The organism is uncultured Roseibium sp. (assembly GCF_947496995.1).
Taxonomy (GTDB): Bacteria; Pseudomonadota; Alphaproteobacteria; order Rhizobiales; family Stappiaceae; genus Roseibium.
Genome location: NZ_CANMFD010000003.1, coordinates 399824 through 457494, shown reverse-complemented (window position 1 = coordinate 457494; position 57671 = coordinate 399824). Strand labels below are relative to the sequence as shown.

Annotated in this window: 51 protein-coding genes (2 of these 51 running past the window's edge); 37 read left to right on the top strand and 14 right to left on the bottom strand. The window is 60.9% G+C overall.

The features are described 5' to 3' along the window. The 3 genes from Q1B40_RS14925 to hemA all read right to left on the bottom strand — a co-directional run. Positions 1-1219, bottom strand: the 5' portion of a protein-coding gene (locus tag Q1B40_RS14925; RefSeq protein WP_299816114.1) for a cation:proton antiporter. 35 nt of this gene lie to the left of the window's left edge; the window shows 1219 of its 1254 coding nt (coding positions 1-1219); its start codon is at positions 1217-1219; the stop codon falls past the left edge of the window. A gap of 121 nt (positions 1220-1340) precedes the next feature. Further along, the gene (locus tag Q1B40_RS14920; RefSeq protein ID WP_299816112.1) at positions 1341-2075 is read right to left on the bottom strand and encodes a DUF1194 domain-containing protein; all 735 of its coding nucleotides are present in this window, start codon (positions 2073-2075) and stop codon (positions 1341-1343) included. Between the two features lie 250 nt (positions 2076-2325). Beyond that, positions 2326-3543 carry a 5-aminolevulinate synthase gene (hemA, locus tag Q1B40_RS14915; protein ID WP_299816110.1) on the bottom strand — a complete coding sequence of 406 codons (1218 nt, stop codon included), beginning with the start codon at positions 3541-3543 and terminating at the stop codon, positions 2326-2328. A gap of 342 nt (positions 3544-3885) precedes the next feature. Here hemA and Q1B40_RS14910 point away from each other — a divergent pair, with 342 nt between their 5' ends. From Q1B40_RS14910 to Q1B40_RS14880, 7 genes are all read left to right on the top strand, one after another. Then, complete coding sequence (locus Q1B40_RS14910) at positions 3886-4512, top strand: TetR/AcrR family transcriptional regulator (protein WP_299816108.1); 627 nt, start codon at positions 3886-3888, stop codon at positions 4510-4512. 10 nt (positions 4513-4522) lie between these two features. Then, a complete protein-coding gene (locus Q1B40_RS14905; protein ID WP_299816106.1) occupies positions 4523-5296 on the top strand; it encodes an enoyl-CoA hydratase/isomerase family protein in 774 nt (257 codons plus the stop codon). A 47-nt stretch (positions 5297-5343) separates the two neighbouring features. Next, entirely contained in the window at positions 5344-6900 is a 1557-nt protein-coding gene (locus Q1B40_RS14900; protein ID WP_299816104.1) for an AMP-binding protein, read from the top strand. A gap of 3 nt (positions 6901-6903) precedes the next feature. Further along, positions 6904-7293, top strand: a complete 390-nt coding sequence (locus tag Q1B40_RS14895) for a MaoC/PaaZ C-terminal domain-containing protein (RefSeq protein WP_299816102.1) — start codon at positions 6904-6906, stop codon at positions 7291-7293. Next, positions 7290-7661 (top strand): phosphate acetyltransferase, encoded by a 372-nt coding sequence (locus Q1B40_RS14890; RefSeq protein ID WP_299816100.1) that lies wholly within the window; start codon positions 7290-7292, stop codon positions 7659-7661. Before Q1B40_RS14895 ends, Q1B40_RS14890 begins: the two co-directional genes overlap by 4 nt. Before the next feature lie 97 nt (positions 7662-7758). Further along, a complete protein-coding gene (locus tag Q1B40_RS14885; protein WP_299816098.1) occupies positions 7759-8094 on the top strand; it encodes a helix-turn-helix transcriptional regulator in 336 nt (111 codons plus the stop codon). Continuing rightward, entirely contained in the window at positions 8087-8524 is a 438-nt protein-coding gene (locus tag Q1B40_RS14880; RefSeq protein ID WP_299816096.1) for an SRPBCC domain-containing protein, read from the top strand. The genes Q1B40_RS14885 and Q1B40_RS14880 overlap by 8 nt, the downstream gene beginning before the upstream one ends. A gap of 40 nt (positions 8525-8564) precedes the next feature. Here Q1B40_RS14880 and Q1B40_RS14875 read toward each other — a convergent pair whose 3' ends face one another. Beyond that, positions 8565-8954 carry a DUF427 domain-containing protein gene (locus Q1B40_RS14875; RefSeq protein WP_299816094.1) on the bottom strand — a complete coding sequence of 130 codons (390 nt, stop codon included), beginning with the start codon at positions 8952-8954 and terminating at the stop codon, positions 8565-8567. Between the two features lie 205 nt (positions 8955-9159). Between Q1B40_RS14875 and Q1B40_RS14870 the strand changes: the two genes are divergently transcribed. From Q1B40_RS14870 to Q1B40_RS14830, 9 genes are all read left to right on the top strand, one after another. After that, positions 9160-10416: a glycerate kinase gene (locus Q1B40_RS14870; RefSeq protein ID WP_299816092.1), complete on the top strand. Its 1257-nt coding sequence runs from the start codon at positions 9160-9162 to the stop codon at positions 10414-10416. Positions 10417-10431: 15 nt separating this feature from the next. Then, a complete protein-coding gene (locus Q1B40_RS14865; RefSeq protein WP_299816090.1) occupies positions 10432-11613 on the top strand; it encodes a GAK system CofD-like protein in 1182 nt (393 codons plus the stop codon). A gap of 487 nt (positions 11614-12100) precedes the next feature. Beyond that, entirely contained in the window at positions 12101-13207 is a 1107-nt protein-coding gene (locus Q1B40_RS14860; RefSeq protein WP_299816088.1) for a LacI family DNA-binding transcriptional regulator, read from the top strand. A 1-nt stretch (position 13208) separates the two neighbouring features. Further along, a complete protein-coding gene (locus tag Q1B40_RS14855; protein WP_299816085.1) occupies positions 13209-14558 on the top strand; it encodes an extracellular solute-binding protein in 1350 nt (449 codons plus the stop codon). A gap of 287 nt (positions 14559-14845) precedes the next feature. Next, positions 14846-16150 carry a carbohydrate ABC transporter permease gene (locus tag Q1B40_RS14850; protein WP_299816083.1) on the top strand — a complete coding sequence of 435 codons (1305 nt, stop codon included), beginning with the start codon at positions 14846-14848 and terminating at the stop codon, positions 16148-16150. Continuing rightward, a complete protein-coding gene (locus tag Q1B40_RS14845) occupies positions 16147-17379 on the top strand; it encodes a carbohydrate ABC transporter permease (protein WP_299816081.1) in 1233 nt (410 codons plus the stop codon). The genes Q1B40_RS14850 and Q1B40_RS14845 overlap by 4 nt, the downstream gene beginning before the upstream one ends. A gap of 36 nt (positions 17380-17415) precedes the next feature. Then, positions 17416-18705 carry a trehalase family glycosidase gene (locus tag Q1B40_RS14840; RefSeq protein WP_299816079.1) on the top strand — a complete coding sequence of 430 codons (1290 nt, stop codon included), beginning with the start codon at positions 17416-17418 and terminating at the stop codon, positions 18703-18705. Between the two features lie 13 nt (positions 18706-18718). After that, the gene (locus Q1B40_RS14835) at positions 18719-19780 is read left to right on the top strand and encodes an ABC transporter ATP-binding protein (protein WP_299816077.1); all 1062 of its coding nucleotides are present in this window, start codon (positions 18719-18721) and stop codon (positions 19778-19780) included. Positions 19781-20439: 659 nt separating this feature from the next. Continuing rightward, positions 20440-22221, top strand: coding sequence for a methyl-accepting chemotaxis protein (locus Q1B40_RS14830; protein ID WP_299816075.1), 1782 nt, complete (start codon positions 20440-20442; stop codon positions 22219-22221). Between the two features lie 99 nt (positions 22222-22320). Here Q1B40_RS14830 and Q1B40_RS14825 read toward each other — a convergent pair whose 3' ends face one another. From Q1B40_RS14825 to Q1B40_RS14810, 4 genes are all read right to left on the bottom strand, one after another. Next, the gene (locus Q1B40_RS14825) at positions 22321-23157 is read right to left on the bottom strand and encodes a peptidoglycan-binding domain-containing protein (RefSeq protein WP_299816073.1); all 837 of its coding nucleotides are present in this window, start codon (positions 23155-23157) and stop codon (positions 22321-22323) included. Positions 23158-23322: 165 nt separating this feature from the next. Next, a complete protein-coding gene (locus tag Q1B40_RS14820) occupies positions 23323-24198 on the bottom strand; it encodes a transglutaminase family protein (RefSeq protein WP_299816071.1) in 876 nt (291 codons plus the stop codon). Positions 24199-24228: 30 nt separating this feature from the next. Next, the gene (locus Q1B40_RS14815) at positions 24229-26634 is read right to left on the bottom strand and encodes a circularly permuted type 2 ATP-grasp protein (RefSeq protein ID WP_299816069.1); all 2406 of its coding nucleotides are present in this window, start codon (positions 26632-26634) and stop codon (positions 24229-24231) included. A 37-nt stretch (positions 26635-26671) separates the two neighbouring features. After that, a complete protein-coding gene (locus Q1B40_RS14810; protein ID WP_299816067.1) occupies positions 26672-30004 on the bottom strand; it encodes a DUF2126 domain-containing protein in 3333 nt (1110 codons plus the stop codon). Positions 30005-30361: 357 nt separating this feature from the next. Between Q1B40_RS14810 and Q1B40_RS14805 the strand changes: the two genes are divergently transcribed. Then, positions 30362-31459, top strand: coding sequence for an ABC transporter substrate-binding protein (locus Q1B40_RS14805; RefSeq protein ID WP_299816065.1), 1098 nt, complete (start codon positions 30362-30364; stop codon positions 31457-31459). Positions 31460-31611: 152 nt separating this feature from the next. Further along, positions 31612-32466, top strand: a complete 855-nt coding sequence (gene kynA / locus Q1B40_RS14800) for a tryptophan 2,3-dioxygenase (protein WP_299816063.1) — start codon at positions 31612-31614, stop codon at positions 32464-32466. Positions 32467-32523: 57 nt separating this feature from the next. Here kynA and Q1B40_RS14795 read toward each other — a convergent pair whose 3' ends face one another. Next, a complete protein-coding gene (locus tag Q1B40_RS14795) occupies positions 32524-33585 on the bottom strand; it encodes an NAD-dependent epimerase/dehydratase family protein (protein WP_299816061.1) in 1062 nt (353 codons plus the stop codon). 536 nt (positions 33586-34121) lie between these two features. Here Q1B40_RS14795 and Q1B40_RS14790 point away from each other — a divergent pair. The 19 genes from Q1B40_RS14790 to hypE all read left to right on the top strand — a co-directional run bounded on the left by Q1B40_RS14790 (position 34122) and on the right by hypE (position 53704). Further along, complete coding sequence (locus tag Q1B40_RS14790) at positions 34122-35861, top strand: ABC transporter substrate-binding protein (RefSeq protein ID WP_299816059.1); 1740 nt, start codon at positions 34122-34124, stop codon at positions 35859-35861. 122 nt (positions 35862-35983) lie between these two features. After that, a complete protein-coding gene (locus Q1B40_RS14785) occupies positions 35984-37048 on the top strand; it encodes an ABC transporter ATP-binding protein (RefSeq protein ID WP_299816057.1) in 1065 nt (354 codons plus the stop codon). Positions 37049-37060: 12 nt separating this feature from the next. Further along, on the top strand, positions 37061-38152 hold the full coding sequence (locus Q1B40_RS14780; protein WP_299816055.1) for an ABC transporter ATP-binding protein: 1092 nt from the start codon (positions 37061-37063) through the stop codon (positions 38150-38152). Beyond that, positions 38149-39015, top strand: a complete 867-nt coding sequence (locus tag Q1B40_RS14775) for a carbohydrate ABC transporter permease (protein WP_068405982.1) — start codon at positions 38149-38151, stop codon at positions 39013-39015. The genes Q1B40_RS14780 and Q1B40_RS14775 overlap by 4 nt, the downstream gene beginning before the upstream one ends. An 11-nt stretch (positions 39016-39026) precedes the next feature. Next, complete coding sequence (locus Q1B40_RS14770) at positions 39027-39824, top strand: carbohydrate ABC transporter permease (RefSeq protein WP_068405979.1); 798 nt, start codon at positions 39027-39029, stop codon at positions 39822-39824. Continuing rightward, entirely contained in the window at positions 39824-40102 is a 279-nt protein-coding gene (locus tag Q1B40_RS14765; protein WP_367279129.1) for a DUF2160 domain-containing protein, read from the top strand. The genes Q1B40_RS14770 and Q1B40_RS14765 overlap by 1 nt, the downstream gene beginning before the upstream one ends. Positions 40103-40204: 102 nt before the next feature. Then, positions 40205-40600, top strand: coding sequence for a BlaI/MecI/CopY family transcriptional regulator (locus Q1B40_RS14760; protein ID WP_299816052.1), 396 nt, complete (start codon positions 40205-40207; stop codon positions 40598-40600). Next, complete coding sequence (locus Q1B40_RS14755) at positions 40587-41744, top strand: M56 family metallopeptidase (RefSeq protein ID WP_299816050.1); 1158 nt, start codon at positions 40587-40589, stop codon at positions 41742-41744. The genes Q1B40_RS14760 and Q1B40_RS14755 overlap by 14 nt, the downstream gene beginning before the upstream one ends. Positions 41745-42265: 521 nt before the next feature. Further along, the gene (gene hypF / locus Q1B40_RS14750) at positions 42266-44581 is read left to right on the top strand and encodes a carbamoyltransferase HypF (protein WP_299816048.1); all 2316 of its coding nucleotides are present in this window, start codon (positions 42266-42268) and stop codon (positions 44579-44581) included. Positions 44582-44797: 216 nt separating this feature from the next. Then, positions 44798-46678 carry an NAD(P)H-dependent oxidoreductase subunit E gene (locus Q1B40_RS14745; RefSeq protein ID WP_299816046.1) on the top strand — a complete coding sequence of 627 codons (1881 nt, stop codon included), beginning with the start codon at positions 44798-44800 and terminating at the stop codon, positions 46676-46678. Continuing rightward, positions 46675-47403, top strand: a complete 729-nt coding sequence (locus tag Q1B40_RS14740) for a 2Fe-2S iron-sulfur cluster-binding protein (RefSeq protein WP_299816044.1) — start codon at positions 46675-46677, stop codon at positions 47401-47403. Before Q1B40_RS14745 ends, Q1B40_RS14740 begins: the two co-directional genes overlap by 4 nt. After that, the gene (locus Q1B40_RS14735) at positions 47400-47969 is read left to right on the top strand and encodes an NADP oxidoreductase (RefSeq protein ID WP_299816042.1); all 570 of its coding nucleotides are present in this window, start codon (positions 47400-47402) and stop codon (positions 47967-47969) included. Before Q1B40_RS14740 ends, Q1B40_RS14735 begins: the two co-directional genes overlap by 4 nt. Positions 47970-47983: 14 nt before the next feature. Then, complete coding sequence (locus Q1B40_RS14730) at positions 47984-49426, top strand: Ni/Fe hydrogenase subunit alpha (protein ID WP_299816040.1); 1443 nt, start codon at positions 47984-47986, stop codon at positions 49424-49426. 212 nt (positions 49427-49638) lie between these two features. Then, positions 49639-50097, top strand: a complete 459-nt coding sequence (locus Q1B40_RS14725) for a hydrogenase maturation protease (protein WP_299816038.1) — start codon at positions 49639-49641, stop codon at positions 50095-50097. Then, positions 50090-50431 (top strand): hydrogenase maturation nickel metallochaperone HypA, encoded by a 342-nt coding sequence (hypA, locus tag Q1B40_RS14720; RefSeq protein ID WP_299816036.1) that lies wholly within the window; start codon positions 50090-50092, stop codon positions 50429-50431. The genes Q1B40_RS14725 and hypA overlap by 8 nt, the downstream gene beginning before the upstream one ends. Then, on the top strand, positions 50431-51252 hold the full coding sequence (gene hypB, locus Q1B40_RS14715; RefSeq protein WP_299816034.1) for a hydrogenase nickel incorporation protein HypB: 822 nt from the start codon (positions 50431-50433) through the stop codon (positions 51250-51252). The genes hypA and hypB overlap by 1 nt, the downstream gene beginning before the upstream one ends. Positions 51253-51264: 12 nt before the next feature. Continuing rightward, positions 51265-51522 (top strand): HypC/HybG/HupF family hydrogenase formation chaperone, encoded by a 258-nt coding sequence (locus tag Q1B40_RS14710; RefSeq protein WP_299816033.1) that lies wholly within the window; start codon positions 51265-51267, stop codon positions 51520-51522. Next, positions 51519-52670, top strand: coding sequence for a hydrogenase formation protein HypD (hypD, locus tag Q1B40_RS14705; RefSeq protein WP_299816031.1), 1152 nt, complete (start codon positions 51519-51521; stop codon positions 52668-52670). The genes Q1B40_RS14710 and hypD overlap by 4 nt, the downstream gene beginning before the upstream one ends. Then, entirely contained in the window at positions 52667-53704 is a 1038-nt protein-coding gene (hypE, locus tag Q1B40_RS14700; RefSeq protein ID WP_299816029.1) for a hydrogenase expression/formation protein HypE, read from the top strand. Before hypD ends, hypE begins: the two co-directional genes overlap by 4 nt. Positions 53705-53942: 238 nt before the next feature. Here hypE and Q1B40_RS14695 read toward each other — a convergent pair whose 3' ends face one another. The 5 genes in view from Q1B40_RS14695 to Q1B40_RS14675 are tightly spaced (at most 18 nt apart) and all read right to left on the bottom strand, a layout consistent with a single transcriptional unit that may run on beyond the window. After that, the gene (locus Q1B40_RS14695) at positions 53943-54218 is read right to left on the bottom strand and encodes an amphi-Trp domain-containing protein (protein ID WP_299816027.1); all 276 of its coding nucleotides are present in this window, start codon (positions 54216-54218) and stop codon (positions 53943-53945) included. Next, the gene (locus tag Q1B40_RS14690) at positions 54215-55552 is read right to left on the bottom strand and encodes a metallophosphoesterase (protein ID WP_299816025.1); all 1338 of its coding nucleotides are present in this window, start codon (positions 55550-55552) and stop codon (positions 54215-54217) included. The genes Q1B40_RS14695 and Q1B40_RS14690 overlap by 4 nt, the downstream gene beginning before the upstream one ends. Before the next feature lie 18 nt (positions 55553-55570). Beyond that, positions 55571-56275, bottom strand: coding sequence for a histidine phosphatase family protein (locus Q1B40_RS14685; protein WP_299816023.1), 705 nt, complete (start codon positions 56273-56275; stop codon positions 55571-55573). After that, positions 56272-57375, bottom strand: a complete 1104-nt coding sequence (locus Q1B40_RS14680) for an HprK-related kinase B (protein WP_299816022.1) — start codon at positions 57373-57375, stop codon at positions 56272-56274. The genes Q1B40_RS14685 and Q1B40_RS14680 overlap by 4 nt, the downstream gene beginning before the upstream one ends. Then, positions 57372-57671, bottom strand: the 3' end of a protein-coding gene (locus tag Q1B40_RS14675; RefSeq protein WP_299816021.1) for a GAK system ATP-grasp enzyme. The gene runs 591 nt beyond the window's last position; 300 of the gene's 891 nt are visible here — the last part of the coding sequence; its start codon lies beyond the right edge, outside the window — the gene reads right to left on this strand; it ends in the stop codon at positions 57372-57374. Before Q1B40_RS14675 ends, Q1B40_RS14680 begins: the two co-directional genes overlap by 4 nt.

Genomic DNA, 57671 nt, shown 5'->3' with positions numbered 1-57671 from the left:
GCGGGACGGAAGCCATCTCCGCAGCGCCGTCCCGTCCCGACATGCGGGCGCTGTAAAGTCTGGAAAGGGGCACGGCGGTGACCCCGTGAAGGACCGCGCTGATCCAGACCGCGTTGACGGCCAGGTTCAACAACCGTTCACCGATTTCCTGGTCGATCTGATCGACCACGAGCAGCGCGAAAAGGGCAGTGGCCAGGCCACGTGGGCCGAACCAGCCGAAAAACAGCCTGGTGAGCGGCGCGGCGTCCGTTCCCGTCAGCGACAGCCAGACAGAGAGCGGGCGCACGACGAACAGGCTGATCAGAATGATCGCCAGACTGGCGGCATCGAGATGGAGAACAGCCTGCGGGACAAGCGTCAGCCCGATCAGGAAGAACGCTCCCCAGGAAAGCATCTGCCCTTCACTTTCGGTGAACTCGTAAATGAAGGCGCATTGCCCCTTGATGACATTTCCGAGGAAAAGCCCAGCGACAAAGGAGGCGATGAAGCCGTTGCCGTCGACCATGCCTGCGGCGAGATAGGCGCTTCCTGCCATGGCGAGTGCGCCGATGCCTTCGATGGTGTCGGTCGTCATGTTGCGCCGTTTGGCGGCCAGAAAGAGCACGCCACCGACAGCGCCGATGACACCGCCGACGAGGGGGCCGAAGACAAGCTGCTTCGCACCGAAGACCAGCCAGTCACCCGAGCCCGGCTGCATCACTTCGCCGGCGAGGCTGGCGAAGAGCAAGATGACGGGAAGGGCGAGACCGTCGTTGAGCCCGCTTTCCAGTGTCAGGGCCCGGCGGACCCGCTCCGGTACGGCCTTGTTGGTGACCACGGCCAGGCCAAGGGCCGCGTCGGTCGGGGCCAGAAGCGCTGCGGCGAGAGCTGCCACGATGATGGGCTCGCCCGGCAGAAACGGCGCTGCGGCCAGAGTTCCGATCGCGATGGTGAGCGGCAGGCCGAGAGCGAGCATCCTCACGGGCCACTGGTGGCGTTTGCGCAAGATCTGCAGGTTGATCTGCGCCGCGTCGAGAAACAGCAGGACGATCAGCGCGATTTCGGCAACGATATTGAGAAGATGCTCGGCTTCGCCAAGCGGCATCAGGCCGGTCTGCGCCATCAGGTAGCCGAAGCCGATATAGAGAATGGGTGCGGTCAGTATGCCGTTGGACAGGGTTCTGGCGATCAGCGTGTAGCAGACCGTGAACAGCGCCAGCATCAAAAGACCGGTGGCCATCAAACTTTCTCCCGAAGCCCTTGGAATTATAAGGGCAGGTCCGCACCGTCAGCTCAAATCATATTCAGATGACGGTGACGTGTGGCAACCGTGAATGCCTTTGAAGCGGCCTGCTACCAGGTCACTCCAGGCGGGCCAGCTGATTGAGTATCCGCTCGGAATCTTCGGGGCGTTCCGCGATTTCCAGGATCAGTTTCTTGCGGACGGCGTCGGCAAAGGTTTCCGGGCTGTCGGCCGTCACCACGAAGGATGCCGGACCGCCGATGATCTCACGATAGAAACGTTCTTCCAGATCATAGGCAATCGGACGTCCGGAACAATGACGGCAAAGGACCGCGAGCCCGTTGATGACGATGCCGGAAGAAACGACTGTGTCCCGGGCTTCCGCGATGGTCGGGCCGTTCCAGTTGTTGGCACTGTCGGCGGAAAGATCGATGACACGGCGCAGACCCTTGTGGACGTTGGTGTCGATCAGTTCCTTGCCCTTCAGGAGGGCGGCGCCGATGGCATTGCGCCCATAGGCGCGGCGCGGGGGCTCCATCAGGCGCGCGGCGAACTCCTCGGCGGAGGCCATGCTGTCAATGACCATCCATTCCACGACGACATCCTGGGAGAACATGTCCGCCCACTCGACATAGGTGACGGCGATCTTGCCATGGATGTTGCTGGTAATGGCATTGAGAACTGCCGGGTTCGTCACGGCCTCGGCGTAACCGGAACGTTGAAAGCGGATTTCGGCATCGTCGATCGAACCGGTCGCGTCCGCGAGCAGAACGAGTTCCAGGTCCACTTCTTCGGAATGTACGGGGCCTGCGAAAAACAGCAGGCAGGCAAAAACCGCAAAAATATTCCGCATCTTGATCGGCTCCCGGCACGTTGGCGCAGAGGGCAGCTTGAGCCGAAAGCTTGAAAAGGAAAAGGCCGGGAGGTGTTTTTGTGTTCCATCTTTGCAGATAAAACCGGCAAAGGCTGCGTTCAGACCCGGAAACCAGGGGTGTTTTGTGCTGTAAACACAGCGGGTTCACACGGGTTTTCCGGCGCGCAGCTTTCGCTGCGCACGCCCGGGATAATGGTAGCTGGACTTAAACGTTCCGGTTCGTAAGCGCTCAGGCCACGGCGCGGGCGAGGGCGCATTGCGACCAAAGGTCGTTGATCGCCTCGGCAAGGTGTTCGATGTCCTCGGCCGTGTGCAGCGGTGTCGGCGTGAAGCGCAGGCGCTCGGTGCCGACCGGGACGGTCGGGTAATTGATCGGCTGCACGTAGATGCCGTAGGTGTCCAGCAGGATGTCGGAAATCCATTTGCACTTCTTGGCATCGCCCACCATCACCGGAACGATGTGGCTCGGATTGTCCATGTGCGGAATGCCGCGCTTGTCCAGAGCGGCACGCACCTGTGCGACCCGGTCCTTGTGCGCCTTGCGCTCGAACGGGCTGTCCTTCAGGTGCCGGATGGACGCGGCGGCCCCGGCGGCAAGCGCCGGCGGCAGGGCCGTGGTGAAGATGAAGCCGGAGGCGAAGGAGCGAATGAAATCAATCACGGTCCGCGAGCCGGTGATGTAACCGCCCATCACGCCGAAGGCTTTGCCGAGCGTGCCTTCGATAATCGTCAGCCGGTCCATCAGGCCTTCGCGTTCGGCGACACCGCCGCCGCGCGGGCCATACATGCCGACCGCATGAACCTCGTCGAGGTAGGTCATCGCACCGAACTTATCGGCCACGTCGCAGATGTCGCTGATCGGTCCGACGTCTCCATCCATGGAATAGACGCTCTCGAAAGCAACCAGCTTCGGTGCATCCGGATCGTCCGCCGCCATCAGGCGTTCCAGGTCGGCGACGTCATTGTGTTTGAAAACGCGTTTTTCGCAGCGGGCGTGACGGATGCCCTCGATCATCGATGCGTGGTTGAGGGCATCGGAATAAACGATCATGCCCGGCACCTGGGAGGCCAGGGTGCCGAGAGCGGCCCAGTTGGACACATAGCCTGAGGTGAAAATCAGCGCGGCTTCCTTGGCATGAAGGTCGGCGAGTTCCTGCTCCAGCAGCACGTGATAGTGATTGGTTCCGGAAATGTTGCGCGTTCCGCCGGCGCCCGCGCCGCATTTGGCAATGACGTCCTGCATGGCGCTGACGACCTTCGGGTTCTGGCCCATGCCGAGATAATCGTTGGAGCACCAGACGGTGACGTCCTGAATAGAGCCGTCTTCCCGATACCGCGTGGCGCGCGGGAATTGACCGGACTTGCGTTCCAGATCGGCGAATACCCTGTAATTGCCATTGTCGTGCAGTTGGCTCAGGCGCTCTTCCAGATACGCATTCACGTCCATGCTTCCGGTCCTCTTTATCGCCGCGCCTTCCGCGCTGCGCCTCTCTCCTGCCGCGCCGTCTGGCGTCGTCGCGGCCTCTCCGCTGTTCATATATAACAGCCAACTTATAGTTATTCAAAACTGCATTACCAGAGTCGTGTCGTTGATCAAGGTCAATTGGGGCGGGTGCGTCCAAACGCCATAGTTCAGGCGGCAGACGCGAATTGCCCGATTTGCATCCGGTTTTCGCCCGAAATCCGCCAATGAACTTCGATATTGAGCGAGTTTGGCAGAAGTTTCTTGCTTTCACCCATTATACATGAATACTGGTTCATGTTTCATGGAAATTGGGAGGATCCGGACGTGACCAAATCGGCCGGAGGAGCAAAGGCGTCGCAAAAGGCGCCCGGCAACCAACCGAAAACGGCCCGCGGGGAAGCTACGCGAAAGGCAATCCTTTCAGCGGCGGAACGGGTCATTGGCGCAAAAGGATACAACGACGCGTCCATCGGACATATTACCAGCGAGGCAGGTGTCGCCCAAGGCACGTTCTACATTTATTTCACCACCAAGGAACAGGTCTTTTCCGAACTGGTGCTGGAAATGGGTCGCCTCGTCCGCCACACGATCGCGGAGGCGACGCAAGGCATCGAAGACCGGCTGGAGGCCGAAAAGGCGGGCCTGACGGCGTTCCTGGAATTCGTCTGCGCGCATCCCGATCTTTACCGCATCGTTCAGGAAGCCCTTTTCGTCGATCCGCAAGCCTACCAGGAATATTATCAGACCTTCGCAGCCGGTTATCGCGCAGGCCTTGAGGCCGCGCAGGAAGCGGGTCAGATCTCCAAGGGGGACGCGGAGACACGCGCCTGGGCCCTCATGGGCATCGGACGCACATTGGGCGAGCAGCTTGTCGTCTTCAAGTCGGACAAGCCGATATCGGAGATCGTGGCCAGCGGCTATGACCTGATCGCCAACGGCATCAAGCCATGAGCCCGGCGCGATGAGTTACATTGAAACCGAAAGCAGGGATGGTGCGCTCTGGCTCTGGCTGAACCGGCCGGGACGCCACAACGCGCTCGTCCCCGCCATGGTGTCGGAGTTTCGCGCCGCCGTCGCCCGCGCGGCCGAGCAGGACCCGTCCGCGCTTGTGCTGGCGGCAAGAGGGCGCAGCTTTTCGACGGGTGGCGACGTTGCCGGGTTCCTGGAGAACTCCGGTTCCCTCCAGGCGCTGCAGGAATATTCCGAACGGCTGGTTGGCGGATTGCATGCGGCGATCCTTGATCTGCTTGCCTTTCCGGCCCCTGTCCTGGCAGCGATAAACGGCCCGGTAACGGGCGGTTCGACCGGCTTGATGCTCGCGGCCGATCTTGTGGCGATGGCAGAAGATGCTTTCGTGCAGCCCTATTATTCAGAAGTCGGTTTCAGTCCGGATGGCGGCTGGACGGCGCTTTTGCCCGATCGCATCGGCACCGCGAAGGCGCTTCAGATCCAGTACCGCAACGAGCGGATCGGGGCGACCGAGGCTCTGGTTCTCGGACTTGCCACCTGCATCTGTCCGCGTGAGCAACTGGAAAGCCAGATCGGGAGCTGGACCAGCGAGATTGCAAAGGGCTATGCCCAGACCCACCGGGCGACGAGAGAAAAGATCTGGGACGAGCAGCGGCGGGCGGAGGTCAAAAGCCGACTCGACCAGGAAAAGGCCCGGTTTCTGGAGCTTGTCACCCGGCCGGAAACGCTTGAAGGCATGAGGGACTTCAAAAAAGAGCGCGCCTGAGAAGCACTAAAAAACGGACGAGAACTTTGAAGTGCCTGGGAGGACACATGGAGTTTTTAACGGATATGGCCGCCAAGCGGGCGGAACTGACGCCGGATGCGGTCGCGTTTTACGACCGTGATACCGGCCGCAGCTTCACGTTCGGCGAAATCAACAGTCGCGCCAACCGTCTCGGCAACCTTCTCCTCGGCCTCGGACCGGAAAAGGGCGGACTTGAAAAAGGCGACCGCATCGCGGTCCTGTGCCACAACCATCCGGATTTCTTCGTGCTTCTTTTCGCGGCCCAGAAGACGGGATTGCTGCTGGTGCCGCTCAACTGGCGTCAGCCGGTGGCGGAGTTGAAGCCGGTTCTGGAAGCCTCGGGAGCAAAGCTGATATTTCACGACGGCGCATTTGCGGAAACGGCGGCCGAACTGGCGGCGGCAACCGGTGCCGGACTGTTGCCGCTTGGGGCAACGGGACCTTCAGGCAGTGCGCTGGACGATCTTCTGGAAGCGGCGAGCCCGGCCGCCTTCGGCTGCGGCAGGATCCAGGCCGACGCGCCCTGGTATCTGATGCTGACATCAGGCACCACCGGTCTGCCTAAGGCGGTTATCCAGACCGCCGGGATGGCCTATGCCAACATGATCAATTATTCGCAGGCGGCCGGTCTCGCGGCAGGTGAAAAGAGCGTCAACTTCCTGCCGCTGTTTCATACCGCGGGGATAAACCTGCCGACACTGCCGGTTTTTCTGAACGGCGGGTCATCGACCATCCTGCGCAAGTTTGACGCCGATACGGTTCTGGACCTGATCGATGCCGGGGAGGTGACGAGTTTCTTCGCGGTTCCGGCGATCTACCAGGCACTGGCGCTTTCGGACAGGATCGGCAAGACGGATTTTTCCAAGGTGCGGTTTCTGGGGTGCGGCGGCGCACCGGTGCCCGGGCACATTCTGACCGACTTCCGCAAACGCGGCGTGACCATCTGCAACGGCATGGGAATGACCGAGACCGGGCCGACCGTGTTCCTGATGGACACGTCCCATGCGGCTGTAAAAGTCGGTTCTGTTGGAAAACCGCAGATCCTGACCGATGTCAGACTTGTTGACGGTAACGGAGGCGTCGTGGACGGTCCCGGAGAAGGGGAAGTCCAGTTTCGCGGACCCAACATCACGCCGGGCTACATGGACAACCCGCAGGCAACCGCCGAGGCCTTCACGGCGGACGGCTGGCTGAAGTCGGGGGATATCGGCAGGCGGGACGAAGATGGCTATTACTATATAATCGATCGGCTCAAGGACATGTATATCTCCGGCGGCGAAAACGTTTATCCTGCCGAGGTTGAAAAAGTTCTGGTCGACCATCCGGCGATTCTGGAAGCCGTGGTCATCGGTGTGCCGGACGACAAATGGGGCGAGACCGGCGCGGCCTTTCTGATCCTCAGGCCCGGGGACGACCTCGACACACATGATCTGCCGGGATGGTGCCGAAGCCGGATTGCGCCCTACAAGATCCCGAAACGCTTTTCCATCGTCAAAGACCTGCCCCGTACTGCCGCCGGGAAAGTCCGGAAAAACCTTCTCAAGGACATGGCTTTCGCCGAAAAGACACCAGAGGACGCCTGAGCGATGACACTTGCCGACGATGCGCGCGGGAGCGGCAGCTTTACCTGGATCCCCCGCCAGACGGATTTCGATGCTTTCGCCAGGCTCTCCGGCGACGACAATCCGATCCACGTCGACCCGGAATTTTCCGCGCGCACGCGCTTCGGTCGCACGGTTTCGCATGGCATGCTGCTGTATGCCCGCGTCTTTTCTCTCCTTCAGACGCTTTATCCCGGCCGGGCACATGCGGTGCAGACCCTGATGTTTCCGAACCCGGCCTACGCGGACGAAGAGCTGAGGTTTTCGTTTTCCGAAAATCCGCAGCAGCCGGGCCAGATACTCATCGAGGTGGCGCGTAGCGCGGATGGAGCTGTGACGCTTTCGGGCACTTGCGATCTGGGAGAAAGCCGATGACGCTGGAACTCGGTCAGCGGTCGGACCTGACCCGGACCTACACCGAGCAGGACATGCGTGATTTCGCGCTGCTGGCGGGAGATGAAGCGGCTGTGCCAAGGTCCGTTCCGGGACCGCTCATCGGCGGCCTGTTTTCTTACCTCCTCGGCGTGAAGCTTCCCGGGCGCGGGACGAATTATCTCAAGCAGAGCCTGGAGTTTCTTGCCGAGGCACCCGTCGGAGAGGCGCTGACTGCATCCGTTACGGTCACGCGTCTCAGACCGGAGAAGCACCTGGTCGACCTTGAGACAGTGTGTGAAACCGCGGACGGAACGCGCATCTGCCAGGGGCGCGCGCTGGTTTATGTCGAGGATGTCGGCAAGGAATAGCCGGGCGTTTAACAGCAGAGAATTCTCATGCATTTTAATCAACCAAATGGTTGACTAAAATCTCTGCGTGTTGTAATTCAACCAAATGGTTGAACGAATGACTGACAAACAGAAGCTTACCGCGATCCTCAAGGCGGCAAGCGATCCGATCCGCAGAGAGCTGCTGACCCTGCTGGTTCAGCACGGACCGACACGGGTGACGGATCTCGCCAGGCATTTCGATGTCAGCCTGAATGCAGTGTCGAAGCACATCAAGATACTGGAAGCTGCCGGACTTGTGCGGCGGCGGACCGAATGGCGGGAACATCTGATCGAGGCGGACATGGAGCCGGTCAATCAGATCGACCGCTGGTTCCAGGATCTGCGATCCGTCTGGGATCAAAGGCTCGACGTTTTGGACGATGTTCTCAAAAGGGAGATGGAAGATGAATGACTTGAGTGTAGTGGTTTCGCGCATATTCCCAGCCCCCAGGACGAAGGTCTTCGAGGCCTGGCTCGATCCGCAGGTACTGGCCCTGTTCATGCAGCCTTGCGAAGGGGGCCCGCCGGCAACCGTGACGAACGATCCGGTGGAAGGCGGTGATTTCGAGATCATCATGCGGGCCGACGACAAGGAGATACCGCACCGGGGCGTCTACAAGGAAATCAATCGCCATTCCCGGCTGGCCTTTACATGGGAAAGCCCGTTTTCCCTGCCGGACAGCGTGGTGACGCTGGATTTCAAGGACGTTGCTGACGGAACGGAACTGACGCTGACGCATGTGAAGTTTCCGTCCGAAGAAAGCCGCGACGGTCATGAAGGCGGCTGGAAAGGTATCCTGGCGGCACTGATGCCTGTCCTCGCCGAAAGCAAGGCGGCCTGACGCCATCCTGAGCTCCGCATTCCGACCGGGATGCGGAGCGTTATTCGCCTTCGACGACGCGCACCTTGTCCGGCCAGAAGGCATAGTGAGCGGTGAGTCGCTTCGCCATCTCGATCGGTGTCCTGTAGACCCAGCCGATCTCGTTTCCGCCAAGCGAAACGTAGCTTGCATCCCCCTTGATCGGGCAGTGAGTGGATTTTTCCACCTTGCCGAGTTCGGCGGTCAGATCCGCTTCCGGCACATAGACCACCGGATCATAGATCGATTTACCGGCCTCGATTACCCTGACCGCATTGGTGCTGTCCGCCACGAGCGTCTCGCCGGCGTAAATGCGTATGCGGCGCGAAATGTCCTTGATCACCATGAGATGAGCCGGGTTGTCCGGGTTGCGGATGGCGTTTTCGAAGGCATGACCTGTTTCGAGTGTCATCGGGCTCTCCTCTTTTGCTTCTGGAAGGTGATGCTTCAGCCTGCAAATGGCAAAAGCAAAGTTCTGACATTCTTGTGAAATGGTGTATTGGCCCGTGAAATGGCGTTCTGGTCGAATTCCTTCGACAGGGGGCTGGCAGAGCCCTGAAAATTCTGCTGAAACTGCGGCCTGATGGAACAGTAGAGTTTGCGCGAGGCGGTTTCCAATGGACAGTGTGGCTGACGATCTATTGCGGCGGCTTTTTCAAAAAGCGGTCGAAGTGGCGGACCCGATGAAAAGCCTAGCCGCCTTCCTGCCGGAAAAACCGGCCGGGCGGGTGGTCGTGGTCGGCGCGGGCAAGGCGTCGGCGCGGATGGCGGAAGCGGTCGAAGCTTTGTGGGGGCCATGCGAGGGTCTGGTGATTACCCGCTACGGCTATGCCCGTCCGTGCAAGGGCATCGAGATCGTCGAGGCGGCGCATCCCATACCGGACGAGATCGGACTTTCCGCAACAGAGCGAATGCTGGACCTGCTGGCCGGTGTCGGGGAAGGGGATTTTGTGCTGGCGCTGATTTCCGGCGGTGCGTCTGCGCTGCTGACCGCACCTGCCGGAACGATCACGCTCGGCGAGAAACAGGAGGTCAACCAGAAACTCCTGGTGTCCGGCGCGGCCATCGGCCAGATGAACGTGGTGCGCAAGCATCTGAGCCGCGTCAAGGGCGGGCAGCTTGCCGCAGCGGCCTATCCGGCGAAAATGCTGGCCCTGCTCATGTCCGACGTTCCGGGCGACAATCCTGCTGAAATCGGCTCGGGGCCCACAGTGGGCGATGCCAGCACACCGGAGGACGTGAAAGCCATTCTGGACCGCTGGAAGATCGAAGTGCCAGCATCCGTCAGTCAGGTTCTGGCCGGGCAAAGCGGCGTCCTGCCGCCAGGAGACGAACGGCTCAGCCGGGTCACCAACACGATCTTCGCGGCTCCTTCCCAATCTCTGGAGGCGGCAAAGGAGCTGGCGGAGGCGGAAGGCTGCGAGGTCGAAATCCTTGGCGACGCACTTGAGGGTGAAGCGCGTGATGTTGCCCATGAACATGCGGAACTTGCCTTGCGCCGTCAGCGGGAGCGACCGGCCGGAAGCCCGCCGTTGATCCTCCTGTCCGGCGGTGAACTGACCGTCACCCGGCGCGGCGACGGCATCGGCGGACCGAACGCTGAATATGCTCTGGCGCTGGCTTTGGCGCTGAAGGGGGCCGCCGGCATTCACGCAATTGCCTGCGATACCGACGGCGTTGACGGTGCGGCGGAAGTCGCCGGTGCCGTGATCGGACCGGAGAGCCTTGAAAGGGCGAACACCTCGGGGCTTCTGGCGGAAAGGGCCCTGGCGGACAACGACGCCCATCGGTTTTTCGAGGTGCTTGGCGATCAGGTCGTCACGGGGCCGACACTCACCAATGTGAACGATTTTCGCGCGATCCGGATCGATTGAGGACAGGGGGCGAACGTGTCTGAAGTCACCATCACGCGCGCCGTGCGCATGCCGGATCCTTTCCGGATCGAGCGCTTTCTCTCCAATCCGAAACTCGGTCCACGGCTACTGTTCTTCAGCGGCGGGTCCGCACTCAACAGCGTGTCGCAATCACTGAAACGCTATACCCACAACTCCATCCATCTGGTGACACCCTTCGACAGCGGCGGCAGCTCACAAGGATTGCGGGTCGCCTTCGACATGCCGGCAATCGGCGATCTCAGAAGCCGGTTGATGGCGCTGGCCGACGAAACGGTTCTTGGGCATCCGGATATCTTCCGTCTGTTCACGCACCGCTTTGCCAAATCCGCGCAGCCTGCGGATCTCGGCGCGGAGCTCGACTCGATGATTGCCGGCGCTCATCCGCTGATGGATGCCATCGAGCAGCCGATGCGCACGCTGATCCAGAACCAGCTCGGCACGTTCCGGTCCGCCCGGCCCGAGAGCTTCGATCTGCGCGGGGCAAGCATCGGTAACCTGATCCTTGCCGGTGGCTATCTCAACCAGAACCAGCAACTCGAGCCGATCATCTTTCTGGTATCAAAACTGGTGGGCGTTCAGGGGACCGTGCGGGCGGTGACGGACGACAACCTGCATCTTGGTGCGGACCTGGAGAGCGGCGAGACGGTCATCGGTCAGCATCTGTTGACGGGAAAGGAGTATCCGCCTCCGGCCTCGCCGATCAGGGATTTCTTTCTCAACCGCGGCCTGGAAGGCCTGGAGCCGGCAACATCGGAATTTCCGGAGCGGAATCACAATCTGCTGCAGTCGGCGGATCTGATCTGCTATGCGCCGGGGAGTTTCTACACCAGCCTGATCGCAAATCTCCTTCCTGCGGGTGTCGGGCGGTCGATTGGCGCGCGCACAGTGCCGAAGGTTTACGTGCCGAGCCTTGGCGCCGATCCGGAAACCGGGGCCATGAGCCTTCCGGACAAGGTGGACACTCTGCTGACCTATCTGCGCAGGGATGCCGGAGCAGATTGCCCGGTCGGTAGGCTGCTCAATCTGGTGATCGTCGACGCGGGTGTCCCGGATGATGAACTCACGGAGATCGGCGCACGCGGTATCACCGTTTTGAAACTGGATCTCGTCAGCAAAAAATCGGCACCCTATTACGACCCCGTGCCGCTTTGCGAGGCGCTGGTTTCGCTGACCTGAACGCCTCGTCTTCATCAACTTCGGACGTAAGGCGAAGGCCTTGGTCAGTGGTCCTGACAGAGTGATCGGTCCCGAGGCCCACGCGCGGTGCTGCCTGTTGCAGAGCGCGCCGAGTGAAGTGGTTATCGAAGACATACACCAGAGGTTCTCGCACCGGATGCTCCGGAAATGAGTAGGCTCCGGCTCTGCACCTGGCTGGGGTGACAGCCGGAGAGTGGGTCTTGCTTGCGTAACTGATCAGCTGTCTCCGGAGGGCTCGCCACGGGGCCTGCTTTCCCGTTCCACCGAAACCACTCATGTGAAAGTTTTGTTTTAAAGACAGCGTCTTGCCGCTTTGCGGTAGAAATATCGCAAGGCACCGAAACCGATTTTGTTGACTTCCGAAATCGGTTTTGTAACTCTTTTTCGTACAAAAAACGCAAAACCGCCGAAAAGCCGGGAAATTGCGAAAAAGGGATTTGAGGGCCGTAAGCCCTTGGGAGGACGAATGCAGCGAATACCCGGTTCCGTCACGATCGACGACGTGGCCCGCCATGTCGGTGTCGCCAAGGGCACCGTTTCGCGCGTTCTCAACAACTACACCGATATTTCCGATGCGACCCGCAAGCGTATTCTTCAAGCGGTCAAGGAACTGGGGTATCAGCCGTCGGCGACCGCCCGCAACCTGAAGCGCGGCAGGCAGGATACGCTCGGCATCGTGATCCCCGTCGGGCATGGCAGCGGAGCGGATCCGTTCCTCGCGGAATTCATCGACGGCATCGCCCGCGCCCTGGACGAATTGGGTCTCGATCTTCTGGTGACGACGGCCCATTCGCGTGAGCACATGATTGAAACGCTGCACCGGCTGGTCGCCCGGCGCAAGGTGGACGGTTTCATCATTACCCGTACCGAGGTCAATGACCCGCGTGTCGCTTTTCTGAGCGAGAAGGAATTCCCGTTTGTCGCCCATGGCCGTACGAGCGACCCCTCCGGCTATGCCTGGTTCGATATCGACAACGAGGCCGCCTTTGCCGACGGCGTGCGTCATCTCTACAGCCTTGGTCACGAACGGATCGGTTTCATCGGCGGTTCGCTCGAGCTGAATTTCGCCCTGCAGCGCCTTCACGGTTACCGGCAGGGACTTGAGGCGCTCGGCGTGCCGCACGACCCTGACCTGGAAAGCCTGCAGGACGTGAGCGAAAAAGGCGGGTTTGCGGGAGCCAGGGCGCTGCTGTCCCTGGATCGACCGCCCACCGCGCTGCTTTGCGTCACGGATGCACTGGCGATTGGCGTTGTGCAGTTCTGCCGCAAATACGGCCTGAAGGTGGGGTCCGACGTGACCGTCATCGGTTATGACGGCCTGCCGGTCGGGGAGTATCTCGATCCGCCGCTGACGACCTTTTCCCAGAGCGCGCAGGATGCGGGCGGCAGGGTCGCCCGAAAGCTGATCGACGTTCTGGACGGCAAAGACCCGAAGAGTTTGCAGGCGCTTGCAAAAGCGGTCCTGATCCGGCGCGCCTCGGACGGCGCGCCTTCCATGACACCGGACGAGCTGTCGAAGCTGTTCCGGCACCGGCTGAACCACCAGCCACATTCTGATACCAAGGGAGAATAGTATGATTGGGAGGAAGACATTCCTGGCCACGACCATCGCAGGTGCGCTTGCGTTCGGTCTGAGTGTGGCTCAGGCGGACACACTGCGGTTCTGGACAACGGAAGAGCAGCCGGAGCGGCTGGCCAAGCAAGAAGAACTGGCCGCAGCATTCAAGGACAAGACGGGCATCGAGGTGAACGTCATTCCGGTGAGCGAATCCGATCTCGGTACGCGGGCAACCGCAGCTTTCGCCGCGGGCGATCTGCCGGACGTGATCTACCACACCCTTCAATACGCCCTGCCATGGGCGGAAGCAGGCATCCTGGATACGGAAGCGGCGACCGAGGTCTTTGAAAACCTGGGTGCGGGCACTTTCGCATCGGGTGCCGCCGCCATGGCTGCGGTTGACGGCGGCATCGCCTCCGTACCGGTCGATGGCTGGACGCAGATGGTCATTTACCGCAAGGACCTCTTTGAGGAGAACGGCCTTGCCGCGCCGGACAGCTACGAGAACATTCTCGCCGCCGTTGAAAAGCTGCACAATCCGCCGGAAATGTTCGCTTTCGTCTCCGCGACCAAGATCGACGAGAACTTCATGAGCCAGGTGCTGGAGCATGTGCTGCTGGCCAACGGCGTGAGCCCGGTCGGCGCGGACGGCTTCACGCCGCTCGACGAGAAAAAGACCATCGAAGCGCTCGATTTCTACAAGGCCATCTCGAAGGCATCGCCTCCGGGAGATCTCTACTGGAAACAGTCGCGTGAGCTTTACTTTGCCGGCAAAGCAGCGATGATCATCTGGTCGCCGTTTATTCTCGATGAGCTGGCCGGTCTGCGTGACAGCGCCCCGCCGACCATCACTGACGACCCGACTTCGTCCGAACTCGCCTCCAAGACCGGCGTCGTGACAACGCTGAGCGGACCGTCGAATGCCGATGGCGCTGCCTGGGCGGACATCCGCTATTTCGGCATCACCAACGATGCGGACACAGAAGCAGCCATGCAGTTCGTCGAATTCTCGATGGATGAAGGTTACCTGTCGACCCTGTCGATCGCTCCGGAAGGCAAGTTTCCGATCCGCCGCGGCAACAAGGACAACGCCACTGCATTCGTCGATGGCTGGGCCGAGCTGCCGGTCGGGGTCGACCGCAAGGCGGCGCTGACGGATCTCTATGATGCCGACACGATCAAGACCATCGTTTCCGGTCTGGATACCGCCAGCCGCTGGGGCGTCAAGGAAGGTCAGCTGTCGCTTGCCTCCAAGATGATCAACAGCCAGGTGATCAACCGTCTGGTGCGTGAGTACATCGACGACGAGCGCGATGCGGCCGCTACCGTGACGAAGCTGAACGAGGAACTGGCAAAGATCCAGTAAGGGAATTTCCCGCTCGCAAGGCGAGGCGCGTTACTGACCGAGGGTTCGGCTGCGGTTTTCTCTTCCCTCTATGGGGAGAAGAGGCCGGTCCTATCCACCCGACGCGCCTGCCTTGCCTGAAGTAGCGGCATGAACATTTCCTCCGAGAGCAGGCCGGGCGTTCCAGAAGACTGGAGAATGCCCGGTCCATCCCCGGCCCAGCCTGACACAGACGCGGGCGGACGGGACAGAGTTCGCCCAAACGTGGCCCCATCGGCGGCGAAGGCACGAAAAGCAGAGCCAAACCAATGAGCGCACAAACCAGTCAACCTGTTTCCGAAGGCCCGCCGAAAGGCATCGGGCCGATGCAGCGCCGCGAGATGTGGCTGGCCTATCTGATGCTGGCGCCGACCTTCCTGATCATTCTGGTGATCGTCGCCGGTCCGCTTCTGGCCAATTTCTGGATCAGCGTGAAGCCGGTTCAGCTCGGCGATCTGCGCCCGCCCGCGGTTCTCGTCAATGAACGCCTTCGGGGAGGCCCGGAAACGGCCGGCGACAGCGCGACGCTGGAATACCGGTTGCGCAACTCCTCCCGTGACGAAGAGATCCGCGATGTGGTGCTGAAGGACGAGGTCCCGGCAGGCTTCACCGTAACCGGCCTGCCGCAGGGCTGCGAGCTGTCCGGCAGTGCGCTGACCTGCACGCTCGGAACCGTGGAGCCGGGCTGGCGGGACAGGCTTCAACTGGAAGGGACCGTTTCAGAAGAGTTCCTTGCCGCCAACCGCCCGGAGCGGGCGAGCGAACCGGTGGTCACCGGTGATGCCAACAACGTGCTCACCAATTTCGAATTCACCTTCGAGAACTTCTCCAGGATCTTCAGTGCCGATGAATTCTGGTCGGTTCTGCGGGTGACGTTCTATTACACGATCTTCGGCACCGGTGGCGCACTCGTCCTTGGACTGTTCGCGGCCCAGCTGCTGCACACCGCATTTCCCGGCAGAGGCTTTCTGCGCGGTCTCTTCCTGTTTCCCTACGTATCTCCGGTGATTGCCGTCGCCTTCACCTGGGTGGTGCTGTTCGATCCGTTCTCCGGCACGCTGAACGCGCTGCTGACCAAGATGGGCGTCGTCTCGGACCCGATCAATTTCTTCGGCCAGCGGGCGATAGAGTTTTCCATCTTCGGCATCCCGCTGGAATTTCCGCTGGCGCTGACGACCGTGATCGCCTTCGAGGCCTGGCGGTATTTCCCCCTGTCCTTCCTGTTTATTCTGGCGCGCATGCAGTCGATCAACACGGACATGTACGAGGCGGCGGAAATGGACGGCGCGACGCCTCTGCAGCAGTTCTGGTACCTGTCGCTGCCGCAACTCATGGGCATTCTGTCGGTGCTGTTCCTGCTGCGCTTCATCTGGACCTTCAACAAGTTCGACGACATTTTCCTTCTCACGGGCGGCAACGCGGGCACGCGAACGCTGACGGTGGATGTCTATGAGCAGGGCTTTGCGCTCTCCAATCTCGGGGCGGGTGCCGCGGTCGCGGTGGTAGTCTTCGTCGTGCTGGTCACCTTCGCCACTCTTTTCATCCGCTTCTCGCCGAAGGAGGAAGGGCTATGAGACCCGCCAGCATCGTGTTGACTGCTTTCACCGGTCTCCTGTGGGGCGTCATGGCCATGGTGGTTATCGGTGTCACGCTGACGCTGATTACCGGTGAAGTCGCACTGCCTCAGGCAACGGCCGCAGGCCTTGCCGGGTTGCTCGGGGCACTGGTGTTTGTCTGGCGTGGCTCCGCGACAGGCACAGGGGGCGCGCCGGCCTGGGCCTATTGCGCGGTCGTGGTGTTCCTGGTGCTGATGATCGCCAGCTTTGCCGGGCCGTTCAGCCTGCCACTCTCCGTTGCTCCTGTCTGGCAGGGGCTCGCGCTGATCGCCTTCGTCGCCGGCGTGACGGCAGCTCTCAGGCTCTGCCTGCGCGATGCCCGTTTCGGTGCGATGAGCCGCTATGAGCGGGAGGTGATCTATATCCGCATCGCCAAGGGCGTCGGCTTCGTCGTCTTCACCATCATCGTGGCGCTGCCCTTCTATGTGATGGTGATGACATCGCTGAAGAGCCAGCAGACGCTCCTGGCCAACCCGCTCGATCTTTCCATCGACTTCTCGCAAGGGCTGAGCGGCCTGGTGCGCTCCTATGTGGAACTCTTCACCCAGTTCAACTTCGGCCGTTACCTGATGGTGTCCGCCTTTGTCTCCGTGGCGACGGTCGTCATCACGCTGCTGCTTTCCGTGCCAGGGGCCTATGCCGTCTCCCGGCTGAGGTTTCCCGGTCAGGCGCTTCTGGCCCGCTCCGTCCTGTTGATCTACATGGTTCCGGCGATCGTGCTGGTGATCCCGCTCTATGCCGTGTTCTCGCAGCTCGGTCTGCGCAACACGCTGACCGGGCTCCTGATCGTCTATCCGGCGACCACCATTCCCGTCGCGCTTTACATGCTGCAGGGTTATTTCCGCGGGTTGCCCGCCGAGCTGGAGGAGGCGGGCCTGATGGACGGGCTCAGCCGTATCGGGGTCATCCTGAAGATCACGCTGCCGCTGTCGCTTCCGGCACTCGCCTCGGTGTCTCTTTACGTCTTCATGATCGCCTGGAACGAGTTCCTGTTCGCCTTCATGTTCCTGGACAATCCGGACATCTTCACCCTGTCGCGGGGGGTCGTGTCGCTGAATTCCTCCGAGGTGCCCCGTCAGCACCTGATGGCCGGCGCGGTGATCGCCACGGTGCCTGTCCTCGTCATCTTTCTGTGGTTCGAACGCTTCCTTGTGCAGGGCCTGACGGCCGGCAGCGTCAAGGGATAATCAAAAGGGCTCGCAAGAGGCCCATGGGAGTTACCTGTGTCCAATTCGGATTTAGACCAAAAAGCGAAATCCATCCTGATCGAGAATGACCAGGGTGGCTATACGGTGCCGACCAAGGGGCTGTATCCCTACCAGTGGAACTGGGATTCGGTGTTTGTCGCGCTGGGCTTTGCCACCTTCGACCAGGACCGTGCCTGGCGGGAAATCGAGATGCTGTTCCAGGGCCAGTGGCGCGACGGCATGGTGCCGCATATCCTGTTCCGCAAGGACGACCCGAGCTACTTTCCGGGCCCGTCGGTCTGGGGCACGGATGGCGGGCCGATCCCGAGTTCGGGCCATTCCCAGCCGCCGGTCGCCGCAACCGTGATCCGCGAACTTGTCGATGCGGATGTGACCGGCCAGTCGCTTGATCGGGCGGCGGCCCTGTTTCCCAAACTCATGCAGTGGCACCGCTGGTTTCTTGCCTATCGCGACCCTCAGGATCTGGGTGTCATCGCGGTCATTCACCCTTGGGAATCCGGCCGGGACAACCTTCCGGACTGGGACGACGCCTTGCGGGCGGTCGAGATTGCGGACATCGGGCCTTACGAGCGCAAGGACACCTCCCATGTGGATCCGGCGATGCGTCCGCAAAAGGCGGACTATGACCGCTATCTGAGCATCATGGCCGCCTGCCGCGCGGTGAAATGGGATCCGGCGGAGGTTGCCAGAACCTGCCCGTTCTTCGTGGCCGATCCGGGAGTGACCTTCATCTTCCTGCGGGCCAACCGGGATCTGCTGTCGCTGGCGGAACGCCTCGGCAGGGCCGCCGAGGCGACTGAAATCCGGGGCTGGATTGCCAAGATGGAAGCCGGTGCGAAGACGCTCTGGAACGAGGACCTGAAAGCGCATGTGGCTTTCGACGAGCGGTCGGGGAAACTGACCGACGGCATTTCGAGCGCCGCGTTCCTGGCGCTCTACGCGGGCATTCGGGACGAGACGACAATGAAGTCCCTGCAGGCGCATTTCGACAGGATAGCGTCGAAGGTCCGCTTCCTGATGCCTTCCTACGATCCGGATCACGCCAGCTACGAGCCGCTGCGATACTGGCGCGGGCCGGTCTGGGCGATGATCAACTACATGATTGCGCGCGGGTTTGCCGAGGCAGGCGACACGATGCGTGCAGAACGGTTGCGGGCCGATACGGCAAGCCTGATCGAGACAGGCGGATTTGCGGAATATTTCAGCCCGGAGACGGGTGCGGGTGCCGGTGGCGGCACGTTCTCCTGGACCTCCGCCATCTGGCTTTCCTGGGCATCGCCCACACACGCTGAACAAGCGGCTTAACGAGGACTGTTTCATGGGTGCGATCCAGCTCAACAAGGTCGAAAAATGGTTCGGGACACTGCAGGTCATCAAAGGGATCGATCTTCAGGTCGAGGATGGCGAATTCGTCATTTTCGTGGGCCCGTCGGGGTGCGGAAAGTCGACCCTGCTCCGGCTTATCTCGGGTCTTGAGGAAACCAGCCGCGGGACAATCGACATTGACGGCAAGGATGTGACCGCCCTGCCTCCGTCGGGCCGGGGGCTGTCCATGGTTTTTCAGTCCTATGCGCTTTATCCGCACATGTCGGTGCGCGAGAACGTCGGCTTCGGCCTGAAGACCGCCGGGGTTCCCAAGGACGAGATTACCCGGAAGGTGAATGCGGCCGCCGATGTCCTGAAACTCGACGACTATCTGGACAGGCGTCCGAAAGCGCTTTCCGGCGGGCAGCGCCAGCGGGTCGCCATCGGCCGGGCCATCGTGCGTGAGCCGAGCGCCTTCCTGTTCGACGAACCGTTGTCGAACCTGGACGCGGCCCTGCGCGTGGAAATGCGCCTGGAGATCGCACGCCTGCACAAGAGCCTCGGCACGACCATGATCTATGTGACCCATGATCAGGTGGAAGCCATGACGCTGGCCGACAAGATCGTGGTGCTGCAGGCCGGGCGGATCGAGCAGGCCGGGTCCCCGCGTGAGCTGTACGAGCGACCGGACAATCTGTTCGTCGCCCAGTTCATCGGCTCGCCAAAGATGAACGTGCTGCCCTGCACCATTGACGGAGACCGCTTCTCTCTGCTGGGGCACGGCGGCGGACGATATCCGCATGCGGGCTCATCGCAAGCACCGGTCAAGCTGGGCGTCCGCCCGGAACATATCAGCGTTACCGGCCCCGACGAGGGGCATCATTGTACCGGAACCGTCGAAGTCACCGAATATCTCGGGTCCGACACGTTCCTCTATGTGGCGCTGGACGGCCTGGAGACGGTTCTGGTGCGCATCAGCGGCAGCGAAAGCGTGGAAGAAGGCGCCCGTATCGGCCTCAAGTTCGACGAGTCGCGCATGCATTTCTTCGACGCCGACGACAAGGCCATCCGATAGTGCGATCCGGTTGGGCGACCCGGTAGGGCGCGTCTCCGGCACGCGGACTCATGCCTGTGGCTGAATGGCTGCGGGCGCCAGATCGTCGTGTTCCGGAATGGAAATCCTGGCAGATAGATTTATCGTGCAGTGCGATATGGATTTCCTCGATCTACTAAAAAAATCAAGTTTATTTCCATTTCGTTAGGGGAAAAATTTCGTATGTATTTTCCTCTAACAAATAATACATCGTCTTCCGGGGATTTAATCGTAGTGATTACTCATTGTAATTTATACGTAGGTATTTGACATTAGGGCTTCGGAAATTTTCGAAAAAAGAGAAACAAATTTGAATGATGGTTATCAGAATTGGCTTTTTTCAGCGGTTTTTTCTCTCCTTCTGGGTTGTTTTTTGATCTTCCAGATTGCAATTTGCACCCTTTAGTTTCATCGCCTGTAATAATAATTTCTTCTCTACCAATACTTGCAATTAATTTTAAGCTTACGTTTACGTGGGGGAGTGTCTTGTGAACGGGTTGGCGAGCCGTTGGGATCGAGAGGATTTCAACCGGCCTGCTTCATCGTGGTTACGCTGCTTCTGCCCACCTGATTCCGCAAAGGTCACTGGTGCCGGGTCGCGTCTTTTCAGGAATGCATTGTTAGGAGAAATGATGATGCAAGTGACAGAGCAAATCGAAGAACAGGGCCAGGCACCTGCAAAGCGTTCGGGAAGTATCGGCACCAAGATCATGTTTGTCGTCGGGACGTGCCTTGCCGGACTGGTTCTGGTGGCCGGGATTGGCCTGTGGCAGCTCGATAAGATCGGTACTCTGATTGACGGTGTCGCCAACCAGGACATTCCTCTGACCAACGCGGTCAGCGTGATCACAATCCATCAGCTCGAACAATCCATCAATCTCGAGCGTGCCTTGCGGGCCGGCGTGATGATGGAGGGAGATGACAACGCGCACGGTGAGTTCATCGAAGCGCGTGATACCTTCGAGAAGTACGCAAAGAAGGTCGACCAGGAGATTGTCGACGCCCGGGGTCTTGCTGGTGAAGCTGCGAAAGTAGCCCATTCGGAAGAAATGAAGGCGGAATTTCAGAAGGTCTATGACGCCTTCAAGCTGATAGCTGCCGAACACAAGAGCTACGACGACCATGCCCTGGAGGCCTTCGAGCTCATCGAAACCGGCCATATGGACGAAGCTCTGGCGATGCAGGGTGGCATCAAGGCGGAAGAAACAAAGCTCAACCATGAGCTTGAAGAACTGGTGCACGAGCTCGAACAGTTCACGCTCGATGCTGCCCAGACGGCGCTGGCGGCGGAGAAGCTTGCTCTCTGGAGCATTCTGGTGATATCCGCGATCATCTTCGCGGCCTCCCTGACGTTCGCGGCTATTCTTATCCGCAGAGCGATCACCCGGCCCCTGAGCGAAGTGGTGACGGGCATCAACGCACTGACGTCCGGCGATTACACCACCGAGGTGAAGATCTACGCCCAGGACGAGATCGGTGCTGTGGCAACGGCCTATCAGACTTTCCGCGACACCATGGTGCGCACGAGGGAGCTTGAAGAGGAGCAGCGGCAGAAACGCGAAGCCGAAGAAGAACGCCAGCGCGCCCTGGCGGAGGCATCCAGTCAGTTCGTGTCCAACATAGGCGCGATTGTCGAAACCGTTTCTTCAGCCTCGGCCGAGCTGCAGGCGACCGCGCAATCCATGTCCAGCATCGCGGAAGAGACCAGCAGCCAGGCAACCTCCGTAGCCGCAGCAACGGAAGAGGCCACCACCAACGTCGCGACGGTCTCGTCCGCGACGGAGGAACTCTCCAGTTCGATCGGCGAGATCAATTCGAGGGTGTCGCAGGCTTCGACCATCTCCCAGCAGGCGGTAGACGAGGTCGCCAAGACCGAAGGTCAGATGGATCAGCTCGCACAGACAGCCGAAAAGATCGGAGATGTCATTTCGATGATCTCCGACATCGCAGAGCAGACCAATCTGCTGGCCCTGAACGCCACCATCGAATCCGCCAGAGCGGGTGAGGCAGGCAAGGGCTTTGCGGTGGTTGCAAGCGAGGTCAAGGCTCTGGCCAGCGAAACCGGCAAGGCAACCGACAACATCTCCAACCTGATCAAGGAGATCCAGGAACAGACCAGCACGTCTGTCGCCTCGATCGGGGAAATCGGCGGCATCATTGCCCGCATCAACGAGACCTCGGTCGATATCGCCACGGCGATGGGGCAACAGGATGCCGCGACCAGGGAGATCGCCCAGAACGTTACCGAAGCGGCGAACGGGACACAGGCGGTTTCGGAAAACATCGTCAGCGTTACCCAGGCATCGCAGGAAACCGGGGCGGCAGCCAGCCAGGTCACCATGGCGGCCGGCGAACTTTCCGGTCAGGCCTCGAAGCTCAAGGTTGAAGTCGACAGCTTCATCGCCAGACTTCAGGCCGCATAAGAGTGCGATGATCTAAACTAAAGATCCGGTTCCGTGTGCCTTCGGGTCGACACGGGACCGGTCATCCTTTGAGGATTTTCAGGCTGGCCGTGCCGTGGGTCAGGACCCTGTTCCGCTTTCGGCGGAGCGCGATATCACGGTTTCCGATTTAGGTGCGGCACTGTTCAGACCTTCAGGCCGTGGTGCGCGTGCCGCCTCGGGTGCATCATCCGGGCTGTCCCGGCTGCTGTCGTCTCCCGCCACGATGCCGGTCATGCTGCTGGACATGGCGATCGCCACACGGTTCATGAAAACCGTGTGTTTCGGTTCCCAGGAAAGCGAGAAACCCCGGCTGTCCTGCGGCGTCTTCATGACCCTCAGATAAAAGCTGCGCCCATCCTGCTGTCCCGACACGATGAAGTAGTCGTTGCGGAAGTTTTTGGAGGCGACGACGCGACCGTCCTGCGGCCGGATCGCCCGCCGATAAAGCGCCTGATAATCGGTCTCCTCCCGAGGCACGCGCCATGTTTCCAGTTCAATGCTGCTGTCATGAGCCAGCCAGTGCCGCCCGCGCCTTGTCGCCGAGGCCGGCTCGAACAGCTTGGCCGGGACACCGAGGGTCAGTCCGCTTTCAGTCTCGTGGATTGTCTCGAACCCGACGCGCCTGACCAGATCAAGACCGTCCCGCTGCAGGATCAGTATTTGCCTGGCATCGGGAACGCCGTCCGGGACATGCTCGCGGTGTTCTTGAAAGGACGTCAGCGCAGTGTAGGTGAGGGGCCCGAACGTGCCGTCGACCAGCCCTGTGTAGTCGCCGGTGAACACCAGCAGAAACTGCGTCCGGATGCGCTCCTGATAGGTCATGTCATGGAACCAGGCCTTCGACCGATTGTAGTCGGCCAGACTTGCTCCGGTCGTAACAACAAAGACAAGGACTGCTATCAGGACTGAACGCATCACCGGCTCCCGCACCCGAGGTTCCGAATTACAGTTTAGCAAATTACCGACGTTGGAAACAGCTTTCGGCGGACGAGCGGGGGATATCCTGCAATGAGTCCTAATCAACGCTCTTTGGTATAACGCGCCGTTGCGGCCGGCCATTCGGGCATTCGCAACGAAGGATCAACGCGGGACGACGTCGACCTTGTGGTCGGTGGTCTGGCCGCCGGCGGTGCGCAGGACACCCTTGACGGGGGCGGCGTCGCCGTAGTCGCGGCCCCTGGCTACGACAATGTGATCCTGGCCGACGCGAAGCGCGTTGGTCGGATCATACTCGATCCAGCCGATTTCAATACCGCACCAGGCCCGCACCCAGGCATGCATGGCATCGGCGCCTTCCAGCCGCGGCTGGCCTTCCGGGGGGCTGGTCCTCAGGAAGCCGCTGACATAACCCGCCGGAACGCCGATGCTTCTGAGACAGGCGATCATGATGTGGGAGAAATCCTGGCAGACACCGTGCCGGCGTTCGAACGCTTCCAGGGCGGGCGTGTCCACGGTTGTCGCATCCGCATCGAAACGCATGTCCTGGTAGAGGGCCTTGCCGATAGTCTCCACGGCCGATATGGCGCTCATGTCCGGATCCACACGTTCGCGCGCATAAACGGCGAATGCCGGATCGAGCGGCAGACGCGGCGACGCGGCGAGAAAATGCACCGGTTCTTCCGGTCCGAGCGACTGGATGCCGGCAAGTTCCCTTTCAAGAGCCTTGAGCGAGGCCGAGATGTCGAACGCCTCCGGCGTCGCGGTTCTCTCGACCCGGGCCATCAGTTTGAAGCTCAGCTCCCGGTGGGACGTCCTGTAGGCGATGTCGGTAACGGCGTTGCCGAAAAAATCCGTCCGGTCCTGACGCTCCGACGGTTCCGGCTGGAGAGAGATCCTTCCGGCAAGCAGGGTCTGCTCATGGGGGATCGTTGCCGGCATCAGGCGCAGGGCATGGCGTCCGGAATTGGCCGGGCTGGCGTAGTCATGCGTGACTTCAAGAGTTATGTCGTAGAGCAAGGCAGCCTCGCACCGCGCGATCGCGGATCGTTAACGGATATAGGCGTCGGTCAGTTCGACGGAAAGTCGGGCGATCCGGTCCCGCAGCTCCGCCAGCATGTCCGGTGTCAGGGTTTCCGGCGTTGCGACCGCCAGACTGGTGTGTATTTGCAGGATCGACCGGGCGAGGTTCGAAAGGTGCCCGAATTCGGTCGCCCCCGGCAGAACGGCGATATGGTCCTTCATCTCTGTCAGCTGGTAGATAACAGCGCGCGGATTTTTCGTATCCATCGCGAGGAGGTCGAGAACCGTCGCCTGGCTGAGCGAGACTGCGTAACGCCGGCTCATGGACATGGCGCTGTCGCCGACTTCCAGCAGCAGCTCCAGAGAGCCTTCCGGAGCCTCAGGACTTGTGAAGACGGACAGCAGGTCGGCCATCTGGTGCGCCCGTTCCAGGGCACGGCCAAGGCTCAGGAACCGCCAACCGGTGAAGCGGTACATGTTTTCGTGCACCAGCCCGGAAAATCCGGTGATCTTGCGCAGCAGCAGCCCCATGGCGCGCGGCACGTCGGCGTTTTCACGCAGCGCCAGTCTGGCACCGTTTGCGGTCTGGGCAAGATCGTTCAGGGCGAGCCAGCCATCGACCGAAAACCGGTCGCGGACCTTGCTGGCGCTGGTGATCGCCGATTGCAGCATGTCGCAGAGGCTTTCGGGGACAGGCTCGTCCGGTGCAACGCCGATGTCTTCCAGATAGTCAGCGGTCATGGCGACCAGAGGCGCTTCAGGGTCGGCAGTCTCCAGAAGGCGGGCATGGTAGGCGCGCAGCAGGCGGACAGCGCCCTCGGCGCGTTCCACATAGCGGCCCAGCCAGAAGAGGTTGTCGGCGGCGCGGGCGGGCAGGGTGCCCGCCTGTGATTTGAAATAGGGCGACTCTATCTGGTGAAGCAGGGAGTCCTTGACGGGTTTCTTGTCGCCGACGATCCACACGTCCGCAGCCGATCCGCCTTCCTGCATCGCGATGGCGCTGGCGTCTTCCGTCCGGCCGATGCGGGCGAACCCTCCTGCCATTACCTCCCAGCCGTTCGCCGTGCGGGCCAGGAAGACGCGCAGGCTCATCGGTCGCGGAACGAGCCCTCCCTCGTGATAGGCCGGGGTGGTCGACAGGGTCACGGCTTCCTGACCGACAAGATTGCTTGCCTTGCTGTCGATCCAGGTCTCCAGAATGCCCTTGTGGAATTTTTCGAAGTCGCGGCCGATGAAATCCGTCTGCGCCGACGAGAACGGCAGCGCCGTGGAAAGTGCCGGGCTGAACATCATGCGTTGCGCATGCTTCTTCACGTAGTTGCGCGGGGTGGGGTCGCCGCACCACCACGTGGCGACATTCGGCAACTTGAGCGATTCTCCCAGCAGCCGCTTGCTGATGCGGGGCAGAAAGGCAAGCAGAGCCCGGGTTTCCAGGATGCCGGTTCCCAGCGCGTTGACCATGGTGACGGAGCCGTCTCGTACGGCCTGAACCAGTCCGGCCGTGCCGATACGCGAGCTCTCTTCCAGTTCCAGCGGATCGGACCAGGCCGCGTCCAGCCGGCGCCACAGGACGCTCACCGGTTTCAGACCGGCGACGGTGCGCACCATCAGCCGCCCGTTTTCCACTGTCAGGTCCTCGCCCTCCAGCAGCATGAAGCCGAGATAGCGGGCGATATAGGCATGCTCGAAATAGGTGTCGTTCATCGGACCGGGGGTCAGGATCGAAACCCGGCTGTCGGTTTCGCCGCGCAACTCGACCAGATGGTCGCGAAAGCGGCGAAAGAAACCGGCGAGCCGGTGAACATTGGCCCTGGCGAAATATTCATTGAAGACGCGGCCGGTTGCGACCCTGTTTTCAAGGGCAAAGCCTGCTCCGGAAGGCGCCTGTGCCCGGTCCGACAGGACCCACCACGTGCCGTCGGGGCCGCGTCCGATTTCGAAGGCGAGGAAATGCAGGAAATTGCCTGATTTCGGTGTGACGCCTACGAGAGGTCTCTGCCACTCCGGGCTTCTGGCGATCAGGCTTGCAGGCAGGTAGCCTTCGCTCACCAGCTTGTTGGGGCCGTACAGATCCGCCACCAGCTGTTCCAGAAGACCGGCCCGCTGGATGAGGCCGTCGCTGATGACCTCCCAGTCATCTTCGCTGATGATCACCGGAATGTGGCTCAGCGGCCATTCCCGCTCTTTTTCGTCGTTCTGGCCGTAATGGCGGAAATAGACACCGGCATCGTTGAGATATTGGTTGCCGCGCGCGAAGCGGTTGCCGATCTCTTCCGGCGTCAGGGAGGACAGGTGATCGATAAAGGGCCGCCATACCGGCCGCACCCGGCCCGCCGGATCAAGGAGTTCGTCCGAAACACCAGGATACGGGCGATAGGATTTCAGCAACCCCTGCCCGAGATCACCTGATATCGCCGTTTCGTCCAAACTCATGCATCATTTCCCCCGTAGACCGCTGGCCACCTGACCGTCAGACATAGTGCGGCCGCCGCAGGTCCAAGGTCAACGGAAACTCCGGATGAGGGTGTTCCACCTCCGGCGCATAAAGACCCGGCGTGTGGCCGTGCGGTTCGAACCGTGCCAGCCGCCGCGCCTCGGCCTCGTTGCCGTTGACCGGAAAGGTGTCGTAGCTGCGCCCGCCCGGGTGGGCGACATGATAGACGCAGCCGCCGATCGCCCGCCCGCTCCAGCGGTCGAAAATATCGAAGGTCAGCGGCGCGTCAACTGGGTGGACCGGATGCAGCGCCATGGAAGGCTGCCAGGCCTTGTAGCGAACTCCGGCGACCGAGACGCCGTTTGTTTCGGTTTTTCGCAGCGGCATCATGCGCCGGTTGCAGGTCACGGTATAGCGGTCCGGATCGCTGGTGGTGAGCTTGACCTGCAGGCGTTCGGTCGAGCTGTCCGTATACCGCACAGTGCCCCCGATGGCGCCGGTTTCCCCCAGAACGTGCCAGGGTTCCAGCGCCTGCCGCAGCTCAAGATGGACGCCTTCCACCTCGATTTCCCCGCAGAAGGGGAACCGGAATTCCGCCTGGGCCTCGAACCAGTCCGGGCGCATGGCAAAGCCGTGATGGTCCAGATCCCGCAAAACATCCTGAAAATCCGTCCAGACATAATGCGGCAGCATGAAGCGGTCATGGAGCGCGGTGCCCCAACGGGTCAGGTTGCCGGACAGCGGGCGTTGCCACAGGCGGGCGATCAGAGCCCGCATCAGCAGTTGCTGGGCAAGGCTCATGCGCGGGTCGGGCGGCATTTCGAAGCCGCGGAATTCGACAAGGCCGAGGCGGCCTGTCGGACCATCCGGCGAATAGAGCTTGTCGATGCAGATTTCCGCGCGGTGCGTGTTGCCGGTGACATCGACCAGAAGATTGCGCAGCAGTCTGTCGACCAGCCACGGAAAGGGCGTTGGTCCTTCGTCCGGACGCTTGATCTGCGAAAGGGCGACTTCCAGCTCGTAAAGCCCATCATGGCGCGCCTCGTCGACGCGGGGCGCCTGGGAGGTCGGGCCAATGAAGAGACCCGAGAACAGATAGGAGAGGCTCGGATGGCGCTGCCAGTGCAGGATGAGGCTTCGCAGCAGGTCGGGCCGGCGCAGGAAGGGGCTGTCGAGCGGCGTGGCCCCGCCGACAACAACATGGTTGCCGCCACCGGTTCCGGTGTGCTTGCCGTCGATCATGAACTTGTCTGCGCCGAGACGTGTGTTGCGCGCTTCCTCGTAGACGCCTTCGGTAATCGCCACACACTCCTTCCAGCTTGCCGCCGGATGAATGTTGACTTCGATGACGCCCGGATCCGGAGCGACCCGGATGACGTTCATGCGCGGATCGGGAGGCGGCGGATAACCCTCGATGTGCACCGGAATGCCGAGATCGGCCGCAGCGCTTTCCGCGGCGGCGATGAGCTCCAGATAGTCCTCGATCGCCTCCACCGGCGGCATGAAGACACAAAGCCGTCCGTCGCGCGGTTCTACGGAGAGGGCTGTCCGCACGACCGCCTTGCCGATTTCCCCGTCCGGCAGTTCCTGTTCCTGCCTTTCCTGCTGGGGCCCCGCCGCAGTGAAATGGGCAACTTCCTGCGGCCGGTCGGGGCGCGGTCCAACCGGGAATTCCGGCAACGGCCCCCTGGGCACGGTCGGATCGGCGACATTCGTATAGGGATATTGCGCTGGCGGAACATGCGGCAGCGATTCCAGAGGAATGCGGTATCCGACGGGGCTGTCGCCCGGGACCAGAAACAGGGCATTGCGGCGCAGTTTCCAGTTTTCGGACCGCCACTTGTGGCCGGACGCCTTGGCCTGCCAGCGCTGGATGGGCAGGACATGGCCCGACGGCGAGGAGAGGCCTCGGTCGAAGACCCTCGCAATCCGGTGACGCGCCTCGGCGTCTTCGAGTTCGGAATTGTCAGGGGTGACGTTCTCCGGCAGGTTGGCTTCCTTCACCAGCCAGACCGCCGGATCCTCGTAGGCCGGAACCACATATTGGGGATCGACGTCGAGCCGTTTCGCGATCTGGCGGAGCAGGGCATCCGATTTTTCCGCATCCGCACCGGTGTCCTTGCCTTCCTCGGCAATCAGGTCCGGGTCGTTCCAGATCGGCTTGTCGTCACGCCGCCAGTACAGGGAAAACGTCCAGCGGGGCAGGGTTTCTCCCGGATACCATTTGCCCTGCCCGTAATGGAGAAAGCCGCCCGGCGCGAAGCGCTTGCGCAGACGGCGGATGAGGATGTCGGCTTTCTCCCGCTTGGTCGGGCCGACAGCCTCCGTATTCCATTCGTCGGCCTCGAAATCGTCGATGGACACGAAGGTCGGCTCGCCGCCCATCGTCAGGCGGACGTCTTCCTGCACCAGAACCCGGTCGACATCTTCCCCGAGGCGATTGAGCGCCTTCCAGGCGTCTTCGGAAAAGGGTTTGGTAATCCGCGGGTGCTCGGCAACGCGGTTGATCTTCATGTCGAAGGAGAAATCGACTTCCGCGTGGCTGGCCAGCCCGACGATCGGCGCGGCGTTGGTATAGTGCGGGGTTGCCGCCAAGGGGATATGGCTTTCGCCGGTGAGCAGACCGGATGTCGGGTCCAGTCCGATCCAGCCCGCGCCGGGCAGGTAGACTTCGGCCCAGGCATGCAGATCCGTGAAGTCGTGATCGGTACCGGAGGGACCGTCCAGGGCTTCAAGGTCCGGCTTCAGCTGGATGAGATAACCGGAGACGAACCGGGAGGCGAAGCCCAGATGACGAAGAGCCTGGACCAGGAGCCAGCTTGAATCCCGGCACGAGCCCGTTCCTCTTTCAAAGGTCTCTTCCGGTGTTTGAACACCCGGTTCCATCCGGATGACATAGCCGACCGCATTGGAAACCTTTGCGTTCAGCGCGACGATGAAATCGATGGTCCGCAGCCTGTCGCGCGGAACAGTGTCCAGAAAAGCCTGCAGATGAGGCCCGGCCGGTTCGGTGCGCCTGTAGATCTGCAGATCTTCCCGAAGCTCCTCCGGATAGTCGAAGGGCCAGTCCTCGGCGCTCTCCTCGACGAAAAAGTCGAAGGGATTGTAAACCGTCATGTCAGCGACGAGATCGACTTCAATCTTGAATTCGCGCACGGGTTCGGGAAAGACGAACCTGGCCAACCAGTTGCCGTAGGGATCCTGCTGATGATTGACGAAATGACCTTGCGGCGAGACTTTCAGGGAATGCGACAGAACGCGGGTGCGGCTGTGCGGCGCCGGGCGGAGGCGGATGATCTGCGGGCTCAGAGTGACCGGCCGGTCATATCGGTAATGGGTCAGATGGTAGATACTGGCGCGAATTGACATGAAATGACCCTGTAAGGCTTTGAAACTCCGACTGCAGATTTTCACATAATGCTACAGCGCACCATGTCTTTCTGCAGGCGGGCGAAAGTCCGCCGCAGTGAAGGCTTATCGGCAATGACGTCACCCTGATCATCGACGGTGTCGCGAGACAGGGTGCGTCTGCCGGTTGTGCAGCCGCGAAACAGATCATTTTAACTGCTGGATGAAGTTTTCGAAAACAACTATATGCGATAGTTAGGCGTGAAAATACTTGCGACCCTTGCCCACATGCAGGCATTTCGGCCGGGATTTGCCCGAACGGCGGTTGACTGCGGGTCGATCAGGTATGATGCCGTAGAGTTACAAACCGGGATACGAATGATTTCAATGATCTTCAGACTGTTCTGGATCTGGTGCTTCCTGACGTTTGCAGGTGTTGCCCAATCCGCTGATTTTCGGGTGACATTCATAAATCCGGGTAGCGAGACCGGCTTCTGGGGGGATGTTTCCAGAACCATGACCGCAGCTGCCGCGGATCTGAATGTGGAGCTTGAAATCCTTCATGCGGACCGGCAGCCCTATATCATGGAAGCTCTGCTCAAAAAGCGGCTGGAGGATGGCGATCTTCCGGACTATTTCGTCCTCGTGAACGAGAACCAGTCGGCTGCCCGGCTGCTTCAGCTCCTGGACGGCAAGTCCAGCAAGGTCTTGTTCCTGCTGAATAAGTTGACGCCCAAACAGAAGAGCAATCTCGAGAAGCACAATATCGACCTTAGCAACATCGTGGCGTCCATCATCCCGGACAATGAAAACGCCGGCTACGAGATGGCTCTTTCTCTCATCGAGAGGGCCCGCAAGTCGAAACCGCAAGGGAAGCCGATCCGCCTTCTGGCGTTGACCGGCGACACGGCCACGCCTGCCGGTCTTCACAGGGAGACGGGCATGTTGCGTGCGGTTGCCGACAATCCGGATGTGAAGCTGCTGCACGCAATTCCCGCCGACTGGAACGAGACCATCGCTTACAAGCGCGCCGGTAACGTGTTCACGCGCACGCAGGTGGATGTTGTCTGGGCGGCGAATGACGATATAGCCTTCGGCGCTCAGAAAGCCGCCCTGGAAGCCGGACTGTCACCGGGAGAGGTCATCTTCTTCGCCGGGCTGAACTGGTCCTCGCGCGGCATGGAGGCTGTGCGCGACCACAGTCTGACCATGACCCATGGCGGACATTTTTTTGCAGGCGCATGGTCCATGGTCATGCTGCGCGACCACTTTTTCAAGAACATCGAGGGCGAAGCCTTTGTCGATGTCCTGTTCAAGATGTCGCCGATCACATCGGAAAATGTGGACCTCTATCTGGCAAATCTCGGTGACAACAACTGGGAAAAAATAGATTTCAGGCAGTTCTGCAAGACCATAAACGGCCGCAGCCATTATGATTTCTCAGCCGCGGCCATTCTGGAAGCTTCAGGCAGCTGAGGTTTTCCGGCAAGACACCGTTCCTTCGAAGTCTCTCCTGTTCAACTCTATCCAACTTCGGCGTTGCGGCGGTATAGATGCCTGAACGCGGTTACCGGCAGATGCGGCATCCTCCCGACCAGGGGTGATCGACTGCCGGACAGGAGAGATCGATGACAGACAGCAACGGCCCTGGCGGTGCCTATGACCCGGCAACGGAAGGAGCTGAAACGGCATTTTCCGACAAGATGTCCTACAGCGACTATCTGGGACTTTCACAGATACTGACGGCCCAGTCGCCGCTGTCCGATGCCCCTGACGAACTCCTCTTCATCATTCAGCACCAGACATCCGAACTCTGGATGAAGCTGATGCTGCATGAACTGAACGGGGCGCGGCAGGCGATCATCGACGATCACATGCCGGAAGCCATGAAGCTGCTGGCTCGGGTCAGCCGCATCATGGAACAGCTCAACTCGGCCTGGGACGTGTTGCGCACGATGACCCCGAGCGATTACACGCGGTTCCGCGATGCGCTGGGCGCCTCTTCGGGTTTCCAGTCCCTGCAGTACCGGCTGATCGAATACGCGCTCGGCAACCGCAACACGGCGATGATGAGACCGCACGAACATGACCCTAAAGGCGTTGCGCTTCTCAGGACGGAGCTTGAACGGCCGAGCCTTTACCAGGTGGTGCTCTCCTTTGCCCGCAGAAGCGGTTTCCAGATCGACCGGGAGCTTACCGAGGTTCCGGCGGCAGAACCGCATCGGGAGGTTCCCGAGATCATGGAGTTGTGGCGGGCTGTCTATAGTGATCCGTCCGCGCATTGGGCGCTTTATGAAGTCGGTGAAAAGCTGGTGGACCTTGAGGACTATTTCCGCCGCTGGCGGTTCAACCACGTGACGACGGTCGAGCGGGTCATCGGCTTCAAACGCGGCACCGGCGGCACGGGAGGTGTTTCCTATCTGAAGCGCATGCTGGAGGTAGAACTGTTCCCGGAACTCTGGCACGTCAGAACGGTGCTTTGATCCAGCTGCTCCAGTAAGCCTCCATCGCGCCAGACGGTGGCAGATGCGCAATGCCGGCTATTTTCCGAAAGCTCCGGTCTCGATCATCTGCTGGAACATGTCTTCCATGGACATCTTGAGCGGGCGGTAGGTCATGCCAAGGTCGCGTTTGCTTCTGGAATTGTCCGCGCGCCATTTCACATCGACGTTTTTGGTGACAAACCTGCGGGAAATACCGCTCATGAGCGGGCCGAGCAGCCAGACCATGGGTTTGGGTACGGACTTGCGCGGCACGGGATAGGCGCTGCCGTATTTTTCGACGAGCGTCTTGCCGAGTTCCAGAATGTTGGTGTTGTGGCCCGAGACGATGTAGCGGCCCTGCGCATCCGGAGCAAAGCCGGCTGCGATATGCGCCCGGGCGAGATCGCGGACGTCCACGGCGCCGATCCCGAGTTTCGGAGCGCCCAGCCTCATGGTGCCGTTTCCCATCTGCCGGACGATGTTGAAACTCTCGGAGGTCGGTGCCGGGTTCAGGGCCGGGCCGATCACCAGCGACGGGTTTACCGCGACCAGCTTGAAGCGGTTTTGCCTGTCGGCGATCTTCCAGGCTTCGCGCTCCGCCAGCGTCTTGGAATAGCTGTAAGGCTGATAGGAGAGCGACGCTGTGGTGTTCCAGATGTCTTCATTCAGGACACCGCCGGGGGCTTTGCGGCAGTCGATGGCGTCGGTGTAGATCGCGGCGCAAGAGCTGGTGACGACGACCCTGTCGACTGCCGAATTCACTGCAGCGGTTTCAAGGATATTCCGGGTGCCCTTGAGCGCCGGATCGATCAGCTCCTTTTGCGGGTTCGCGACCCGTGTGGTGAATGGCGAGGCTGTATGAAAGACAATCCGGCAGTCCTTCATGGCGGCGGCATAGGACCCCGGCTTCAGGAGATCCGCTTCAAAGAACCTTATTGTTCCGGGCGAACTGTCGGCGATTTCCCGCAGGTGCCGGAGTTTTGCAGCGTTGCGGGGGTCGCGTACCGCCGCGTTGACGGTAACGCCTGCCTCGAGCAGTTCCTTCACCAGCCAACCGGCCACATACCCGGTGGCGCCGGTTACCAGAACAGGGTGCTTTGTGGAGATCAACTGGTTCACTGAGGTCCGGCTCCCGGCAGATGCGCTTTTTGCATTCATCCTTTTCCGGGAACGGATTTGCAACATGAAATGCGGGTACCGGTATTCCAGGGGCGGGTGTTTTGCTAAGGCGGCCGGCCACTGCACTTTTAACGTGAAAAAGGCGCTGTCCAGGACGGAGATTGTCATTTTGCGGCGCTGCAGCAGATCTTATTGCGCTGCAACGCCAATCAAATATTTTCGTTTCATATCGCAAAGCGAAGATGATTTGTCGAAATATGTCTGGTCAAATGAAAGATCCGAAACCTGGTTTTGGCCTACATTTGCCGACAAATTTGTGCCACACTCCCCGCTAACAACGGGGTTGAAGCGGGAAAACAGGAGAGTGTCGGATCAAGGGTGGTTGGAAATAGTTTCCTTTATATCAATGACTTGAATTGTTTTTTGGGTCGAAATAAATCTACTAAAAAATTAGTTTGACAACATGGCAACGCTGTGTCCAAGTATCGGCAGCCGGATAAACACGGCGCTATTTATCTCATTGGGAGGAGATGCAGATGCGTAAGTATCTACTCTCCGCGGTTGCAGCTTGCGCTGTGATTGCGGGGTCAGGATCCGCTTTTGCCGACGAAGCAGCGGCACAGAAGTGGATTGACCAGGAATTCCAGCCATCGACCCTGTCGAAGGACGATCAGCTTGCCGAGATGCAGTGGTTCATCAAGGCGGCCGAGCCGTACAACGGCATGGAGATCAACGTCCTGTCAGAAGGTATTCCAACTCATTCCTACGAGTCGGAAGTCTTGACGAAAGCGTTTGAGGAAATCACCGGTATCAAGGTCAATCACCAGATTCTCGGTGAAGGCGAAGTCGTTCAGGCTGTCCAGACCCAGATGCAGACCGGACGAAACCTCTATGACGCCTATGTCAACGACAGCGATCTGATCGGCACCCATTCCCGCCTGCAGCTTGCCTACAACCTGTCCGACTGGATGGACGGCACAGCGAAGGATGTCACCAATCCGGGGCTCGACCTGGACGACTTCATGGGCACCCAGTTCACCACCGGTCCGGACGGCGATCTTTACCAGCTGCCCGACCAGCAGTTCGCGAACCTCTACTGGTTCCGCAAGGACTGGTTCGACCGCGAAGACCTGAAGACGGCCTTCAAGGCCAAATACGGTTATGACCTGGGCGTTCCGGTCAACTGGTCCGCCTATGAGGACATTGCCGAATTCTTCACCAACGACGTGAAGGAAGTCGACGGCGTCCAGATCTTCGGACATATGGATTACGGCAAGCGCGCACCGGACCTCGGCTGGCGCATGACCGATGCCTGGCTCTCCATGGCCGGCGCCGGCGACAAGGGCGAGCCGAACGGCATCCCGGTCGACGAGTGGGGCATCCGTATGGAAAAAGGCACCTGCAATCCGGTGGGGGCTTCGGTTTCCCGCGGTGGTGCCGCCAATGGTCCTGCGGCTGTCTACGCGATCCGCAAATGGGACGAGTGGCTGCGCAACTTCGCCCCTCCGGGCGCTGCCAGCTTCGACTTCTACCAGTCCCTGCCGGCACTGAGCCAGGGCAACGTTGCCCAGCAGATCTTCTGGTACACCGCGTTCACCGCGGACATGGTGAAGCCGAAGTCCGAAGGCAACAACACGGTGGACGACGAGGGTACGCCGCTGTGGCGCATGGCTCCGAGCCCGCATGGTCCCTACTGGGAAGAAGGCCAGAAGGTCGGTTATCAGGACGTGGGTTCCTGGACCATCCTGAAATCCACGCCCGAAGACCGTGCGAAAGCCGCCTGGCTCTATGCCCAGTTCGTGGTCTCCAAGACGGTTGACGTGAAGAAGAGCCATGTCGGTCTCACCTTCATTCGTGATAGCACCGTGCGTCACGAGTCCTTCACCGAACGGGCTCCGAAACTCGGCGGGCTGGTCGAATTCTACCGCTCTCCGGACCGGGTGGCCTGGTCGCCGACCGGCGTCAATGTTCCTGACTATCCGAAGCTGGCCCAGATCTGGTGGCAGCAGATCGGTGACGTGAACTCCGGCGCCTTCACGCCGCAGGAAGCCATGGACCGTCTGGCGGAAGAAATGGACATCGTTATGGCCCGCATGCAGCAGGCTGATGAACGCGCCAACGTCTACGGTGGCTGCGGTCCGCGTCTGAACGAGGAAAAGGACCCGGAATACTGGCTGTCCCAGCCGGGTGCTCCGAAGGCCAAACTCGACAACGAGAAGCCTCAGGGCCAGACCGTGAACTATGACGAGTTGGTTGCCCGCTGGGCGGAAAACTGAGCCGGATCGTCTGATCCCAACAACAGGACCGGGGCATTCCCCGGTCCTCCACCTATGCGAATGTGACGGCCGGGGTTTCGGAGTTCCAAACCCTGAGCCAGTCCGGACGCGGGCGAAGATACATGTCCCTGGAACTTAAAAACGTCAGCAAGCGCGTGGCTGGCATCACCCACGTCAAGGAAACGAGCCTGACGCTTGAAACCGGCCATTTCAACGTTCTTCTCGGAGAAACCGGTTCGGGCAAGACCTCGCTGATCAAGCTTATGGCGGGTCTCGACAGCCTCGCCTCCGGGCAGATCATCCTCAATGGCAGGGATGTCTCCAGCCTGTCGGCGCAAAAGCGCAACATCAGCCTGGTGCACCAGTTTTTCGTCAACTACCCGCATATGTCGGTCTTCGACAACATTGCCTCGCCCTTGAAGGTTGCGGGCGTGGCGAAGTCGGAAATCGAGGGACGGGTGGAGGAGGCTGCGGGCCTCATGAAGCTGAAACCCTTCCTGAACCGCAAACCGCACGAATTGTCCGGTGGCCAGCAGCAGCGGACCGCGCTGGCACGCGCCATCGTCAAGGAAAGCGACGCCGTCTTTCTCGACGAGCCTCTGGCGAACCTGGATTACAAGCTGCGCGAAGAGCTGCGTGACCAGCTTCCCGAATTGTTCGCCGGTCGCGGAGCGGTTGTCGTCTATGCGACCTCCGAACCCGAGGAAGCGCTTCTGCTCGGCGGCAAGACCGCACTGATGACGGACGGCAAGGTGGTCCAGTTCGGCCCCACCGCCGACATCTACCGCAAGCCCAGGGATCTGGATGCGGCGAAAGTGTTCTCCAATCCTCCGATCAATGTTGCGCAGGTGACCAAGCAGGGGGAAAGGGTCGTTCTGAACGAGACGACAAGCTGGACCCTGCCGGGTGCTGCGGCGAGCCTTGCCGACGGGCGCTATACGCTGGCGATCCGGCCGCATCATGTTTTGCCGGTGGAAACGCCGGACCATTCGGTCAGGCTCTCGGGACGCGTTCTGGTGACCGAACTCAGCGGCTCGGAAAGCAGCGCCCATTTCGAGATGAACGGTCAGCCCTGGGTGTCCCTGTCAGCGGGCGTGCATCCCTATCAGGTCGGTGAGGTGCATACCTTCCACCTGGACCCGAACCATTGTTTTTTCTTCGCGCCCGACGGCACGCTGTCAGCATAGGGAGAGGACCTCATGGCACAAATCACACTCTCCAACCTGCGGCACAGCTATCGTCCCGATCCGGCGGGCGATGACGATTACGCGCTCAAGAAGATCGATCTTACCTGGGAAGACGGCGGCGCCTATGCGCTTCTGGGTCCGTCCGGCTGCGGCAAGTCCACGCTGTTGAACATCATCTCCGGTCTTCTCGTTCCTTCGGAAGGCAAGATCCTGTTCGATGACCGGGATGTGACGGCCCTGCCGCCGGCGAAGCGCAACATTGCGCAGGTGTTCCAGTTTCCGGTCATCTACGACACCATGACCGTCTACGACAATCTGGCTTTTCCCTTGCGCAATCGCGGCCGGGACGAGGCCATCGTCAAACAGCGGGTGACCGCGATCGCGGAGATGCTGGAAGTCACCGGCATGCTGTCGACGCGCGCGTCGAACCTTTCTCCGGACAACAAGCAGAAGATCTCCATGGGCCGCGGCCTCGTGCGCGAGGACGTCAATGTCGTCATGTTCGACGAGCCGCTGACCGTGATCGACCCGCACCTGAAGTGGAAGCTGCGTTCCAAGCTCAAGGAGCTGCACCAGCGGGTGCGGGCGACGATGATCTATGTCACCCACGACCAGACCGAGGCATTGACCTTCGCCGATCAGGTGGTGGTGATGCAGGACGGCGAGATCGTCCAGATCGGCACCCCGGTGGACCTGTTCGAACGACCAGCGCACACCTTCGTTGGCCATTTCATTGGATCGCCGGGCATGAATGTCCTGCCCTGCGACGTCCGCGGCGGGGCCGCCTTCTTCGGCGGCGAGCAAATCACGCTGGAGGGTCCGTCCGGAATTTCCGGCGACGGCAAGGCCGAAGTCGGTATCCGGCCGGAGTTCGTGTCGGTGTCCAGAACCGGTGGCGGGATCGCTGCCCATGTCCGCAAGGTGGCCGACATCGGCCGCCACAAGGTGGTTGAAGCCATCGCCCATGACAGCCGCATCCACGCAATCCTCGACGGTGAGGCGCCGAATGCGGGCGATGCGGTGATGCTCGATTTCAAACAGTCCCAGACCCGGCTCTACAAGGACGGCTGGCTGGCAAGCCGGCCCGAGGGAGGTGCGCTATGAAGAAGCTGAACCAACGGGCCTGGCTGTTCGTCACGCCGGTGCTGCTGCTGGTCGCATTCAACGCGCTCATCCCGATGATGACCGTGGTGAACTATTCCGTCCAGGAAACCTTCGGCGACAATCTGTTCTTCTGGCAAGGTATCGACTGGTTCGAGCAGGTGCTGACATCCGAACGCTTTCACAAGGCGCTCGGCCGCCAGTTTCTGTTCACCTTCCTGATCCTGATCATCGAGGTGCCGCTTGGCGTTGCCATCGCCCTGGCGATGCCGCGACAGGGGTTCTGGGTGCCGTTCTGCCTGGTCACCATGGCGCTTCCCATGCTGATCCCGTGGAACGTGGTCGGCGCGATGTGGAACATCTTCACCCTGCCGGACATCGGACTTCTCGGCTATTTCATGAACCACACGCTGGGCATTTCCTATGACATGACCCAGAACCCGCTCGCCGCCTGGGTGACCATCGTCATCATGGATGTCTGGCACTGGACGTCGCTGGTGGTGCTGCTTGCCTATGCCGGCCTGGTTTCGATCCCGAACGCCTACTACCAGGCGGCGGAAATCGACGGGGCTTCGAACTGGGCGGTGTTCCGCTATATCCAGCTTCCGAAGATGAAAACGGTGCTGACCATCGCCATCCTGCTGCGCTTCATGGACAGCTTCAACATCTATACCGAACCGTTCGTGCTGACCGGCGGCGGACCCGGCAACTCCACCACGCTGTTGTCCATCGACCTGGTGAAGATCGCTCTCGGACAGTTCGACCTCGGACCGGCGGCCGCCATGTCCCTCATCTATTTCGCCATCACGCTGCTGGCCTCCTGGCTGTTCTACACGCTGATGACGATGAACGACAACAAGTCCTGAGGAGAACCGAAATGCGCCTGAAAAGCCTGGTTCCCGTGATCTACATCCTCTTCCTGATGCTGCCGATCTACTGGCTGGTCGCGATGAGCTTCAAGACCACCAACGAGATCCTTGCCGGGTTCTCCCTGTTTCCGCAGACCTGGACCCTGGCGAACTATACCGCGATCCTCACCGATCCGACCTGGTACTGGGGGTACATCAACTCCATCATCTACGTGACCTTGAACACGATCATCTCGGTCGTCGTCGCGCTGCCGGCGGCCTATGCGTTTTCCCGCTACACGTTCGTCGGCGACAAGCACCTGTTCTTCTGGCTGCTGACCAACCGCATGGCGCCGGCGGCCGTCTTCGCCCTGCCTTTCTTCCAGCTGTATTCGGCCGTCGGGCTGTTCGACACCCATATCGCGGTGGCGCTTGCCCATTGCCTGTTCAACGTGCCTCTGGCGGTGTGGATCCTGGAAGGGTTCATGAGCGGGGTGCCGAAGGAACTGGATGAAACGGCCTATGTGGACGGCTATTCCTTCCCGAAGTTCTTCGTCACCATCTTCCTGCCCTCGATCACGGCCGGGGTCGGCGTCGCCGCCTTCTTCTGCTTCATGTTTTCCTGGGTGGAACTGTTGCTCGCCAAGACGCTCACCGCCGTCGAGGCCAAACCTATCGCCGCCGTGATGACCCGGACCGCTTCCTCCGCGGGCTACGAACTCGGGCTGCTGGCGGCGGCCGGGACCCTGACCATCATTCCCGGCGCCATCGTCATCTATTTCGTCCGTAACTACATTGCCAAGGGCTTTGCCCTGGGGAGGGTCTGATGCTCGGATGGATGGCCTGGACCTGGCCGACGGCGCTGCTGTTCGTCGGGATTTTCTCTGCAATCGGCGTGTTGATACTGCTGGAAGTGCGCTATCCGGGCGGACAGGCCCGCAACGGTGTTCTTGGGCTGACGACAACGCGCGGCGACCGGCTGTTCATTACCCTTTTAGGCAGCGCCTTCATCTTCTTCGCCTGGCTGGGCTTCATGGGCCCGCCGCTGTGGTGGCCCCTGGCGATCAGCATCGGCTGGGGAACATTCTGCTTCTGGAAGGTCTGACGACCGGGATCGTATTCGACTAAAGGAATAGTATTTTAGCCGGCATTGATGCAAGAATAGGCGCCGTGGCCCCATCCAATCCGCAATTGGCGCAGGAAAATAATGAGAAAACGTAAGAGCAACGAGTTTCTGACCGAAGTCGAGCTGGAGTTCATGACCGAACTCTGGAAACTCGGCGAAGGCTCCGTGCGGGATATTCTCGCGCGTCTGCCGCCGGAAAGAAAACTGGCCTATACGTCGTGCGCCACCATCATGCGGATCCTGGACGAAAAGAACTTCGTGGACAGCCGGAAAGAAGGCAAGACATTCATCTATTCCCCCCGGCTGACCAAAGACACCTACCAGTCCCGTTTTCTTCGAAACCTGTCGGATAAACTCTTCGACGGCACGCCTGCGTCCCTGGTGGCGCGGCTCGTCGATGAATACGACCTTTCGAAGCAGGACCTGGAGGAGATCAGAGCGTTGCTGGACAGGAGGAGGACAGATGACGCTACTTAACGGGATGTTCGATGTTTACATCGATCTGAACATCACACTGGCCGTCACGGCCATCGTGTGGTTAACCGCAAAACTGGTTCTGGCCCGGACTGGAAAGAGGCTCGCCTTTACGCTCCAGCTCGGTTTGCTGAACGGCCTGTTTGCCATCATTGTTCTGTCACCGGCCATCGTGGCCGCCTACCACTACATGCTTGCGGCGGAAGTGCTTCCCGCCAGGCTGCCGGTCAATCTGGCGGACTACGCGGTGGCGCAGTATCTGCGCGGCGGCATCGGTATTCCGGCGGAGGACTTCCAGTCCCTTCTCGGACTGCGCAGCCGCATGAGCGAGAGCATTCTCGCCATGGAGCCGGGCTTCGGCAAGGGCGTGGCGCTGCTTCTGATCGCCGGGTTCACCTATTTCGGGCTGCGGCTGGCGGTGAGTTTCGCGCGGCTCCACCGGATGCTGTCCGGCTGCCATCTCTGGCGGCGCAACGGGCGGCTTAAGCTTCTGCTGTCGGATCGCGCGCTTGTGCCTTTTTCCGCACGCGGGGGTTACTACCACTACGTGGTGATCCCCTCGGATCTTCTGGCCGAGCCGGACGATCTCGGTCTTGTCCTCAGACATGAATTCCAGCATCTGCGCCGGGGCGACGTCACCTGGGAAGTCGCGCTGGAATGCCTGCGTCCGATGCTGTTCTGGAACCCGTTCTATTACGTCTGGAAATCGGAGGTCGAGCGGCTTCGCGAACTGGCGTGTGACCAGAAAGTTGCCGAGGATGCCCGTGTGGATCTGAGATCCTATTGCCTGTGCCTGCTGAGAGCCGCACAAGCCGGGCTGAAAAAGCGGCAGGAACTGATGAGACACGATCGCTCGGGCAGCGTCGCGTCCGTGGCCCTGATTGAAGTCAATGACCGGCTGCTGCGCCGCTCGCCGGCCCAGAAGCTCCGGCGCCGGGTGGAAGCCTTGATGGAACCGAACCGGCTTCATCCGCACTGGGGCATTGTCGGGCTTGCGGTCCTGCCGATGGTGGCGGTCGTTTTCCTTGCGGCGCTGGCGATCCAGAAACCGGCGGACTGGAGTCAGGACCGGCTCATGCTTTCGGCGATTGTCAATCTGGAGCGTTTGCAGGTGATCAACACCTTCGGCCAGCGGCCGTTGCGGTGACCATTCCGGTTTCCGCTGTACTGCGTGCGACATGACGACCGTGAGGGCTGCTGCTGCAATCGGGTCAACGCTATCCGGAGGAGGCTTCCCGGTCTTCCGGGGAAGTCCGGGCGGTTACGTTCTTGATTTGGTAACGCTCCCTTGCGGAGGGTGTCACCCCGGGCGCAGCGAAGCGGAGACCCCGGGGCCCACTCGCGGTGCCGCTTGCTGAAGTAAGGGCGACTGTACATCGGCGATCGCTACCTGCTTCGGGCCTTGCGCGCCGTATTGTTTGTCCCGAGGCTGTGTGTGAAGCGGCCTTGGAGACACCCAACAGAGCCTCTGCGAACGAGTGGGCCCCGGCTCAGCGCTGCGCTTGGCCGGGGTGACAGCCGAGGGTGGTACTCAGCCTCTTCTTCATTCAACAGAGTTGATGACGATCCAAATGTCTGTCTTCAGCATGAGGCGTGGCAAGTCGCCCTTGATTTCAGGCATCCGACCGGCTCTGTAGGAGCATTGCTTTTATCGGGGCCGGAAAGCGCGTGAGACAGGCTGGTAAATCCATTCGGGTCAAGGGGCTGGTGCAGGGTGTCGGCTTTCGTCCGTTCGTCTGGTGGCTTGCACGCGAACTGGAGATCACCGGCCATGTGCTGAATGACGGAGCCGGGGTCCGGATCGAAGTCTTCGGACCAGAGAAGGTTCTGGAGCGGTTTCTCGTCCGATTGACCGCCGGGCCACCGCCGCTCGCGCGCGTGGACAGCCTCGATATCGTCGACATCGAGACCGCTTCTGTTCCGAACAACTTCCAGATCCTGGAAAGCGGCGAGGGTGTCGTGGCGACCGGTGTTGTGCCCGATGCGGCCACCTGTCCCGCCTGCCTTGCCGATATCGGCAATCGCTCGAACAGACATCACGGCTACGCCTTCACCAATTGCACCCATTGTGGTCCGCGCCTGTCCATCCTGCGGCATATTCCCTATGACCGTGCCTCTACGTCTATGTCCGGCTTTGCAATGTGCCCGTCCTGCCGGGCGGAGTATGAGGACCCGGCTGACCGCCGGTTCCATGCCCAGCCCGTTGCCTGTCCGGACTGCGGTCCAAGGCTGTGGTTCGAGGGCACTGATGGATGCGAGGCGGAAGGCGACCCCGTCACGCTTGCCGCCGAACGGTTGCAGGCCGGGGATATTCTGGCGGTCAAGGGCCTGGGCGGCTTTCAGGTCGCCGTCGATGCCGGCAACGAAGCCGCCGTCAGAACGCTTCGCCAGCGCAAACGCCGTCCGGACAAACCTCTGGCCCTGATGGCGCGGGACCTCGGCCAGATCCGCAGGTATTGCCGTGTCAGCGACGAGGAAGCCGAGGTTCTGGCAAGCGCGGCGGCGCCCATCGTGCTGCTGGAAACGGCGGGCCGAGCACTTGCGGAGGGCATCGCACCGGGACAGGGTCGGCTCGGTGTCATGCTGGCCAACACGCCCCTGCATCACCTGCTCTTGGCGAAGCTCGACAGGCCGATCGTCATGACATCCGGCAATCTGTCAGAAAATCCGCAGGAAACGCAGAACGCCGGAGCACGGCTTCGCCTAGCCGAGATCGTCGACGGTTTCCTGATGCACGACCGGGAAATCGTCAACCGGCTGGATGACAGCGTCCTGCGGCTGGACCGGTCGGGCGTTTCCATGTTGCGCCGCGCCCGTGGCTATGCGCCTGCCTCGGTGAGGCTGGCGCCGGATTTCGAACGGGCGCCGAGAGTGCTGGCCATGGGTGGTGAGTTGAAATCCGCCTTCTGCCTGATCAACGGCTGCGATGCGGTGCTGTCGCAGCATCTCGGCGATCTGGAGAACGCTCCGACATTCGCCGACTATAAGAAAACGCTGCGGCTCTACCTCGATCTCTACCAATTCACGCCGGAGGTGATCGCGGTGGACGGACATCCGCAATATCTTTCGAGCGTTTACGGAGAAGAACTTGCGGCCGAGTTCGGTGCAGATCTGGTGCGCGTGCAGCATCACCACGCCCATCTGGCCTCCTGCCTTGCCGAGCGGGGCTGGGCGCTTGCCGGAGAACACCCGGTGTATGGGGTCATTCTCGATGGCCTCGGTTGGGGAGAAGACGGCACGGTCTGGGGCGGGGAAATACTCAAGGGCGGATTTGAGGACTTTCAGCGTCCCGGATATTTCCTGCCCGTTCCCCTGCCGGGGGGAGCTGCGGCAATGCGTGAACCGTGGCGGAACCTTGCGGCCTATCTTCGCACCGCCTTCGGTCCGGACTTTCGCGACCGGCTTGCCGGGTTGCCTGTGGCGGCCGCGCTTGAGGAAAAGAACCTGGCAATGCTGGAGCAGATGATGGAAAGATCGCTCAACGCGCCGCCATCTTCCTCCGCCGGCCGTCTATTCGATGCGGTCGCCGCGATGCTCGGAATCAGTTTTCACCGCCAGAGTTTCGAGGGGCAGGCCGCGATGGCGCTTGAAAGTCTTGCGCGGCCCTTCGTGCAGGACGAAAGCGGCTATTCTGTCGATTTCCTGTCCTCCCCCCTGCGGTTTTCATTCGCGCCCCTGTGGCAGGAGCTGATCGCGGATCTGCACGCCGGATTGGAGCGCGGGCGCATCGCGGCCCGATTTCATCTTGGTCTGATCGGAGGGCTCGCGGAGGGGCTGTCTCGCTGCGGAGCGCGGCCGGGGGACGCGGTGGTTCTCTCCGGCGGCGTCTTCCAGAACGCCATCTTGAAAGACGGCCTGACCGACCGCCTGAACGCGATGGGCTTCAGGGCCGTGAACCACAAAACTGTTCCCGCAAACGATGGTGGGCTGGCTCTGGGGCAGGGGGTGATCGCGGCGGCCCGGAGTGTGGCCGGCGGCAACTGACCGGTTGGAACTGACTGGCGGGAACTGAAAAAGACTGCCTCGAATTCAGGCATGTTGATTTGCGTCAACGACGCTTGAGTGCAACTCTGGAAGCCTAAGGCCATCGGGATCATCACAAATGATTTGGCGGTTACCTCATGCGCAACGACTTTCATACCGGTCTAATCGATTTAAGCGCTGAGTTCCTGGTGTTCAGGCGCCTGAAGGAGGCCTGCCATGGATAACGGTCAGGAGTGTACCAGCGGACTGTCGTCTACCGCATGCGATGTCGGTGCGGTTCCCGCCGAAGAGATCGCAGCGATCTGCCAGACCTTCGGCAACGACAAGCACCGGATGCTGGACATCCTGCGGGCAGTCCAGGACCGTTACCACTGCATTTCACCCTCCACGATGGACAGTGTCGCGGCCGAGACCGGTCTCACCCGTATCCAGGTGGAAGGTGTTGCGAGTTTCTATTCGTTCCTCTCCCTGACGCCTAAGGGCCGCGTCACCATCCGTCTGTGCGACGACATCGTCGACCGCTATGCGGGACTGGCGGAGGTCGTGGCCGTCTTCGAGGAGGTGCTCGGCATTCGCATGGGCGAGACATCCGCCGACAGGGCTTTCTCGCTGGAATACACGCCCTGTATCGGCATGTGCGACCAGGCCCCCGCCGCGATGATAAACGACGTGGTTCTGACCCGGCTGACGGTCGATACGGCCCGCGCGGCGGCCGAGGCTCTGAAAGCGGGCCGGACGCCGGACCATCTGATCAGCGAGCGCTATGCCGAACTCACGCCGCACGAGCGCGCGACCCGGATGGTCGACAACAATATCCGCCACGCCGGTGAGGTGCTGCTCGGACCGGTGCCGGAAGACGCAGGTCTGGACAAAGCCGCCGCGATGATGCCGTCGCTGATTATCGCCGCTATCGAGGAGAGCGGCTTGCGCGGCTGCGGCGGCGCGGGGTTCACGACCGGACACAAGTGGCGCTTTGCTGCTGCGGAAAGGGCCGAGAAACGCTTTATCCTGTGCAATGCGGACGAAGGCGAGCCCGGAACGTTCAAGGACAGGGTGCTTCTGACCGAGAGGCCGCATCTCCTGATCGAGGGGATGACGATCGCCGCCAGGGCCGTCGGGGCCAACGAGGGCATACTTTATCTGCGCGGCGAGTATGTCTATCTGCGCGAACTGCTTGAACAGGTGCTGGAGGACCGCCGCCGCCGGGGACTTCTCGGCAAGGGCATCCACGGCATTCGAAACTTCGATTTCGACGTCCGCCTGCAACTCGGGGCGGGTGCCTATATCTGTGGCGAGGAAGGCGCGCTGATCAGTTCCTGCGAGGGGCTGCCGGGCGAGCCGAAGACCCGTCCACCTTTCCCGGTCAACCGCGGTTATCTCGGTCATCCGACGGTGGTCAACAACGTCGAGACCTTCTGTCATGCGGCGCGCATTCTGGACAGGGGCGCGACCTGGTTCCACGCCATGGGCACGGAAGGTTCTCACGGCACCAAGCTGTTCTCCATCTGCGGCGACTGCCTCAATCCCGGCATCTACGAGCTTCCCTATGGCCACACCGTCCGGGAGATCCTGGAGATGGCCGGCGGGCAGGATGCGGCGGCTGTCCAGGTCGGCGGTCCGAGCGGCACGATGATTGCCCGCGACAGCTTTCACCGCAAACTGACTTTCGACGATCTGGCGACAGGCGGCGCGATCATCGTCTTTAACGGCGAACGCAACATTCTTGAGATCGTCGAATATTACATGTCCTTCTTCGTGCATGAAAGCTGCGGCTACTGTACGCCCTGCCGGGTCGGCAACGTGTTCCTGCAGAAGGCGATCGGCAAGTTCCGCAAGGGTCTCGCGAACCCGGAGGACATCGATTATCTGAAGGAACTTTCCGGCACGATCATCGAAACGAGCCGTTGCGGCCTGGGCATGACATCGCCCAACCCGATCCTTTCGACCCTGCAGAATTTCCCGCTGGTCTATTCGGCTGTGACCAAGCCGAACAAGGACCGCATTCGCGATACGTTCGACATCCAGTCGGCCATCGATGGCGCGCGCAAGATTGCCAAGCGCCGCTCCTACATTTTCGACAGGGATTTCACGCAATGAGCGGCACGAAGAAAGAGACCGGCTTCACCTTCACAATCGACGGGGTCGAGATTACCGCCTATGCCGGTGAAACCATTATGGAAGCCGCCGACGAAGCCGGGGTCTACATCCCGCGTCTGTGTGACCACGAAGGCCTCCGCCATCAGGGCAGCTGCCGCGTATGTACGGTCAAGGCGGGCGGGCGCAGTGTGGCCGCCTGCACGCAGCCCGCGGCCCCCGGACAGGCGGTGGAAAACGAAAGCCCGCATCTGACCAAGATGCGCCGGGACCTGGTGGAGATGCTGTTCCACGAAGGCAATCATCTGTGCCCGATTTGTGAGGCGAGCGGCAATTGCGAATTGCAGGCGATGGCCTACCGGCTCGACATGACCGAGACGACAAGGTTTCCCTATCTGGAGCCCTGCCGGGCGCTCGATGCCTCGCATCCGGACATCGCCCTCGACACCAATCGCTGCATCAGTTGCGGGCGCTGCATCCGCGCGTCGGAGGATGTCGATGGCAAGGGTGTCTTCGGCTATGTCGGGCGTGGCATTCATCGGCGCGTGGCGGTGAACGGCGAAAATCTCGCCGATACGGATGCGCAGGTGACGGATCATGCGATTTCGTCCGAGGTCTGTCCGGTCGGCTGCATCATCCGCAAGCGGGTCGGTTTCGTGACGCCCATCGGCGAACGGGAATTCGACAAGGGCCTGATCGGTCATGAAATCGAGGCGAGGCGCAAATGAGCGATCTTCCCAAGGCACGCATCGCAACCGCATCTCTGGCCGGCTGTTTTGGCTGCCACATGGCGATCCTCGATATCGACGAGCGCCTGATCGATCTGATGCAGCTGGTTGATGTCGACCGTTCGCCGCTGACGGACAAGAAACGCTTCACCACGCGCTGCGACATCGGCATCATCGAAGGCGGCTGCTGCAACGAGGAGAACGTGCATGTGCTGCATGACTTCCGACGCAATTGCGACGTGCTGATCGCCCTCGGGCAATGCGCGATCATGGGAGGGCTGCCGGCCATGCGCAACGCGATCATGCATTCGGACGCCCCGCTCCGGGAGTGCCTGGAGGAAGCCTATATCACCGGCAAATATATTCGCAACACGACCCACAACGTGCCCAACGATCCGGCGCTGCCGTTGCTGCTGGATGAAGTCTATCCGTGTTCGGAAGTGGTGGAGATCGATTATCAGATCCCCGGCTGCGCACCGGGCGGCGACATCATTTTCGACACGCTCTCCAAGCTGCTGACCGGAAAATTCCGTGGCTTCGAGCGTGAAATGATCAAATTCGACTGAGGCGCAAGGCTGACATGAGCGAACCCAGACTGATCGAGATCTCGCCGGTCACCCGCGTGGAGGGCCACGGCAAGGTGACCATTCACCTCGACGAGAACAACCAGGTCGACGAGGCGCGGCTGCATATCGTCGAGTTCCGCGGTTTTGAACGGTTCATCCGGGGACGCCTGATGTGGGAGGTGCCGGTCATCGTGCAGCGGCTTTGCGGCATCTGTCCGGTGAGCCACCATCTGGCGGCGGCCAAGGCGATGGACATGATCGCCGGTGTCGATCAGCTCACCCCGACGGCGGAAAAGATGCGCCGGCTGATGCATTACGGCCAGGTGATGCAGTCGCACGTGCTGCATTTCTTTCATCTGGCCGCTCCGGACCTGTTGTTCGGTTTCGGTGCGCCAGCGGAAAAGCGCAACATCTTCGAGGTGATCAAGGAAAAGCCGGAGCTCGGAAAGCGCGCAATTCTGATGCGCAAATACGGTCAGGAAATCATCGAGGCGACAGCCGGCAAGAAAGTGCACGGCACCGGTGCCATTCCCGGCGGCATCAACCGCAATCTGCCTGTCGAGCGCCGCGACCACTTCCTCGGGTCGATAGATGAAATGACCGAATGGGCGCAGGATGCGGTGAAACTCGCCCGCGACTACACGCTGGAGCACGAGGACCTGGTGGCCGAATTCGGCTCCTTTCCCTCCAACTACATGTCTCTGGTACGGGAAAGCGATGGCGCGCTGGATCTTTATCACGGCACTCTACGGGCGCTCAGTTCCACCGGAGAGATGCTTTTTGATCAGGTGCCCTACAGCAGATATCACGAGCTGATCGTGGAGGATGTGCGCTCCTGGTCCTACATGAAGTTCCCTTTCATCGGGGATATAGGGCCGGACGACGGCTGGTACCGGGTCGGGCCGCTGGCGCGTATGAACACGGCGAGTTTCATCGACACGCCGCTGGCGGACGCCGCGCTCAAGGAGCTGAAGGCGGTGACCTGTGGCACACCGAACAATTCGACGCTCGCCAATCACTGGGCGCGCATGATTGAGGTGCTGCATTGCGTGGAGAAGATGCGCGAGCTTCTGCACGATCCCGATCTTCAGGGCACCGACCTGATCGCCACGGGCGATCGGCGTGAAGAGGGCATCGGCGTGATCGAGGCGCCGCGCGGAAATCTCATTCATCATTACAAGGTCGATGAGCACGACCAGGTCACCTACTGCAACCTGATCGTCTCCACGACCCATAACAACGAGGGCATGAACCGGGCGGTGAAGGATGTCGCGATCAAGCACCTGTCCGGCAAGGAGCAGATCACCGAAGGCATGCTCAACCATGTCGAGGTGGCGATCCGCGCCTACGACCCGTGCCTGTCCTGCGCCACCCACGCCCTCGGCCAGATGCCGCTGCAGGTGGAGCTGTTCAACGCGGAAGGCGGTCTGCTCGACAGCCGGACGCAGTGTGTTTGATGTGATCAAATGTCGAACAACATGACAGTCTCTCAATTCGTCATCCCGGACGCAGAAAAGCGGAGATCCGGGACCGGTGAGCCGGTGGCTAGGGAGCATGTCAGACAGGTTCTTGGCTCCCCGGTCACGGCTCGCGCTGCGTTTGGCCGGGATGACGATGGAGATTATTTTCATGTGGTGAGCTTCCCGCTGCCAAAGCTGAGGAAAATGACATGCTTCTGATCGGTTACGGCAATCCGGGGCGCGGGGATGACGGGCTTGGACCGGCGTTTTCGGAAGGCATGGCTGCGCGCGGTCTGCCGGGACTGGATGTGGATACCGATTACCAGCTTGTCGCCGAGCATGCGCTGACGGTTTCCGGCCACGATCTGGTGGTGTTCGCCGATGCCGAAATCAACGGCGAGAAAGCGTTCTCCTTCAGGGAAGTGTCGCCCGGCGCTCCGGAGGTTCTGGGCAGTCACAGTCTGGTCCCGGAAACAGTTCTTGCCCTTTGCGAGACGCTGTACGGCGCCTCTCCCCGCGCCTTTGTGCTCGGCATTTCCGGCTATGACTATGGTGAGGTGAAAGAGGGGCTCTCGGACAAGGCAGCGGCCAATCTCGCCGAAGCCGAGATGTTTTTCCTGAGCTGGCTGTCGGAAACCGTTCCATTGGAGGCGGCTGCCCATGCATGAAATGTCGCTCTGCGAGAGCATTCTTGACATCCTGAAGGATCAGGCGGCCGTTGACCACTTCAGCCGGGTCAAACGCGTTCGCGTCGATATCGGCCCGCTCTCCTGCGTGGAGCCGGAAGCGCTGCAGTTCGGCTTCGACGTTGTCATGAAGGGCTCTTTGGCGGAAGGGGCGGTGCTGGAGATTGCGCGTCCGCCTGCCGAAGCTCTGTGTCTGTCCTGTTTCAAGACCGTCCCGGTGAAAGAGCGGTTCGATACCTGCGCTGAGTGCGGCTCGGAAGCCCTGCAGGTCGTGAGCGGGGAAGACCTGAAAATCCGGGAACTGGAGGTGGTGTGATGTGTACGGTTTGCGGTTGCGGTACCAGTCATGTGCACGGGCACAAGCATGATGATGATCCCGATCATGATCATGGGACCGGTCATGTTCACTTCGGTGAAGGCGATACCGGGCTCTCGGTGCCGGGCATGAGCCAATCGCGCCTGATCCGGCTGGAAGCAGACATTCTCGGCAAGAACGATGCTCATGCCGACCGGAACAGGACACTGCTTGCTGAAAAAACCGTTCTGGCGCTCAACCTGGTGTCCAGTCCGGGGTCAGGAAAGACGACGCTTCTGGTGGAAACTCTGAAGCGGCTTGCGGGCAAAACGCCGGCTGCCGTCATCGAAGGGGATCAGCAGACCTCCAACGATGCCGACCGCATCCGTGAAACGGGCGCGCCGGCCATCCAGATCAACACCGGCAAGGGCTGTCATCTCGATGCGCATATGGTTGGTCATGCCCTCGAAAAGCTGCCGCTTGAACCGGGAGGCATCCTTTTCATCGAGAATGTCGGCAATCTGGTCTGCCCGGCCGGTTTCGATCTCGGCGAAGCCTTCAAGGTGGTGATCCTGTCGGTGACCGAAGGCGAGGACAAACCGCTGAAATATCCCGATATCTTTGCCAAGGCCGACGTGATGATCCTCAACAAGACCGATCTTCTGCCGCATGTCGATTTCTGCGTCGGCGCGGCGGTGGCCAATGCGAAACGGGTCAACAGCGGTATCAGGGTGTTGCAGGTTTCGGCGCGGACAGGCGAGGGGTTTGACGGCTGGATGAGCTGGCTGGAAGACGTGCGCACCGTGCACGCGGCAAATCCGGCCCCGCTGGCCGCGGAATAGGAGATCCCGCTCATGTGCCTTGCCATACCCGCAATTGTGGTTTCCGTCGAGGCTGACGACATGGCGACCGTCGCCCTGGAAGGGATCAGGAAACCGGTCTCCACGGCTCTGCTCGAAGACGTGGCCGTCGGAGATTATGTTCTCGTCCACGTCGGCTTTGCATTGCACAAGCTCAGTGTGGAGGAGGCGGAGCGCACGCTTCAGCTGATGGCTGAAACCGGCGTTCTGGCGGAGGAACTCGCGGAGATGGCCGGGGAGGCGGGCGCATGAAGTATATTCGAGAATTCCGCGACGGTGGGCTCGCCCGCAAGCTCGCTGCGGCCATTGCCAGGGAAGCGGATCCGGACCGGCATTACAACCTGATGGAATTCTGCGGCGGGCATACCCACGCCATCTTCCGCTACGGTGTGCAGGATCTGGTTCCCGCGAATGTCGAATATGTTCATGGTCCAGGTTGCCCGGTCTGCGTGCTGCCTGTCCGCCGCCTGGACGATGCGGTTGAGCTTGCGCTGAAAGAAGGCGTGATCCTGACCACTTACGGCGACATGATGCGTGTGCCGGGCACAAAGCAGAAAAGCCTGATCCGGGCGAGGGCAGAAGGCGCAGACATCCGCATGGTCTATTCCACGCAGGATGCGCTCAATGTGGCGCGGGACAATCCTGACCGGCAGGTTGTTTTCTTCGCCATAGGTTTCGAGACCACCACCCCGCCGACGGCCGTTGCCATCCTGCAGGCGCAGGCGGAAGGCCTGACGAACTTCACCGTCTTCTGCAACCATGTGCTGACCCCGCCCGCCATCGCGCATATCGTCAACGCACCGTCCGAGCCCGGTGAAAAACCGGTGCGGATCGACGGGTTTCTCGGGCCCTCCCATGTCAGCTCGGTCATCGGCTGGGCGCCCTATGAACCAGCTGCGCGGGATTTCGAAAAGCCTGTGGTGATCGCCGGTTTCGAGCCGCTTGACGTTATGCAGTCGACCCTGATGCTGATCCGCCAGATCAACGAGGGGCGCCACGTGGTGGAAAACCAGTACACCAGGGTCGTCACGCGTGAGGGAAACCGCAAGGCGCAAAGCCTCGTCGCTCAGGTGCTGGAGCTGCGCAAGACGTTTGAATGGCGCGGCCTTGGCTATGTTTCCGACAGTGCCTTGAGGATCCGTGACGCCTATGCCGCGTTCGACGCTGAAAAACGCTTTACCGTCAGCCCGAAGGACTCCCGGGAGGTCAAATCCTGTGAATGTCCGGCGATCCTGCGTGGGGTAAAAAAGCCGACGGAGTGCAAGCTGTTCGGAACGGTCTGCACACCGGACAATCCGATGGGCGCCTGCATGGTGTCCTCGGAGGGCGCCTGTGCCGCCTACTGGACCTATGGACGTAAACGCGGGGCTGCGCTTCCGGCAAGGGGAGCCGCTGCATGAACAGCGTGGACGCTTCGCCGAAATACCGCACCGGTGCTGTCGACATGACCCATGGCGGCGGCGGCCGCGCAATGGCGGAGCTGATCGAAGACCTGTTCCACCGCCACCTCAAGAACCCGATCCTCGATCAGCGGCACGATGCGGCGGTCTTCGATGTGCCGCCTGGACGGCTGGTGATGTCCACCGATGCGCATGTGATCTCGCCGCTGTTCTTTCCCGGTGGCGACATCGGCTCGCTGTCGGTGCACGGTACCTTGAACGATATTGCCATGGCGGGTGCGCGTCCGCTGTCTCTGACCGCGAGCTTTATTCTGGAGGAAGGCTTTCCGCTGGCCGATCTGGAACGGATTGTCATGTCCATGGCCCGGGCCGCGCGGGAGGCCGGTGTTCCGGTTGTCTCCGGCGATACAAAGGTGGTGGAAAAGGGCAAGGGCGACGGTGTCTTCATCACCACCGCCGGTGTGGGCGTCCTGCCGGACGGCGTGTCGATCTCGCCGGCCGCCGCACGGCCGGGTCAGGTCGTGCTGCTGTCGGGCTCCATCGGCGACCACGGCGTTGCGATCCTGTCCAAACGGGAAAACCTGGAGTTCGAAACGGAAATCCTTTCCGACAGTGCGGCGCTGCACGGCCTCGTCGCCGACATGATCGCCGCCGTTCCCGGCATTGCCGTCCTGCGCGACCCGACGCGTGGCGGTCTGGCCACCGCGCTCAATGAAATCGCCCATGCTTCCGGAGTTGGCGTGATGCTTGAGGAAGATGCCATTCCGGTCGGTCCCGACGTGGAGGGCGCCTGCGAATTGCTTGGGCTCGATCCGCTCTATGTCGCCAACGAAGGCAAGCTGATCTGTATCTGCGAGGCCGCCGACGCCGACCTTCTGCTGGAGATCATGCGCGCCCATCCGCTTGGAAGGCTGTCGGAGAAGGTCGGGGAGATTGTCGAGGATGCCGACAGGATGGTGGTGATGCAGACCGGCTTCGGCGGATCGCGCGTCGTCGACTGGCTGTCGGGCGAACAGCTGCCGCGGATCTGTTGAGGGTGCGGGACAGGTGATGATTTTGGAAATATATTTCCATGCCGTCATGCCGTTTGGTTGCCATGAACACCGGCCTGAGTTGTTTCAAGGTCCCGGCATGGATTGCAGGATCATGTCCTGCAATGACGGAGCGGCAGTGACGCCTCACCCCTGAAGTTTGCATGGGACCAATCGACGCTGCTGACGGCACCGGTATAAGAAGCTGTAGTGTTTGCAGCGTCGGAACGACCCGGGGACGCTAACCGCCCTTGACCTTCAGCTTGCCGCTGTCCTTGCCGTTTTCGCTGTCGTTGGTCCAGGTGATGCGCAGGTCGAGGCGGGACTGATCGTCCTCGGAGGTGGCTGTGACGCGCAGGTTCATCAGGCCCCTGGGCTCAAGGGTGATCTCGCCGGTATCGTCGCCGAACTGCAATTCACCCTTGGCGATGCCGCGCTTGATCGCGTCGAGCAGTTTCTGGATGGACTTCTTGTCCTGCAGGGACTGGTGCCGGAAGCGGCCTTTTCGTTCCATCATTGCGACAGCCCGTGCTGCTGGAGAAACCGTGCCGGGTTGAACCATTTGGCGTGCGGGTAGTCGCGGCTGATGCCGAGGATATTACCGTCGGGATAAATGATCGTCGCTCCGCTGCCGATGCCTTCCAGACCCTCGGCGCTTCTTGAATGCCGGTCAAGGGTGATGTCCGCTTCCAGGTGCAGCAGGCCGTGTCTGGACGTCAGCTCCTGGCCGTTGTGCCGGTTGACGTGCCCCTGAACGAGAAGCTTGATGCCTGCGAGATGCAGTTCCTCCACGCCGGTTTCCGTCAGCGGGTGATCCACGTCCCGGTACTTGGTGCGCATCAGGTTCGCGAGGGTGCCCGAATAGAACACGAACGGGTCTTTCCGGCTTTCCTTCCTGAAGCGCCGGTTGACATGGGCGGGGCCTTTCCTGGAAATCTGCGCGGCCATGTGATCGTCGATACCTGCATGCACGAAGAGCAGCGAGCCGCTCTGATGGACCGCTTTCATGCTGCGATAAAACCAGGCGTAGTGACCTGAAGGCTCGACGAACAGCTGCCTGCATTTCAGCGCCGCAGCATAAAGCTGGCGGATGGTGAGGCCGCAGTCGGCGGCATGGTCGGCGAATTTCTCCGCCTTCCTTTTCAGACGCCGCATTTCCTTGTCGATGGCTGCCTTGTTCATGTATGGGGCAGCCTCCCTCGGGAACTGCTTTGTCCATTTCTTTCCGGGTACCATCAGATCCAGGCAGGCCGTCTCGTCGGGGATGTCTTCCATCGCAGTCTCGGCATCCACATGACGCTCGAATACTTCCCTGAGGAGCGGCATGACCTTCTTGCCCATGCGCACAAACATGTGGGCGCTGAGAGAATTGCGCTTCACGGTCAGCGCTTCGTGGCCGAGAAACAGCCGCAAGTCGTGATTGCCGGCCAGCAGAACCACGTCCGCACCGGATTTCATCAGTCTGGCGAGGCTGTCGAGCAGGTCGAGGTTGCTCGGGCCCTTGTCGAGACAATCGCCGCCGATGACGATCTGGCAGCTTCGGCCGAAGGGCGTGAGGGTGAAATCGCTCAGGCCGTCACTCCCACGCGGGATTACCTTCGCGGCGACGAGGGAGCGCAGCAGACTTTCGGCATCCGCATGCAGATCGGAAATGAAGACCACCGGCTTGTCCGGCCAGTCCCACTGGCCGAGCGCATTGGTCCTGGCAAGGCTGGCGGCAACATCCGGCGCGGAGGTGCCCGGCAGCGGGCTGTCGCCGTGCCCGTTCAGCGGCCAGACAATGCAGCTTTCCGGAATGCCGAGATCGGCGTCACGGGCGATCCGCGAAAGAAGCGGAGTTGGATGCGTCATGATTGTCGCTCCTTAGTCTCAGTCCACTGCGGTTTCGGAAATGCGGCGCTGTTTCCAGGCGCCGCAGTGATGTGACCAGCTGCCGTCCGCACCGGTTTTCAGAACCAACGGCCTTGCGTGGTGCATGCTCAACTGCCGGATCTCCTCGAACACCAGAACCCCCAGATGATGGGCAGCGTGGCGCATGGCCGCGCCGTGGCCGACAAAGATCTGCGCATTCGCACCGGGATGCCGTTCATCGAGCCTGCCGAGCTGTTCCTTCACAAAGGCGGCAACCCGTTCTCCCGCCTCCATCAGGCTTTCCGCTCCCTGGACCGGCAGCCTATAGTGGCTGTCCGACTTCCAGTCGCCGGGCGGCGGCGCATGACGGGGATCGTCGGCAAGAACCTGTTCGATTTCGGCGACTGTCAGATTGGCCAAGGCACCAACGCTGCGCTCTGCGAGCGCTTCGTGTTCGCTCACGGCAAGGGGCAATCCGGTTGCTTCTGAAAACGACTGGCACATCAGGGCCGCCGTCTGCCATGCGCGCTGTTGTCTTGAGGAGAAGACTTCCGGGGCGATCTGCCAGCCTTCGTCTTCGGCCAGTCGTGCGAGTGCGTTACCGGCTTCCAGGGCCTGCGCCTTTCCGGCATCCGTCAGGCCATGGGGCTGCAGGGCGCTCGGCGTCTCCGGCTTCTGGCGGTAGTCGCCGTGACGCAGCAAGATGGCGTAGCGGGTGGTCATGTGGAACTTCCCAGCAAGAGCGCACCTTCGTCGAACAGGGCATCGAAATCGATTTGTCCGGAGACCTCCCAGACTTGAATGCCGGCAAGGGCATGCAGATAGGCCGCCGTGTCGACCGGTGACCGGTTGCACCAGAAGGACCCGTCCGGCAACTGGTAGAACGGCCCGGGGCTCTTCATGATCGCGGAGAGAAGATCCGCGCGATCCTTCAGGTCCACCTTCTTCACGCTGGTCGCCTCATCGCTGTCGTGCGACCAGTTCAGCACCCAGAAATCGGTCAGCCCGGTTTCATGGGCGATGCGACCGGGCCCGTAGATATCCTCGATGAAGAGGTCGTATTTTTCTTCAACGTGCCAGAGTTCGTCCGGTTCCATGTTGCGCAGTTCTTCCTCGCGCTCCTCGTCGATGAGGCCGGTAAGGCGGGCATTTGTGACGATCGTGCCGGGATTGATGCGCGGCAGTTTCGGGATGCCGAGCGCATCTGTGCGGTTGCCCGAGTTGCGAACCAGCAGGCGGTCGTTGGTGACATATTGCGTGCCGGCGATCTCCATCAGCCGCAACATGGTCGTGGATTTGCCACCACCGGACAGCCCGGAAATGGCGAGGCCCTTGTGCGCCGTGCGAACCGCTGCGGCGTGGCAGACAGCCCAGCCTTCTCTTTGAAAATGATTGAGGATCTGGGTGTTGATGAAGTTGATCACCTGGTTCGGGTTGGTCTCGGTCGGACCGAAGGCAATTGCCCATTCCGTCGCCTGCAAGAAGTTGACACCGGTGCGCACTTTCGAAACGAGGCGACCGTTTTCAAGGTCGCAGACGGCGTCCTTGCGCCCCGTGGTCTTGCCGGGGTCCCGCGTCCAGTCTGTGTAGTCCACCATGAACGGCAACTCGGCCGGACCTAGAACATGGACGGTCATGTCCGGCTTGCAGGGCACGGAGATCACGTGCTGAAAGTAGCGCAGCAGTTCAGCCAGCAGCGTTTCCGAGACACAGCGGACTTCGACGACAAACCCGCCGACAGTCAGACAAACCGGGTCGCATGCACTGGTCGCCCGCACGGGGGTAAGCGCATCGACAATATCCTGAACGCCGATCCTGTTCATGGCGAAACCTTTGCAATTGCATAGTCGGCATAGAGCGATGCGGCATCGATGGACGCGCCCTCGAGCGCCCCCTTGAAACCGCCGAAGGCCGAGACCTCGAATATGACCGGGCCCTCATCGGTCAGCCCCACGTCCACGGTCGTGAAATCCAGATCGAATGGCGCCTGCGCGCGGCGGGCCAGATCGATCAGGTCGCCGTCCGGTTCGAACGGCTCGTATTTGCCGCCGTGCAGGATCGTGGTGTTCCAGCTGCCGGTCTGCGCCACCCGGGCATAGGTCCCCAGATACTCCCCGCC

Coding starts and splice junctions, on each gene's coding strand:
- Q1B40_RS14710 (WP_299816033.1), top strand. CDS start 51,265: ATGTGCCTTGCCATACCCGCAATTGTGGTTTCCGTCGAGGCTGACGAC.
- Q1B40_RS14735 (WP_299816042.1), top strand. CDS start 47,400: ATGAGCGATCTTCCCAAGGCACGCATCGCAACCGCATCTCTGGCCGGC.
- Q1B40_RS14770 (WP_068405979.1), top strand. CDS start 39,027: ATGCGCCTGAAAAGCCTGGTTCCCGTGATCTACATCCTCTTCCTGATG.
- Q1B40_RS14895 (WP_299816102.1), top strand. CDS start 6,904: ATGACACTTGCCGACGATGCGCGCGGGAGCGGCAGCTTTACCTGGATC.
- Q1B40_RS14825 (WP_299816073.1), bottom strand. CDS start 23,157: ATGCGTTCAGTCCTGATAGCAGTCCTTGTCTTTGTTGTTACGACCGGA.
- Q1B40_RS14725 (WP_299816038.1), top strand. CDS start 49,639: ATGCTTCTGATCGGTTACGGCAATCCGGGGCGCGGGGATGACGGGCTT.
- Q1B40_RS14900 (WP_299816104.1), top strand. CDS start 5,344: ATGGAGTTTTTAACGGATATGGCCGCCAAGCGGGCGGAACTGACGCCG.
- Q1B40_RS14680 (WP_299816022.1), bottom strand. CDS start 57,375: ATGAACAGGATCGGCGTTCAGGATATTGTCGATGCGCTTACCCCCGTG.
- Q1B40_RS14695 (WP_299816027.1), bottom strand. CDS start 54,218: ATGATGGAACGAAAAGGCCGCTTCCGGCACCAGTCCCTGCAGGACAAG.
- Q1B40_RS14685 (WP_299816023.1), bottom strand. CDS start 56,275: ATGACCACCCGCTACGCCATCTTGCTGCGTCACGGCGACTACCGCCAG.
- Q1B40_RS14775 (WP_068405982.1), top strand. CDS start 38,149: ATGAAGAAGCTGAACCAACGGGCCTGGCTGTTCGTCACGCCGGTGCTG.
- Q1B40_RS14765 (WP_367279129.1), top strand. CDS start 39,824: ATGCTCGGATGGATGGCCTGGACCTGGCCGACGGCGCTGCTGTTCGTC.
- Q1B40_RS14875 (WP_299816094.1), bottom strand. CDS start 8,954: ATGACACTCGAAACAGGTCATGCCTTCGAAAACGCCATCCGCAACCCG.
- Q1B40_RS14780 (WP_299816055.1), top strand. CDS start 37,061: ATGGCACAAATCACACTCTCCAACCTGCGGCACAGCTATCGTCCCGAT.
- hemA (WP_299816110.1), bottom strand. CDS start 3,543: ATGGACGTGAATGCGTATCTGGAAGAGCGCCTGAGCCAACTGCACGAC.
- Q1B40_RS14835 (WP_299816077.1), top strand. CDS start 18,719: ATGGGTGCGATCCAGCTCAACAAGGTCGAAAAATGGTTCGGGACACTG.
- Q1B40_RS14850 (WP_299816083.1), top strand. CDS start 14,846: ATGAGCGCACAAACCAGTCAACCTGTTTCCGAAGGCCCGCCGAAAGGC.
- Q1B40_RS14890 (WP_299816100.1), top strand. CDS start 7,290: ATGACGCTGGAACTCGGTCAGCGGTCGGACCTGACCCGGACCTACACC.
- Q1B40_RS14785 (WP_299816057.1), top strand. CDS start 35,984: ATGTCCCTGGAACTTAAAAACGTCAGCAAGCGCGTGGCTGGCATCACC.
- Q1B40_RS14745 (WP_299816046.1), top strand. CDS start 44,798: ATGGATAACGGTCAGGAGTGTACCAGCGGACTGTCGTCTACCGCATGC.
- Q1B40_RS14855 (WP_299816085.1), top strand. CDS start 13,209: ATGATTGGGAGGAAGACATTCCTGGCCACGACCATCGCAGGTGCGCTT.
- Q1B40_RS14690 (WP_299816025.1), bottom strand. CDS start 55,552: ATGACGCATCCAACTCCGCTTCTTTCGCGGATCGCCCGTGACGCCGAT.
- Q1B40_RS14740 (WP_299816044.1), top strand. CDS start 46,675: ATGAGCGGCACGAAGAAAGAGACCGGCTTCACCTTCACAATCGACGGG.
- kynA (WP_299816063.1), top strand. CDS start 31,612: ATGACAGACAGCAACGGCCCTGGCGGTGCCTATGACCCGGCAACGGAA.
- Q1B40_RS14860 (WP_299816088.1), top strand. CDS start 12,101: ATGCAGCGAATACCCGGTTCCGTCACGATCGACGACGTGGCCCGCCAT.
- Q1B40_RS14920 (WP_299816112.1), bottom strand. CDS start 2,075: ATGCGGAATATTTTTGCGGTTTTTGCCTGCCTGCTGTTTTTCGCAGGC.
- hypA (WP_299816036.1), top strand. CDS start 50,090: ATGCATGAAATGTCGCTCTGCGAGAGCATTCTTGACATCCTGAAGGAT.
- Q1B40_RS14755 (WP_299816050.1), top strand. CDS start 40,587: ATGACGCTACTTAACGGGATGTTCGATGTTTACATCGATCTGAACATC.
- Q1B40_RS14905 (WP_299816106.1), top strand. CDS start 4,523: ATGAGTTACATTGAAACCGAAAGCAGGGATGGTGCGCTCTGGCTCTGG.
- Q1B40_RS14815 (WP_299816069.1), bottom strand. CDS start 26,634: ATGAGTTTGGACGAAACGGCGATATCAGGTGATCTCGGGCAGGGGTTG.
- Q1B40_RS14810 (WP_299816067.1), bottom strand. CDS start 30,004: ATGTCAATTCGCGCCAGTATCTACCATCTGACCCATTACCGATATGAC.
- Q1B40_RS14870 (WP_299816092.1), top strand. CDS start 9,160: ATGGACAGTGTGGCTGACGATCTATTGCGGCGGCTTTTTCAAAAAGCG.
- Q1B40_RS14760 (WP_299816052.1), top strand. CDS start 40,205: ATGAGAAAACGTAAGAGCAACGAGTTTCTGACCGAAGTCGAGCTGGAG.
- Q1B40_RS14845 (WP_299816081.1), top strand. CDS start 16,147: ATGAGACCCGCCAGCATCGTGTTGACTGCTTTCACCGGTCTCCTGTGG.
- hypE (WP_299816029.1), top strand. CDS start 52,667: ATGAACAGCGTGGACGCTTCGCCGAAATACCGCACCGGTGCTGTCGAC.
- Q1B40_RS14790 (WP_299816059.1), top strand. CDS start 34,122: ATGCGTAAGTATCTACTCTCCGCGGTTGCAGCTTGCGCTGTGATTGCG.
- Q1B40_RS14880 (WP_299816096.1), top strand. CDS start 8,087: ATGAATGACTTGAGTGTAGTGGTTTCGCGCATATTCCCAGCCCCCAGG.
- Q1B40_RS14805 (WP_299816065.1), top strand. CDS start 30,362: ATGATTTCAATGATCTTCAGACTGTTCTGGATCTGGTGCTTCCTGACG.
- hypB (WP_299816034.1), top strand. CDS start 50,431: ATGTGTACGGTTTGCGGTTGCGGTACCAGTCATGTGCACGGGCACAAG.
- Q1B40_RS14730 (WP_299816040.1), top strand. CDS start 47,984: ATGAGCGAACCCAGACTGATCGAGATCTCGCCGGTCACCCGCGTGGAG.
- Q1B40_RS14885 (WP_299816098.1), top strand. CDS start 7,759: ATGACTGACAAACAGAAGCTTACCGCGATCCTCAAGGCGGCAAGCGAT.
- hypD (WP_299816031.1), top strand. CDS start 51,519: ATGAAGTATATTCGAGAATTCCGCGACGGTGGGCTCGCCCGCAAGCTC.